The following is a 55,865-nucleotide window of genomic DNA, read 5'->3' as shown; positions in this document are numbered from 1 at the left end:
GCACGGGGATTGTGGGAGCCATGACCGGCAAGACGCTCGACGTCATCCCCTCGGGCCTCGTTTCCTGGCAGGCCTTCGCCAAGCGGCATCCGGACGCCAAGGTGCTGGCGCCGCCGACGAGCGTGAGTCGGCCCTATGGCCAGAATCCCTATGTCTCCTACGACAGCTCGGCGACGCCGTTCCTCTATCGCGGCGAGATGCCGGACGGGATCGAGCCGATGGCCCGCGTGGTTGTCGTGCGCGAAGCCGAAACCAACAAGCCGGTCTCCATCGTCTCGCTGGCGAAGCTGCGCGAGAACAAGAGCCTTGAGCGCGGCGGCTATCGCCTGAGCTGGGATGAAGGCCAGGCCTCGGCGCTGGATACGCGCGAGATCGGCAAGGGCCGCGAAGTGGGAAATGTCAGCGTCACCGGGCTGGACGGTAAGCCCGCCGTCCACGACATCACCTTCGCCTTCGTCGCCCACGCTTTCCATCCCGAGATGAAAATCGAGGGATAGAGGCCGGGCAGCGACGCTATGGCCGTTACGGCAGGGGTTATGATCGTCCGAAAAGTCGAGGGTTCCTTTGTTCACTCGTCCTTTTCACGGTGGATGAGGCTGTAACAAAAAAATCCAAAAGCCGACATTTGTAGAAGGAATGTTGCGTTTATAACAAGATGGGTCTAAACCCACGCCTTCCTATAAACGGTGGGGCGACTCCGGCAGTGCGTTTGAAAAGCGTCCAAGACCGCCCCATGCCGACGGCCGGCAGAATGGCCGGATATGCTTGGCTGACCGACCGGCTGGAGCTTTCGGTGCCGCGACCTTACGAACTCCATGCGGTTGCAGATAGACAAACCCGTATCAAGCAAAATCAATGGGTCATGCATCCGTCTCCTCGCTGGCCCGGCGAGGAGATTCTCGACCATCTGGTATTTGCGTTGAAGAACGAGGGGCTCAATCTCCTCATCCTGAAAGCCATTTTTTCCAAAATCGGTTCTACCGAGTTGGAGGAGGCGCTCAGACGACAGCCTGGAAGCAGCTATGCGCGCCGGCTCGGCTTCATCTACGAATGGCTCTTAGGTCGACGTTTGCAGGTCCCGGACAGCCGTACAGGCAATTACGTCGCAATCCTCGATGGGAAACATCAATTTACGGGGCGAGAGCCCGTCCGGGAAAAGCGCTTTCGTATCCTGAACAATCTTCCTGGGACCTCGTGCTTCTGTCCGCTGGTGGCCAGGACGCAAGTTCTCGATAGCTTCTTGGCGAAGGATCTGTCGAAAAAGGCCGAATTGCTTATCAAGCAGGCCTCGCCGGACGTGCTCGCGCGGGCGGCTGCCTTCCTTCTTCTATCAGATTCCAAAGCCTCATTCGAAATTGAGAAGGAACGGCCGTCGCGCGCTCGGCTCGAACGCTGGGGCGCCATCATCGGACGAGCCGGTCTGTTCGACCTTGAGGTAGAGACCTTGGTCGATCTGCAAAGGGAGGTCATCGGCGACGACAGATTCGTGACGTTGGGCGTAAGGCGCGAAGGCGGATTCGTGGGAAGCCGCGACCTCTTCCGAGCCAGTGCCCGAGCACATCAGCGCGAGGCCGGAAGACCTGCCGGATCTTCTGGAAGGGTTGATACAGTACGATATCCGGAGCGAGGACAGCCAGTACCATCCCGTCTTCGCGGCGGCGGCACTGGCCTTCGGTTTTGTCTATATTCATCCCTTCGAGGATGGCAACGGCCGCATCCATCGATTTTTGATCCATCACGTCTTGGCATATCGGGGCTACACGCCGCGCGAGATCATTTTCCCAATCTCCAACGCTATTCTCGATGATCTTTTGAGATATCGCACCACCCTCGAATCCGTCTCCAAACCGCTTCTGCCCTTCATCGATTGGACCCCGACAGAAAAAGGGAACATCGAGGTCCGAAACGACACCGCCGATTTCTACCGTTACTTCGACGCGACCCGCCACGCCGAATTCTTGTTCGGCTGCCTTGAGCGCACGATCAGCGACGACCTTCCGAAGGAACTGCGTTTTCTCGAAGCGCGAGATCAGTTCCACAAGCGCGCCACCCAGATCATCGACATGCCGGAGAAAACGATCGACCTACTGTTCCACTTCCTTCGACAGGGCAACGGCCGTTTAAGCCGCCGTGCCGTGGACAAGGAGCTCGGAAAGCTGAAGGCCGAGGAGATCTCGGCCTTCGAAGAAATATACGAGGAGGTGACTGACATCCCGTAAGGGAGGAGCCGTCGCCGCCGCCTCAGGCCCAGGGACGGCGTTCGGCCAGCTTGGTCTCGTAGCTGGCGATCGAGCCAGCCTTCTCCATGGTCAGGCCGATATCGTCGAGCCCGTTGAGGAGGCAGTGCTTGCGGAACGGGTCGATCTCGAAGGAGATCTCGCCGCCATCGGGGCCTGCGATCGTCTGCGTCTCCAGATCGATGGTGAGGCGCGCGTTCGAGCCGCGCTCGGCGTCGTCCATCAGCAGATCGAGCTGTTCCGGCGTGACGCGGATCGGCAGAATGCCGTTCTTGAAGCAGTTGTTGTAGAAGATGTCGGCGAAGGACGTGGAAATCACGCAGCGGATGCCGAAGTCCAAAAGCGCCCAGGGCGCGTGCTCGCGCGACGAGCCGCAGCCGAAATTGTCGCCCGCGACGAGGATTTGGGCGTTGCGATAGGCCGGCTGGTTGAGAACGAAATCGGGGTTCTCCGAGCCGTCCTCATTGTAGCGCGGCTCGGCGAACAGACCCGTGCCGAGGCCGGTGCGCAGGATCGTCTTCAGATAATCCTTCGGAATGATCATGTCGGTGTCGACATTGACGATCGGCAAGGGGGCAGCGATCCCGGTCAATCTGTCGAATTTTTGCATTGCCGTCGTCCTTCATGCTCTCGGATTGTCGCGCGGTGGAATAGCATTTCGGTTCGTGCGCGCAAACTCCGAAGAGTTTTGCGCCCCGGAGCGATTGCCTGTTTCGCCTGAATCGGCGATGAGTTCCGCCATGATGACATCATTGCGCCCCCGCCGCTCGCTTCTGTTCGTCCCCGCCGCCAATCCTCGCGCGCTGGAAAAATCCGCCGGCCTCGCCGCCGACGCCCTGATCTACGATCTGGAGGACTCCGCCGGTCCACGCGAGAAGGAGGACGCCCGCGAGAGACTGGCGACGCATCTGCGCTCCGACGGTTTCGCCGGCGAGCGCATTATCCGGGTCAACGCGCTCGACACGCAATGGGGCACGGGCGACCTGCGGATGGCGGCGAAAGCCGGCGTCGACGCCGTCCTGCTTCCCAAGGTCGAGACGGTGGAGACGCTTCGGCAGGTCGTCGATACGCTGGCGGAGGCGGGGGCGCCGGACAGCGTCAAGCTCTGGGCGATGATCGAGACGCCGCTCGGCATCCTCGACGTGGGCAAGCTCGCGGCCGCCGGACGCGACATGCGGGTGACGGCCCTGATGGTCGGCCCTTATGACATTGCGCTCGCCACCGGCATCGATCCGGGTCCCGACCGGGCCGAACTGCTGCCCTGGATCATGCAGATCATCGTGGCGGCGAAAGCCTATGGATTGGCGGTGCTCGACGGTCCCTATGCCAATTTCCACGATGAGGGGGGGTTCACCGCCGAATGCGCGGCGGGCCGACGGCTGGGCTTCGACGGCAAGACGCTGATCCATCCGTCGCAAATCGAGGGCGCGAACGCCGCCTACTCGCCCGACCCGGCGGCCATCGCCTGGGCCGAGCGGCTCGTCGCCGCCTTTGCCAAGGCCGATAACGCCGACAAGGGCGTGCTGCAGATCGAGGGACGCATGGTCGAGCGGCTGCATCTCAAGCAATCTCAAAAGCTGCTGGCGATGCGCGACGCGATCGCCGAGCGTGAGGCGGCGCGATGAAGCTCTACCGTTTCCTGTCGGGGCCGGATGATTCCGCCTTCTGCCACAAAGTCTCCTTGGCGCTCTCCAAGGGCTGGGATCTGCACGGCTCGCCGACCTACGCCTATGACGCGGCGATGGGCGCGATGCGCTGCGGCCAGGCCGTGGTGAAGACCGTCGCGGGCGAAAAATATGACCCGGCGCTGAATCTCGGCGAACAGTAGGCGCAACAGCGATTTCGCCGCCGGTGGCCGGCTGACGAAATTTCTCGGCCGGCGCGGCGCGCGCGACGGAACGTCCGACGACCTCGCCGCGTCTCCCGGTTAAAGGAACATTGGGAGATTGCGCTATGGCATCCGCCGAGAAGATCACCGATCACGATGAGATTCGGGCTTGGGCGAAGAAGACAGGCGGCAAGCCGGCCATGGTCGCTGCCACCGAGAACGGCGAGGGCGGACCGGGTATTCTCCGTGTCGACCATGGGCGCGACGACGAAGGCCTCGAGGAAATCGACTGGGACCGTTTTTTCGAGGCGTTCGAGCAGAATCGCCTGGCGCTGCTGATCGATCCCTCTGGCGATAACCCGAACTTCAACAAGTTCGTCAGCCGCGACTGACACACGAAACGGTCGGCGGCTGCGCGTCGGTTCAGGCGACGCTCGCTTCGAGCGCTTCCATGTCGTCGTCCGACAGGCCGAAATGATGGCCAATCTCGTGGATCAACACATGCGAGACGAGGGTGCCCAGCGTCTCCTCGTGCTCGGCCCAATAATCGAGGATCGGCCGGCGGTAGAGGAGGATGCGGTTGGGCATCTCGCCGGTGACCGGGCTGTCGATATCCCCGATGGCGCGGCCCTCGAACAGGCCGAGAATGTCGAACGGGCTTTGCAGCTCCATCTCGCGGATCACGTCGTCGTCGGGAAAGTCCGCGACGTAAAAGCGAATCTCGCCGGAGAGCGTCCGGAACTCCTCCGGCAGTTCGGCATAGGCCTTGACCGCGATCGCCTCGATCACGTCGAGTCCGGGCGCCATCCGGCTCTCCCATTGCTCTGCTGCGGCGCCGCTATCCATCAGGGTTCATCCATCGGTCTTTCATGGGTGCGGGGGCTGGGACGCGCTTTGGCGGCGAAGGGGTTCATCGGCCGGTGGGTTGCTCGGCATACCAAGCGGCGACCGCGGCGATCTGTCCCTCGCTCATGTTCCGCGCGATCGGCGTCATCAGGTGGGAAAATTCCGTACCACCGCGCGTGCCTTCCTTCCACAGTTCCAGATGCGTCCGCGCGTACCATTCCGGCTGACCGCCGAGATAGGGATAATGCGGGTTCTTGGCGCGACCCTCGGCGCCGTGGCAGCTCTCGCAGGAGGGGATCTTGCGGGCCGGAAGTCCCTCCAGCGCGATCTTTCGTCCGAGATCGCGCATCGCCTCGGGGTTTTCGGGCAAGCCGCCTGCCGCCGCAGTAGAGACGACGGCATTTCCGCTGCGTGTGTCGGGCGGAAAGATCTGCGCCGGAATGCCGTCGGCCATCGCGACTGTCGGTTCCGCTTCGGCCTCGGAGATCTGACCGGCCGGGGCGGGGCTCTCGCTCGGCTCACGGGAATCGCGCGCCACCGGTTGGCCAGCATACCATTTTGCGAGCGCGGTCAGCGTGGCATCGTCATAGCGCTTGGCCGGCGGCTGCATCAGGCCGGAATGGCGGAAGCCGTCGGAATAGGCCCTGAGCGTTGCCAGAAGATAGGCCTCCGGCTGCCCGGCGATGACCGGGAAGGCACCGGCGGCATCCTTGGCGCCCTGGCCGAGGCCGTCGCGCCCATGACACCGGGCGCAATCCGCCAGCGCGTTCTCGAAGATGCCGTCGAGCCCGGCCAAGGTTTCGCCGCCGACCTCCTGTGGTTCGCCACCGCGTTGTCCGCCGAGGGCCAGCTCGGCGTAGCGCTCGGCCGTCATCTCCGGCAGCGCGCGCAGGAAGGCGACCTGCGCCCAGATCTCGTCATTCCGCTCCTGGGTCGCCCAGGACGGCATGCCGGTATATTTGAGACCGTTTTTGACGAGCCAGAACAACTCCCGGTCTTTCCAGTCCTCGATCCGTCCCGACAACCGGGGCGGATGCGGCGTCATCGACAGGGAGACGGGAGACTGCGGCACACCTGGCGCGCCATGGCAGGGTGCGCAGCCGGTGGCGAAATGTCCTGCCGCACGTTGAACCAAGGCCGGGTCGTCGAGGTCGATGTTCTCGGGAACGGAAATCGTCAGCGACTGCCGCGCGACGGCATTGCGCATCGACCAGTTCAAGAACCAACCGACCGGCGCGAAGTGACCCGACGACGCGGCGATAGAGATCATGCCGGAAAGGCTGAAGGCGAAGGCCAGCACGACGGCGCCGATCGCGGCGAGAAGAAGCTTCTTCCAGGTGAGGATGAAGTCGATACGCATCAGCCGGTCCCACCGCTGGGCGCGTCCTCGCGCAGGATCGAGGCGAGCAGCGCCAATCCCCCCGCCAGATAGGCCGCGCCACCGATGAGCAACATCAGGACTCCGCCGAGTTGCTGGTCACCCAGCGGCGTCAGGGCGGCGGCCGGCGAACAGAGTTCGGCGCAGGCGTAGAGCGGTCGGGGCGCGAACAGCAGCAGAGCCCCCAGCAGCGTCATGTGCATCGAGGTGACCAGCAAGGCCACGACGCCCGTCGCCCGTGCGACTGGTCGGCCGTCGCCCGCCGCCCCGATGGCGCCGACCCAGAGAAGAACACCGGCCGCGACAAACGAGGCCTGTTCCATGGCGAAGACCGATGCTTCAGTCCGCGCCGCATCGTGCAGCGCCGGCGCATGCCAGCTCCAGACCGCGATGAACTCGACCAGCGAGGCGACGATCGCCACCGCCGACGGCATCCCTGAAACAAGCGTTGGCACGGCGCGCGACAACCCCAGGCCGAGAAGCGGCGCGGCGAGGGCGACGACGCCCATATGCAGCGTCATATGGGCTGCGAACGAGCCTCGGGCGGCCTCCGGCAGTGGCCCGAACCACAGCAGCACCAGCAACAAGGCACCGACGGCCAGCGGCCAGAAGCGACGGGTTGCGGACCGGGATGCAGCAGAGATCGGGGCCGGGGCGTGCCCGGTGAGGGTTGGCGCAACGGTGCTCATCGGCAATCCACATTGATCAACACGGGTAGGGCGACGAAGAGAACCGCGACGAAGGAGAGCGCGGCGAGCAGTACTGTGGAGAACTCCAGAAAACGCTCCCGCCCGGCCTCGCTATCTTTCTCATGGTGAAAGCCGCCGCCGCCATCGGCGCGCCATTCGCGGTACGCCCGCCGGAAGACGAGGGCAATGAGGCCTAGCGCGAGGACGGTGACGATCGCGATGACGACCCGCATCCCGCCGATAGTTTCGAAAACGCGCATATTGGGAGCGCATGCATAGGCTGCGAGCACATAGGAGATGAGAAAATGTAGCGCCCAAACCGTCGGCGGGGTGATCAATGTCCAGAGATTGTCGCGAGTTTGGCCGTCGGTTTGCATCGCCGTCTCCTCAGACCGCCAGCGGAAACAGCGCGATGATCGCAACGGTGATCAACGCCGTCGCGGCCAGGAAGTGCCAATAGAGTGCGACATTGGCGATATCGATGTCGTAGACCGGCGTCAGCCGACCAGCGAGCGACCGCGCCAGGCAATAGCCGAGCATCAGTGCACCGACAGCGCCATGGACGGCGGTCCAGATGACCAGCACCCAGACCGTCGCCGGATAGACGTGGGTGACCGGATCGAGGCCTGTGACGTAAGGCGCCCAGACCAGCGCGGCGCCGCCTGCAAGGGCCAGCATGGCACCGCCGCCCATCAGCGCCCGCGCCATGCTTAGCGAACCGGCGCGGTTGATCTTTAGCGCGAGGCGGGCGGCGATCCATCCTCCCGCGAAGAGGGCCAGCGCCACCAGCGGCCAGACGAGCCCGGGTCCCTCGACGCCGGCCGGCGGAAATTCCTCTTGGATCGTGAAGAAGAAGAAATAGCCGAACACCAGCGACAAGAAGGCCGTGCCGTCGCCGACCATGGTGATGAACATCGCCCACCAGCCGACGGATTTCGGTCCCGACAGGTAAAGCGGCAGCGTCAGTCCGCGACCGACATCCTTGTCCGGTTTCTCCGGGATGATGGCGGTGCCGCGCCACAACCAGACGAGAATTGCGGCGATCGCCAGCACCATCGCCGCGATGGTCGCCAGCCACCAGTGGAAAGTCGCGAAGATGAACACCGCGCCGAGGAAGATCGCCGCCCACATGGTCATGAAGGTCGGACCGGGAACCCGCAGACACTGTCCGGGGGTCGCGTCGAGGACGCCGGTAACCATCGTCTCGCGCTTCATCTCCTCCGCGTCGGGCAAGTAGAAGCGTCCCATGTCGACGTCTTCCATGAAGTTCGGCTGCTCCCACAGCGGATAGCGGGTGGTAACGAGCGGGATCGAGCGCACCCCCCAGGCCTTGTCCTCGGTCTCGGCCAGCCATTCCAGCGTGCCGGCATTCCAGACGTTGCGTTCGGCACGGGGCAGATGGCGGCTCGGCCGCACGACGTCGAAGACGACGATGAGGAAGCCGGCGGCGAAGATGAAGGCGCCGACCGAGGAGATCAGATTGGGGATTTCGAGGCCGATGTCGACGGGATAAGTCCAGATGCGGCGGGGCATGCCCATCAGGCCGGACCAGTGCATCGGCAGGAAAGCCACGTTGAAGCCGACGAACATCAGCCAGAAGGCGATCTTGCCGAGACCGTCGGAGAGCTTTCGTCCCGACAGCATCGGCCAGAAATAATAGACCCCGGCGACGACCGGAAAGAGCATGCCGCCGATGAGGACGTAATGAAGATGCCCGACGACGAAATAGGTATCGTGGGCCTGCCAGTCGAAGGGCGCGAGCGCGACCATGACGCCGGTGAGCCCGCCGAGCACGAAGATCGCCAGCGCGCCGGAGACGAACAGCATCGGTACCCGATAGATCACCCGGCCGGTCAGGAGCGTCGCCAGAAACACGAAGATCTGAACGCCGGTCGGGATCGCCACCGCCTCGGAGGCGGCCGAGAAGAAGCCGAGCGAAATCGCCGGCAGGCCGGTGGTGAACATGTGGTGGGCCCACAGGCCGAACGACAGGAAGCCGGTGCCGACGGCGGCGAGCACGATCCAGGAATAGCCAAGGATCGGGCGCTGGGCGAAAGTGGGAACGATCATCGCCAGCAGCGCGATCGCCGGCAAGAAAACGATGTAGACCTCCGGGTGGCCGAAAATCCAGAATAGGTGCTGCCACAGCATCGGGTCGCCGCCGCGCTCGGGATCGAAGAACGGCCAGCCGAACAGCCGCTCCAGCTCGAACAGGATGTCGCCGGCGATCAGCGGCGGAAAGGCGAACAGGATCATCCCGGCGACGACCAGCACGTACCAGGCATAAAGCGGCATCAGATTGAGCCGCATGCCGGGCGGCCGGCACTTCAACGTGCCGACGATCAGCTCCACCGCCGCCGCGATCGAGGCGACCTCGATGAAGGAAAGGCCGAGCAGCCAGATGTCGGGACCATAGCCCGGCGTGAAGCGCTCCTGAGTGGACAGCGGCGGATACATGAACCAGCCGCCGGAGGGCGCTGCGTCGAAGAAGATCGAACCGGTGACGAAGATGCCGCCGATCAGGAAACACCAATAACCGAAGGCCGAGAGGCGCGGAAAAGGCAGATCCCGCGCGCCCAGCATCTGCGGCAGGATGACGATCGCCACGGCCTCGAAGATCGGCACGGCGAACAGGAACATCATCACCGTGCCATGCAGCGTGTAGACCTGATTGTAGAAATTCGCCGACAGGAAGTCGTTGTCCGGAACGCTGAGCTGCACGCGGATCATCAGGCCGAGCACGCCGGCGAACAGCATGAAGGCGAAGGCCGTCGCGGTGTACCAGATCCCCACCTCGGTGTTGTTCACCGCCGACCAGTAGCGCCAACCCTTGGGCGTCTCCCAGGCCTTGGCCAAGCGCTCTTCCTGACCGCGCCGGACCGCCTCGTCCTCCTGATCCTGATGGGTGGCGCCGGTAACGCCGGGCCTGCCGAATGCGGTCTCGCTCATCGCAGCGCCCCCAGCCAATTGGCGATGGCGTCGATTTCCGCTTCAGGCAGCATGGCGAAGGCGGGCATTTCTGCTCCCGGTTTGACATGGGCGGGAGATCGGATGAAGGCGGCGATATTCGCTTCTGTTGTTTCCAGCAGCCCCGCACCGATGGTTCGCCGCGAGGCGATGTGGGTCAGGTCCGGCCCCACGGCGCCGTCGGCCGGGGTGCCACGTACCGTGTGGCAAGCGCCGCAGCCGCGGTCGACGAATCGGTCCGGTCCCTCGCCTGCGGTGACGGCCGCCGGCTGGCCCTGGGCCTCGACATAGCGGGCATAATCGTCCTCGGAGACGACGACGACGCGAAATCCCATCTGGGCGTGGGCATCGCCGCAGAATTCGGCGCAGACGCCGTTATAGACGCCTTTGCGCGTCGGCTCGAGCACCAGCCGGTTGACGCGGCCGGGGATGGCGTCGGTCTTGCCGGCGATGGCCGGCACCCAGAAGGAATGGACCACGTCAGGACTGCCTAGGAGAATTTCCGTTCGGCGGCCGACTGGCAGCCAGAGTTCGTTGGCGCTTTCCACGCCGCCCGACGGCAGGCTTTTGGCAACGCCCGGTTCGCCCTCGATGCCATAGGCGACACGCCACCAGAAGCGCTCGCCGGAGACCGCGATCCGTGGGCCCTCCGCCTCCCGCCTGAGGTCTGGCATCATGGTCAGCCCCCAGGTCAGCAGCACGGCCAGGACCATGCTGGGAAAGACCGCGCCGCCCCAGATAATCAGCCGGATGCCCTTGGCCTCGCTGTGGGCGGCGGGATGGGCCTTGGTGGCATAAATGGACAGGCCGATGACGAGCAGCCAGATGACGATGGCGCCAGCGAGCATGACCCAGAACAGGTTCGCAACGCTGACGGCCTCGGTGCCGGCGCCCTCGAAGCTCGATTGCGGGCCGGCGCAGCCGGCGGCAAGAACGGCAACGAAGACAGGAGCAATCGGACGCATCCCCCGGCCCGCGGGCAAGGCGGAGCGGTCGGCGGCTTTCTTGATCTGTGGCGGTCGGCCTGTGGTCGGCCGCGGGTCCGGCATTCATCCCCCTATCGTTGGCATCGTCGCTCGTGACGTCAACAGGATAGCAAGATAGCAAGGCCGTCCCGTTCGGCCAGAGTGGATCTGTGAGCCGGCGAAGGATCGCAGGATGGCGAATGGGCGAATCGTTTACTGAAAATTCCGTCCTTTCGGCAGCACCTGCTGTACGGCGCGATGGGCAATTCCCAGACGATGCGCCCGACCGCGCTGCTCGTCGACTGGCCGGTGTATCTCCTCGGCCCGGGCAAGAGCCGAGACGAGCGGATCGGCGGCTTGGACATTCTCCCTGGTCGTTGCCGCGATCGGGGCCGCTTCTCGATCGCGGGAGGAGGGGCGTAGCGGATGCTTGACGTGGTCGGCGGGAGCGATGCCGCCGATCACCGGGGCCTCGCCATTGGCGATCGGCATCAGCAGCGGCGTCAGATCCTCGATGGCGTCGGCGACGACGTGGATCACGCCGCGATCGGACTGCATCCGCCCCGTAACCTCGACGAAGCGCGCTCCGAGCACGACCGGGCGGAAGCGCTCGAAGATTTTCGGCCAGACGATGATGTTGGCGATGCCGGTCTCGTCCTCGATGGTCATGAAGATCACACCCTTGGCCGAGCCCGGTCGCTGGCGGATGAGGACCAGGCCGGCGACGGTGACGCGGCTGCCCGAGCGTAGCGCCCCCAACCGCTCGTTAGCCCCAACGCGCCGTTGCCGGAGTTCTCCGCGCACGAAGGAGACCGGGTGCTCCTTCAGGGAGAGTGACAGGAATCGGTAGTCGTTGAACACCTCCTCGCCGACCGGCATCGGCGGCAGATGGGCGTCGGGCTCGGTTTGCAGATCCTTGGCCAAGGCCCGCTCGAACAGCGGCAGACGCTCGGCCGCGCCGTTCGGATCGAGCGCCCGGCAGGCCCACAGCGCGTCCCGGCGGCTGAGGCCGAGCGAGGCGAAGGCGTCGGCGTCGGCCAGCCGCTCGATCGTCGCGCGCCTCAGCCCCGAACGCAGCCACAGATCGCGGATCGAATCGTAGCCCGGCCCCCGCGCCGCGACCAGCACCGCCATCTCCTCTGCGCCGAGTCCCTTGACCTGGCGAAAGCCGAGACGGACGGCGTGGCGGGTCCGGATGGCCTCCCGCATGTCCGAATGCCGGGCCTTCATGCCGCCGGGATCGAAGCGGGCCACCTCCAGCGTCTGGTCGAAGGCGGAATGATTGACGTCGACCGGCCGGATCTCGACGCCGTGCTCCCTCGCATCGCGCACGATCTGCGCCGGCGCGTAGAAGCCCATGGGCTGGGCGTTCAGAAGCGCGGCGGCGAAGACGTCCGGATAATGGCATTTCAGCCAGCAGGAGGCATAGACGAGCAGCGCGAAGGAGGCGGCGTGGCTTTCGGGAAAGCCGTATTCGCCGAAGCCCTCGATCTGCTTGAAGCAGCGCTCGGCGAAGTCGCGCTCATAGCCACGCGCGACCATGCCTTCGACCAGCTTCTTCTGAAAGGTGTGGATGGTGCCGACTCGGCGGAACGTCGCCATGGCGCGGCGCAATTTGTCCGCCTCGTTCGGCGTGAACCCCGCCGCGACGATGGCGATCCGCATCGCCTGTTCCTGGAACAGCGGCACGCCGAGGGTGCGGCCGAGCACCTCGCGCAATTCCTCCTTTGGATAGCTGACCGGCTCCAGCCCCATCTTGCGCCTCAGATAGGGGTGGACCATGTCGCCCTGGATCGGACCGGGCCGCACGATCGCCACCTCGATGACGAGATCGTAGAAGCATTCGGGCTTCAGCTTCGGCAGCATCGACATCTGCGCCCGGCTCTCGATCTGGAAGACGCCGAGCGTGTCGGCCCGCTGGGCCATCTGGTAGGTCGGCGCGTCGTCCACCGCCAGCGACAGATCGGCGAGGCTGAGCGTCACGCCGTAGTGGCTTTCAAGCAGATCGAAGCCGCGGCGCAGGCACGACAGCATGCCGAGGGCGAGGATGTCGATCTTCAGGATACCGAGCGCGTCGAGATCGTCCTTGTCCCATTCGACGATGGAGCGCCCATCCATGCCGGTATTGAGGACCGGCACGACCTCGTCAATACGGCCCCTGGTGATGACGAAGCCGCCGACATGCTGCGACAGATGACGGGGGAAGCCGGCGAGTTCGGCGGCGAAATGGAGGACGTTCGCCGTGGTGGGATCGCTCGCGGCCAGACCTGCGGCAGCGGCTTCACGTTCCCCGAGGTCGGAGGAGTGATAGCCCCAGACCGAACCGGACAGCGCCGAGACGGCGTCTTCCGACAGGCCGAAGGCCTTGCCGACCTCGCGCGCGGCCGAACGAGCGCGATAGGTGATGACGGTGGCGGCGATGGCGGCGTTGTCGCGGCCGTAATGCTCGTAGATGTACTGGATCACCTCCTCGCGGCGCTCGTGCTCGAAATCGATGTCGATGTCGGGCGGCTCGCGTCGGTCCGACGAGATGAACCGCTCGAACAGAAGCCCCGCGCGCTCGGGCGAGACCTCGGTGATGCCGATGCAGAAGCACACCACCGAATTGGCCGCCGAGCCGCGCCCCTGGCACAAAATGCCCTTTGAACGGGCGAATTCGACGATGTGGTGGACGGTGAGGAAATAGGGCTCGTATTTCAGCTCGGCGATGATCTGAAGCTCGTAGTCGATCTGCCGGGTGACGCTCGCCGGAACGCCTTGCGGATAGCGCCATCTGGCGCCGTCATGGGCGAGAAAGCGCAGTTCTTCCGCCGGGGTGCGGGCCAGCTTCAGCGCCTCGTCGGGATATTCGTAGCGCAGACTCTTCAGGTCGAAATCGAGTTCGGCGAGGAAGTGGTTGGCGGTCTCGACCGCCCAGGGATAGGCGCGAAACAGCCGCGCGATCTCGTCCGGGGCCTTCAAATGCCGCTCGGCGTTGCGCGACAGCAAACGCCCCGCTTCGGCGAGCGGCACATGCGCGCGGATCGCGGTCATCACGTCCTGCAGCCGCCGGCGGCCCGGCGCATGATGGAAGACCTCGTTGGTCGCCATCAGCGGCGTGCCGCAGTGCTCCGCGAGGCGGGCGGCGCGGGCGAGTCGCCGCTGGTCGAGCCCGTCATGGGCCGGCGCGGCGGCGAGACGCACGGCGCCCGGAAAGGTCGACGCGAGCGCGTGGAGGGTGCTGGCGAGGCGGACTTCGGTGCGGTCCGCCTCGCTTTTCTCGTCGTGGCCAAGCCCTGCCGGGACCATGACGGCAAGGTTGAGGCCCGCGCCCCATTCGAGCAAGTCCGGTAGATGAAGGACGCAGTCGCCCTTGCGGGTTCTGAGGTTGCCGAGGCTGAGCAGGCGGCAGAGCCGACCCCAGCCGGCACGACCGCGCGGATAGGCCAGCATGTCGGGGGTGTCGTCGGAAAAGACCAGCCGGGCACCGGGCGCATAGGCAAGCCCCGCCTCCCTGGCCGCCTGATGGGCGCGTACCACCCCGGCGACGGTGTTGCGGTCGGCGAGACCGATACCGGTAAGGCCGAGGCGGCGGGCGGTGACGACCAGCTCCTCCGGCTGCGAGGCGCCGCGCAGGAAGGAAAAGCAACTGGCGACGCCCAGCTCGGCGAAGGCGGGCTGAGGCCCGTGGCGCACGGGTGTCATGCGAAGAACCCGTGCAGATACCAGGCCGGTCGCGGGGCCGGCCGCTGCCATTCGGGATCGACGGCGGGGTCCGTGAAACCTTCTCGGAACAGCCAGAAGCGGCGGCCGTCGGCATCCTCGATCCGGTAATAGTCGCGCGCGGCTTCGCCCGCGTCCCGCCACCATTCGGCGCCGATCCGCTCCGGCCCCTCGGCCCGGCGCACGACATGCAGCGCCCGGCGCCAGCGAAATTGCAGCGGCGCGCCGTCCGGCACCTCGAAGCTCGCTTCGATCGGTTCCGGCATGGTGAGTAGCCGGACCGGCCGGGGGGCGCCAGCCGGCGCAAGGCTCTGCCGGGTCGCGGAACCATGGGCCTCGCCGGCGCTCACCGGCCGCCAATGTTCGGCCCGCTCCGGCCAATGGCTGTCGGCGGCTTCCATCCGCAGGACGTTTCCCTCGCCAAGCCGGGCGCCGAGCCGGTCGACGAGGCCGCCGAAAGCGTCGATGGCCGCGTCGGCGCCGGACAGATCCGTCTGCACATCCGGCATCGGCGCGGCTTCGAACACCGCCAGCTTGACGAGATCGTAGCCATAGCCGGCGTCGAACTCTTCGCCGAGGCCCTTCATGCGTTCGCGGAACAGGCGCTGCACATGGCCCGGCTCGCGCACCGGCCGCGAGGCGCCGACGGCGAGCCGGTTGACCTGTCCGTCGACGCGAAACAGCGACAGTTCCAGCCGCCGGGCGCCGACGCCGCGGCGCGCCAGATCGTCCCGCAACCGTTCGGCGAGGAGGAAAAGGACGCGCTCGACATCCTCGATGCGGCTGATCGGCTCGAACAGCCGGCGCTCGGCGGCAAGCGCGGGGACCGGCCGGCGCGGACTGATCGGCCGGAAAACCCGGCCAGCCGCCGCGTCGAGACGGGTCAGAAGGTCTTCACCGAAGCGGCGGGTCAAGCCGGCGCGGGGCAAGGACAACAGCGATCCGATCGTCTTGAGGCCGAGCCGCCGCAGCATAGCGGTCAGCGTCGCATCGAGCCGCAGCGCGGCGACGGGCAAAGGTGCGATCGCAGCCTGTTCCCCGCCCGCCGCAACGATGCGGGAGGCGCCGTGGCCGACCAGAGCAAGCGCCGTGCCGGCATGGCTGGCGATCGCGGCGGCCGCCGCGAAACCCTGCTGGAACAGACGGGCGAGGAGGTCGTCCAACAAGGCTTTTTCGCCGCCGAACAGATGGGCGCAGCCGGAAATGTCGAGGATGAGACCGCGCGGCGGGTCGAGGGCGACGAGCGGCGTGTAGCGGTCGCACCAGTCGGCAAGGGCGGTCAAAAGCCGCGCGTCAGCCGCCGGATCGGCGAGGAGGACGTCGAGACCGGGAAACCGCGCCCGCGCCTCGGCCAGGCCGATCCCCGGCGACAGCCCGTCGGCCTCGGCCTGCTCGCAGAGGGCGGCGATCCGGTTGGCATTGGCGGTCGTCTCGTACAGCGCCAGCGGCGCCATTGGTGCTTCGACCCTGCCCTGATTCAAGGTGAATGAAGCCTCGACGCAACCGTAGGTTTCGTAGCGCACGCGGTTCGGCGGCCGCAGGACGGTATCGAGCCGATCACGATCGATCCCGGTCTTGCCCGGCTCCGAGGACAGGCGTCTGGGTGCGCCGTCGTCACGACGCGCGCTGGAGCGCCACGAGCGCCCCAACGTCTCGCGCCGGATCCGGTCGGTCGGCAGGCGCGGTAGCGAAAGAGCGAGAAAGCGCGGCTGCACGCTCTGGGCGAAGCGGGTCGAAACGTCGCTCATGGGGATTCCACTCCAGACAAAAATGCCGCGGCCGGCCATCGCGGGATTTTTCGACCGTGACGGCGAACACCGGATGGCCGATGAGCTTTTGATGATCGGCAAGGTCGGGAACGAAAGCCGCCGGCGCGGGTCGCACGCGCAACCTGAGCGGCGCCGCCGTCGCTTCGGCGCGGGCGCTCTGGCGCAGAAGCAGGAACGGCAGGCCGGCCTCGCGGGCGCGAAAATGCAACCGCCGCGTGCCGTCGAGGCTGAGCCGCGCCGGATTGCCGCGCACTTCCAGGATCGCCATCGCCAGCGCCGACGAGGCGGCGGACTCCTCGCCGGCCCAGGCCGCGTCCTCCAGCCGGCGGGTCCGCACGAGGCACAGCGCGCTCGGGTCGAGGCCGAAGCCGGCAAGGCCCGGCTGATAGGGCAGGCCCGCCTCCAGAAACGCCAGACTGTCGCCGATCCACAAAAGCGGCTTGTCCGGTCGGGCGCCGAAGCGGATCGCCAAAGCGAGCGCAAAGCCGGCCAACGTTCCGCCATTCCGCGTCTCGTCGAGATGGATTTCGGTCAGGCCGGCGGCCGGAAAGCCGCCGCCGAGCGCCGCATCCGCCGCCGCGCAGCCGAGGGAATGCAGTGTGATCGCGCTGCGCCGCGCCGGCTTTTCCGCCTTCGCCGCCGCAGACTCGTCCGGTCGCTCCAGACGGGCGGCCGGTTGCCCCTCGATCCGGGCGATCTGGTCCCGCAACCGAATTAGGGTTGGATTCCTGGACCCTGTCACCGCGTCATTCGCCGCGGACAGCGCCCGCGCCGAGGGGGAGTCCGCCGGCCGGGCCGGCCAAGCATCGCTGACAGCCATAGGATCTCCTTCGGCCGCAAGGAGTTACGGCCGTTCCGCCTCTGCGAAAGAGGTTTTGTTCCTGATATGTTCCCATAGATTCCAGAGGGGAATGGGAGAGTCAAGCGAGGCGTTGTGCGATTATTTTCCTGTCCTATTGAATGGCGGGTGTACTTGACGACCGGCATTGTATCGGTAAATGATACAGCGCTTCAGGAGCGGCGATGATCGTTTCATACAAGGGCAAGACGGTCGAAGCTGTTGCCGCGGGCAGGGCAATCAAAGGATTTCCGGCTGATCTCGTCACGCGTGCCGAGCGCCGTTTGCGGGCTGTCGCGAATGCGATCCAATTGGATGATCTTCGCTCTCCACCCGGCAACCGTCTCGAAAAATTGTCCGGGGATCGCACTGGACAGCATTCGATCCGCATCAACGATCAATGGCGCATCTGCTTTAGATGGGCCGAGAGAGGCGCCGAAGATGTCGAAATCGTCGACTATCACTGATCCCGTTTATGCCTCGGCAACCGCCAAGGAGGGCAGAATGGCCTTGCAGTTCGCTCGCCCCATCCACCCCGGCGAATTCCTCCGGGAGGAATATCTGGTTCCGCTGAACATGAGCGCCGGCGCGCTGGCCAGGCAGCTTCGTCTTCCGCGAACCCGTATCGAGCGGATCGTCAAGGAAGAGGTCGGAATCACGCCGGATACGGCGCTGCGCCTGGGGCGCTATTTCAACACGACCCCGCAGTTCTGGATGAATTTTCAGCAGGCCTATGAGTTGGAGACGCAGGCCGCGAAGCTGGCCGAGGAACTAGAATCCATCAAGCCCTTGCCGGTCGGGCCTATGGCTGCCTGAGGGTCGCGTCCGGCCGTTCGGCGCCCGGACACAGCTTGTCCCGTCCGCCCCTACACTCGCACCCGCCGCACCGCGTCGTCCGGTTCGATGCGGCCGTGCCATTGCTTGGGATAGCCGAGCGAGACCTCCTCGAAGGCGACGCCATCGATGTCGCGGCTGGAACGGATGTGGATGTGGCCGGAGATCACCGCGCGGGCGGCAAAGCGGGTGTGCCAGTCCTCGGTGCGCCGCGTCCCGCACCACAGTGAAAAGCGCGGAATGCGCGGCAGCCGGGCGAGTTCCTCACGCAGCGGCCAGTGATTGATCAGCACCGTCGGCAGCCCGTCGTCGAGCGCTTCCAGCCGTCGCTCGGTGAGGTCGCAGCGCGCCGCGCACCAGTCGCTTCGGCTGGCGAAGGGCGCCGGCGACAGAAACTGCTCGTCGGCGCAGCGAATGCCCGCTTCTCGCGCCCAGGCGACGGCTCCGTCCAGCGGCACATGATCCGGCCGGAACGAATAATCGTAAAGCAGGAACATCGGCACGATCCGCACGCGCGTCCCGTCGATCGCGGCAACCGGATAGGGATCTTCGGGCGTCAGTACGCCGCGCTCGCGGCAACGTTCCACGAAACGCTCATAGCGCGCCTCGCCGCGAAGGGCGGTTCCGCGCGAGGCGACCGACCAGAGCTCGTGATTGCCCGGCACCCAGACGAGCTGCTTGAATTTCGGCTGCAGGGCGTCGAACGCCAGATCGAGATGGCGTTCGGTCTCGCCGACGTCACCGGCCAGAATCAGCCAGTCGTCCGGCCGCGCCTTGATCCTGTGGAGCGCCTCGCGGTTGGTCGGATGCCCGAGATGCAGATCGCCGACGGCGAAAAGTTTCACGAGGCAGGCCCGCCCGTCTCCGCGCCATGAAGAAACGTCGCCTCCCCTGGCGGGACGGCGGGACGGAGCTCCTCGACGATCCCGGTCAGGGGCACCGTTCGGAAAAAGCGGATCGGGACGGCGGGACTGGCGGGCGAGACCGCCAGTGCCAGCCGGTGTTCGGCGGATATCAGCCGCCGGAGAAAGGTCCAGCGGACGGGGTCGTCCGGGCAACTCGGCGCGAAGCCGATCGTCGGCGCTTCGCCGGTCAGATCGAAGCAAAAGCCGTCGAGCGGCAACGCCAGCCCCATGCCGCGCGCCTTGATATAGGCCTCCTTGAGGGTCCAGAAGGCGAAGAAGCGCTCGCGAATGGCCGGGCCTTCGGCGGCGCGCACATATGACGCCTCGGCCGGTGCGAAATAGCGGCCGGCGAGGTCGCGGACGGCGCTGTCGCGGCTGACCGTCTCGACGTCGACGCCGAGATCGCAATGCCGGGCGACCGCGAGCGCGGCGACGCCGCGGGTGTGCGACAAGTTGAAGGTCAGGCCGTCATCGTCGCCGCCGGAAATCTCCGGGCGACCGTAGCGGTTCGCCGTAAAGCACCAGGATTCGGGTGCGACGGGCCGGTAGCGTGACAGGGTTGTGCGCACCAGTGCCTTGCCGACCAGAAATTCTTCCCGCGCTCCATCGACGCGGTAGCGCTTGTAACGCTGGCACTCGTCCGCATCGAGAAGCGCGCGATAGGGCGCGTGCAGAGCCGGCGCGACCTCGGGCATGAAAGTCAGCCAGACGTCGATGCCGTCAGGCGGCGGTCGCTTCGCATGGGTGGCGGCGTCGCGGTGGGCTGGTTGCAAGGGCGCTCCTCGTCAATCGCGGCTGCTCGCGCATGGCACGACCTGGAACCGTCAACGCCGTTGGCTGTGAGCGCCGGACCGTAGGGATCCCAGCTTATCGATCGGTTCACCGAAGGTGAAGGCACCGCGGGGGCGCTTCCAATCGCCGGTGATCCGTCTTGCCGGAGGACGAGATAGGGAAACGAGGCGCGGGCGTGCCCGCGCCTCGGCGATGTCGGGAGAACAGGGGTCAGTCGACCCGGTAGAGCGGCACCACGGGATCGCGGCGATCGTCGGATGGTGAGATCCGGCGCTCGTTGCGCCTCTCGATCCGGATGTCGTCGCGGCGCTCGCGGCGGAACTCGCGGCGATCGTCTCGGCGGTCCTCCCGGCGCAACTCGCGCCGGATTTCACGGCGACGCTCCGAACGCTGGTCGCGACGGACATCGTCGCGATCGTCGAAGCGGTCGCGCTCCTCGAAGCGATCCCTGTCCCGGCGGTAGCGCGGGCCGTAGATGCCGTCATAGCGATCGCGCTCGCGATAGAAGCGGCGGGCGCGATAATGGTCGTCCCAATAGCCGCCGATGGAGAAGCTGATCACCGGCGCCTCGATCGCGCGGATCGCGCGTTCGCCGGTGTAGCGCCGGTTACCTCCGGCATAGGCAAGGTAGTTCGACGACATCCAGCCGCGCTGGCCGTCATAGCCGACGTCGCACCAGGAGCGGTTCTGCAGGCAACCGTAGACGCGGACCTGATCGCCGCCGCCGACGACGTCGACCGCCGGGTAGCGGGTTGAGGGGCCAGCGCGCAGATTGACGTCGGCGGTGGCGATGGCGCGCGCCGCGGCGTCGGCCGTCGCTGGGAGTGCGAAACTGCCGACGACGGCGAGCAGTCCGAGAAGCATCTTGTTCATGGCATTTCCTCGCGAAACCGAGATGAAGATCTGTTGTCGCGGAAGAGTAAGCCATAGCCAGTCCGAACGGTTCCGGAACGGCGTTGTTATCTCCCGTTCAGAATGCGGGGGCTCGGCGCCTGGCTTCGATCGCGTCCCACAGCAGCGCGGCGATGTCGGCGCCGCCGAAGCGTTTGACCTCGCGGATGCCGGTCGGGGAGGTGACGTTGATCTCTGTCAGATAGTCGCCGATGACATCGATACCGACGAACAGGAGGCCGCGTTCCTTGAGCGCCGGACCGATCCGTTCGCAGATCTCCCGTTCGCGCGTCGTCAGCTCCGTTGCCGTGGCGGTACCGCCCACATGCATGTTGGAGCGCGTGTCGGTTTCGGCGGGAACCCGGTTGATGGCGCCGGCATACTCACCATCGACGAGGATGATGCGCTTGTCGCCCTTGCGCACGTCATCGAGATAGCGCTGCACGATGTACGGCTCACGGAACAGGACTCCGAAGGTTTCCATGAACGACGTCAGGTTGCGGTCGTCTTTCCTCAGATGGAAGACGCCGGCGCCGCCATTGCCGTAGAGCGGCTTCATGACGATTTCGCCGAATTCGGCGCGGAAAGCGGCGACCTCCTCTGGGTCCTTGGTGATCAGCGTCTCCGGCATCAGGTCGGAAAATTCCATGACGAAGATCTTCTCCGGCGCATTGCGTACCGAGGCCGGGTCGTTGACCACCAGCGTCTTCGGGTGGACGCGCTCCAGAATGTGGGTGGAGGTGATGTAGGCCATGTCGAAGGGCGGATCTTGCCGCAACAGGACGACGTCCATTTCGGAGAGAGAGATCTTCCGGGACGGTCCGAGGCTGAAATGGTTGCCCTCTTCCTCGCGCAGCTCCATCGCCTCGACCCGCGCAGTGACCTGGCCGCCGCGCATCGACAGCTGCTCCGGCGTATAGTGGAACAGTTGGTGGTCGCGGTTCTGCGCCTCGAGACAGAGCGCGAAGGTGGAATCGCCCTTGATCGAGATCGAGGCGACATGGTCCATCTGGACCGCGACTTTGAGCGCCATGCGGGCTGTCCTTTGCGTTTGAAACAGCGTGTGTCGAACGCGACGTAGTGCCTTGCCGACCGGCTGGCAAATCCGGCGCGTCGCCTGCGGCTGTCGACCGGGGGCCCGGCCCGAACACGGAGCGTCAGGCGACCCAGCGCCGCCCGGTCGTCTCGAGACCGAAAAAGCGCGGCGTACGGGCGTATGTAGCGAGACCCGCGAGCGCGGCGAGCGGCTCGGTGACGACGAAGAGCGGAATCTCGCGCATCAGCTCACTGTGCGGCGCCTTGTCCTCGAAGGCGGCGCGGAGCTGATCGGACTTGAGGATCGGGATGATGCGCTGGAAGATGCCGCCGGCGATGAAGACGCCGCCGCGCGCCATGAAGATCAGCGCCAGATCACCGGCAACACGACCGAGATAGGTGGCGAACAGATCGACCGCCTCGGTCGAGAGCGGGTCCTTCTGGTTGACCGCGGCTTCGGTGATCTCGGCCGGCGTGGCGTGGACTGGCTCTGCCCCGTCCGCCGCCACGATGGCGCGGTAGAGATTGACCAGCCCGCGTCCGCACAGCACCTGTTCGCCCGAAATCCGACCCTCGATGGTCTCCAGATGCGGCCAGATCGCCAGATCCCGTTCGGTGCGTGGTCCAAGGTCGATGTGGCCACCTTCGCCGGCGACCGGAATCCACATGTTGCGGGCCCTGACGAGGCCGGCCACGCCGAGGCCGGTTCCCGGGCCGACGACCGCCCGGCTGGCGCCCTCATGGACCTCGCCGCCGCCGATCTTCATCCGTGACTGCTCGCCCAGCGCGGAGATCGCCAGCGCCTGTGCCTCGAAGTCGTTGACGACGATCACCTCCTGGATGCCGAGCTCGCTCAGCATCTGTTGGGGACGGATCACCCAGGGCGCGTTGGTCAGGTCGATCTCGTCGCCGTCGATCGGCCCCGCGACGGCCAGCACCGCCGACTTCGGCTGCACCGAGGTCTTGTCGAGCACGGTCTGCTGGATGGCGTCGTCGACCGACTCGAAATCGGCCGTCTTTATCACCGGGAACATCTTGGGTTCGGCGAAGGAATCGAGAAGCAACGCGAAGCGAGCATTGGTGCCGCCGATGTCGCCGATGAGGATCGGAAATTTCAACGCCTCCGCGCCGTCACGCCGTTGTTCCATCAGATGCCCGCTAATCGACTCGTATGCCAATCGACATAGGACACTGCCGTGACGAACGCAAAACAAACCCGATGCCGCGAGCCTCAGTTCGCCGGGCGAGTCGTGGGAATCGGCACCGAGCCGGCCGGCGCATAAGCGAGCCCGACGGAAGCCGGTACGGCCCTCGCGCTCGATGCCGCGATCATGCTGCCCGTCGAGCCCATCGCCGGCGCGTTCGCCACCGCGCGGCACTGTTTCGGCATGTCGGCCAGCGTCATCTCCGGCTTGGGCTTTGCCGGCTTGGCGTTCGGCGGGGGCGGCTGCAGGGCGACGTCGAACCACCAGTCGAGATCGCCGCAGCCGTCGCCGCGGCCGGTGGATTTCTGTTCGGTGCAATCCGGCGATCCGGGCTGGCAGAACAGCCGCACATGAAAGTGCTCGTGATGGCCGTAATAGGGCCGCACCTTGTTGAGCCAGGCGCGGTCGCCGCCGGTCGTCTCGCAGAGCTTCTTCTTGATGCCGGGATGGACGAAGATCCGCTGCACCTTGGCGTCTTCGGCGGTAAGCTTGATCAGGTCGCGATAGCGGGCATTCCAGATCCGGTCGTCGACCTCGAAGCTGCCCTTCTTCAGGACCGACCGGAAGGGAAAGTCTTCCCGCGCCGCCTCGGTGAGGCGCTGTGTCGGCATCGGTTGCAGCCAGATATCGGCGTCGAGGCCGATCTGGTGCGAGCTGTGTCCATATGGCATCGGACCGCCGCGCGGCTGCGACATGTCGCCGACCAGGAGACCCGGCCAGATGCCGCGGCGCGCCGCTTCCCGGGACAGATTCTCGATGAAGGCCACCGTCGTCGGGTGGCCGTAATGCCGGTCGCGCGACAGGCGCATCGCCTGCCAGGTCGGGCCGTCGGCGGCAAGCTGCGCGCCGCCGGCGAGGCATCCCTTCGTGTAGAAGCCGAGGCTCTCCGACGGAAGCGCGGCGGCGCTGTGCTGGGCGCTGAAAACCTGTTTCGCGTTCGGCTCGGCGAACGCCTGTCCGGCCGCGGTCAGAAACGTCAGGGCGGCGGTGATGCCGGCTGCCGCGCGACGCGTGGGTGAAGCTGGCCGCATGGATGGTTCCTCGAACTGGATGACATCGTGGATACTACGCGGGTCGGATGGCCCCAGCCTTGCCGGGCAGTCCGCGCGAGGCAGCCTTGGGGTCACGATTGTGCTGACAATCTCGCGACAGGTTGTGCCGAATTGATGGCCGCCGGTCAGGCGACCGACACCCAGTCGCCGGTTTGCCCGGCCGCAAACAGGGCGTCGATCGCTGCCTGGTTGCGGCGGCTGGACTCCAGCGGGAAAACCCCGCCGTTCCCGTTCACCGCCTCGCCGAACGCCTCGACCTGCAGGCGGTATTGGTCGACGCCCGGAAAGCGGAAGGTCTGCGTCAGCCGGTGGCCGCGATCGTGCAGCAGCACCTTGTCGCCGTCGTAAAGGCTCGCATTGAACGGCGCGGCAAGCTCGATGAAGCCTTCGGTTCCGTGGAAGACGATCGTCTGGCGTTGCGCCATGCGGGTGCCGAGATAGACGCTCATCTCGAACTCGCCGAAGTCCACCGTGCCGGTCACGAAGGAATCGGTGCCGAATTCTTCGTCCGTCACGATTTTCGCCCGCACACGAACCGGTTCCATGCCGGTTGCGAAGCGCGACGTGACGAGCGGATAGACGCCGATGTCGCGCAGCGCGCCACCGCCCAGTTCCGGCCGATTGCGCATATTGGCGGGGTCGACATTGTGGTAGCTGAACGACGCCTCCACATGGATCAGCCGTCCGATCGCTCCGTCCGCGATGAGGTCGCGCACCTTCGCCCATTGCGGATGATAGGTGACCATGAAGGCTTCGGAGACGACGACGCCGGCGTCCTTCGCGGCCGCGATGATGCGCTCGATGTCCGTTGCGGTCATGCCCATCGGCTTTTCGCAGAGCACATGCTTGCCGGCGGCGATCGCCTTCAGGGTCCATTCCGTGTGCTGGGCCGTGGGCAGCGGCACATAGATCGCGTCGACATCGGGAGAGGCGAGCAGTTCGTCATAGCCGCCATAGGCGCGCGTGATGCCGAAGGCGGACGCGATCTCCCGAGCACGTTCGAGATCGCGGCTGGCGATCGCCGCCAGCGAGCCGTTCGTCGCCTTGCCGATCGCCGGCATCAGATGCTCGCGCGCGATCTTGGCGGTCGACAGGATTCCCCATTTCAGCATGACGCGTTCCCCTGCAGGCTGCGTTTGACGCCTCGAAAACCCGTTTCTACCACGCCGTGCCGTCGAGCGTGAGGGGAGCCGGTGACCGCCGTCAGCCGCCGAGCACCGCCTTCACCTCCGGCAGATCCTTCAACGGCGTCTGCGGACGCGGCCCGATCTGCCCGATGATGTGGCCGGCTGCGGCGACGCCCAACCTCGCGGAACGTTCGTGATCGAGCCCCATCGTATAGCCGCGCAGAAAACCGCTGGCGAAGAGGTCGCCCGCGCCGGTCGTGTCCACGACGTCCGCTATCGCCAGCGCCGGCACCGCAACGCGCTGGTCGCCCTCGACGACGATGCAGCCCTTCTCGCTACGGGTCACGGCGCAGAAGCCTTTGGTATCCTCCGCCAGCCGGTCGAGGGCGGTGCCCAGATCGTTCACCTCGTAGAGCGACAGCGCCTCGCTTTCATTGGCGAAGACGATGTCGACGGTGCCCGAGCGCATGAGGTCGAGGAATTCGTCGCGGTAGCGATCGACGCAGAACGCGTCGGACAGCGTCATAGCGACCTCGCGGCCGTTGTCGTGGGCGATCCGCGCCGCCTCGACGATCGCCTGCTTGGCGCGCGGCGGGTCCCACAGATAGCCCTCGAAATAGGTGACCTTCGCGGCCGCGACGACGGCGGGATCGATGTCCTCCGGGCCGAGCTCGACGCAGGCGCCGAGATAGGTGTTCATCGAGCGCTGGCCGTCCGGCGTGACCAGGATCATGGAGCGGGCGGTCGGCGGATGGCCGTCGAGCGGCCTGGTGGCGTAGTGGACGCCCAGCGCGCGGATGTCGTGGGCGAAGATCTCGCCGAGCTGGTCGTTGGAGACCTTGCCGACATAGGCGCCGGTTCCGCCGAGGCTGACGAGGCCGGCGACGGTGTTGCCGGCACTGCCGCCGGACATTTCGATACCGGGACCCATGACGCTATAGAGATGCTCGGCGCGCTCGGTATCAATCAGCGTCATGCCGCCCTTCTGGATCGCCTCGCGGTCGAGAAAACCGTCGTCGGCGCGCGCGATGATGTCGACGATCGCGTTGCCGATCGTGAGGACGTCGTAATCTGTCATGCTGGGGTCCGTCGTTGAAAATCGCGGCCTTCCTAGCGCGCGGGGCCCCGGTTGGCCAGACGCGCCGCCGATCCGGCCCCGTAGTTGCGGGCGCCAGCGCCGCTGCCTATCTCGCGGGGCGATGGAAAGGACGCACCGATGATCTTCGCCTCCGCCCGGCTGGCTTTCGCCGATATCTTCTCGGCCCCGTTTCGCGGCGCATTGTGGAAGGCGCTTGGGCTGACCGCCGTGGTGCTGGTCGCCCTGTGGTTCGGCATCGCGGCAATCGCCGAATGGATCGCGGTGCCGTTCCTATCCAATCTTTTCCCGGATGTCCCGGCCTGGGTCGATCAGGCGGGAACGCTGGCCGGCTGGGCGGCCGGCTTCGCCCTCGCCATCCTGCTGGCCTTCCTGATCGGGCCGATCAGCGCGGTCATCGCCAGCCTGTTTCTCGACGATGTGGCGGAGGTGGTCGAGGCGAACACCTATCCCGAGGTGGCGGCCGGGACGGCGATGCCGTTCGTGCCCGGCCTGATCCTGTCGGTGAAATTCTTCGGCGTGGTGATCCTCGGCAATCTGCTCGCCCTGGTTCTGCTGCTGGTGCCGGGGATCAACATCGCCGCCTTCTTCGTGGTCAACGGCTATCTGCTCGGCCGCGAATATTTCGAGTTCGCGGCGATGCGCTATCGCACGGAGGCGGAGGCCAAGGCGCTGCGCGGCCGCTACGGCACGACGGTGTTTCTGGCCGGCCTCCTCATCGCCGGTTTCCTCGCCGTGCCGCTGCTCAACATTTTCACGCCGCTCTTCGCGGCGGCGCTGATGGTGCATCTGCACCAGCGCGTCTCGCGCAAGGAGGGTGGCCTGATCGCAGCGCCGGCGGGGCCGGATCGACTGGCGCGGGGGTAAGCGGCCGCTTCGGGTGGGAAGCGGACTTGCAGGTTTCGGGCGGCGAAGCTAGGAAAGCGGCCGTTCAGGTGGCCGCCGCATTTCGACGGCAACGCGCTCCATATCGGTCATTGAGGCGGCCTACAGTGACTATTAAAAGTGGCTGCCGGCCTAACCGGATGGACACAGTCGATCAGGAAAGATGGTCAGATAGTAGTCAGGGCGTGGCGCTCGCACCAGCTTCCGCGTTCTTCTTGCGTCGGAAGCGGAGCAGGTATTCAAATAGGGTTGTCCGCGGCTTTGCTCCGAAGTGCTGGGCGATGAAGTCTTTCATGCCGTCATCCCGGGCGAACACGAACTTATTGGCCGCGCCGGCGATTGACCTGTTCAAACCCGCCACCCACTGGTCTGCCACTCGGGCGTCGATCCGGCGCTGAGTCGTCTCGTTGTTCACGGCCACGAACGCAGACTTTGGGCCGATCGGCAGAATGATGTAGGAGTCGTGCGCGGCGAATTCGTACCAGGTGATAAGCGGTCGGTCGCTCGTCAGGAACTCGGCCGGCCCGTCGATGGTACGCACGAACCATCGCATATTGTTTATCATCTCGCCGATAAGGGCATGGTCCATCAGGGTTCGCAGAACCGAGAGCATCCAGCTCCGCACTTCATCTGGAGAGCGCGAATCCATGTAGGCAGCAAATGTCGCTGGATCGTGCGGTCCCTTCTTGGCTTCGTAGGCCGCTTCAAGCTCCGGCATCTGCCGCGCCCACTCGTCGGCCAAACCCGTAGTGAGCGTTTCCAGATGGTCAGGCATGCGCATCATCAACGACATCAGAAACCGCGACCAGGCGCTCCGCAGGCGGGCTTCTTTCCTTATGGCCGGGTTGTCCGTCTCCAGCGCGATTAGAGCCTCGCTCGCAAGAGAATCGAGCGGCGACATGAAGCCACTTTCCATGGCTTGTGCGCTTTCTGCCGGAGTAGAATGGTCGGTGTACAGTAGGTCCTCTCCGCCAGAAACCTGTGGCGACACCCACTTCGTCGCGACCTTGTCGCCGTGCGGCTTGCTGAACCGGCGAAGTCGGCCGTCCTCTCCGGACCACCGCGACTGATAAAAGGCGGGCAGGTAGTGATGATAGAGCGGCACTTCGGGGGCGGCGATCACTAAAATTTCCCGGTTGCTAGTGAGCGGCCGAATTGCCGGGCACGTTCCTTCGACCATCCACGCGAGAGATGCGGAATCTTGATAATCTGCGCGCTCGTATTCAACCGGTCGACCGCGACATGGGCGTCGGCGCCATGGGCCACAATCAACTTGGGCTCGATGGCCTTGATGAGGAAGCGGAACGGCTCTGAACTTTGGTCCTTAAGTGCCAGTTCGGCCTTTGTCGCGCTTGCTCGGGCGAAGATGTTGGTCTCCAGAATTGGCGCTCCATCCGCTCCCTCTTCAATCCAGCCGAGACAACGCCGTGTGTTGCTGACGGCCGGACGGGACTTCTTGCCCGGTCTGAGCGGGCGCGTCCTGCGGTCCGCCAGGTAAGCCTGAAACCATGCCGCCTTGGCGAAACCGACACCGGTCTTCCAGTGATCCCAGAAATCGCCCGCCATTTCTGTAGCGGGATTGAAACCAACGAGGAATACATTGCATCTTAGCGGGGATCCCTGACATACGAATGGTCGGAGGTCCGTCGGTCGCCCGATCAGTTCGGCTAGGTTCTCCACGAATTCAGGCAGCGTCACAGCAATCCCTCCAGCGGAAGCTTACTAGCTGCACATCCAGCCCGATCAACAGCGTGACATCTGCAATGAACGGCGCCTCTTTCTCCGCGACCGCCATGCCGATTTTTTTTGCGGGCTCAGCGGCCGTACACGATACTATCATGATCGAAGAACAGGATCTTTACGACCACAGCGCTTCCGTCACCACCCCAGACAAGCCAGGATGACAACGAAAGCCCCGGACACGCCGGGGCTCAAATTGGTGTGGGGGGACGGCTTTCAGCCGCCCTTGCGGTACTCTCAGCAACCCTCAGCTCATACCCAATTCACGTTGGTAGCTTGGTCACTCACCCTTGCAGGCCCCACAGCACCGCGAGCGTCTCCAAACCAGTTTTATAGATGGCTTTCATGAGCCCCTCCTTCCAAAGGCCGAGATTGAAAAACAAGTCGACGCAGAGCCAGAGGGTGAACAACCAAGTTCCAAAATCTCCGAGGGCGATTCCAAGGGTCGTTGCTGCTGAGCCCTGAATTCGTCTAGCAAGATATAAGGGCGATGACCGTGTTGTGCAAGGAAACCTCCACCGCGCTTAGCGTCCCCACCCACCTGCCCTGTGGGGAGCCGGAGGTTGGAGAAACCGGCGAACGTCGAGCTGATCCGGCCCCATTCCGCACTACCCTGGCTACATCTTGTATCGCGGGGAAGCCGAAATCCGGATGCCCTTGGGATGGCGGGTTTCGGGTCGCAGGCAAACCGAGCTGAAAGGCCGGTCTGGGTCGGAAATAGCCTTTCAAAGCTTGCCGCATGGTCTGGGTCGTTCGGTGTCAGCCCGACGCGGTCGGTTCCGGCAGGGGGCTGGGGGGCAACTCGCGCAGCGGCGCCGGAACGTCGCTCGTCTTGACATCCGCCTTGCAGAGATCGGCGATGACGCAGGCCTCGCAGTCGGGCTTGCGCGCCTTGCAGACATAGCGGCCGTGCAGGATCAGCCAGTGATGCGCGTGGCGGAGATAGGGCTTCGGGATGACCTTCAAGAGCCCGGCCTCCACCGCCTCCGGCGTCTTGCCGGGGGCGAGCTTCAGCCGGTTGCCGAGCCGCAGGATATGGGTGTCGACGGCGAGCGTATCCTCGCCGAAGGCTGAGTTGAGCACCACGCTGGCGGTCTTGCGGCCGACGCCCGGCAACGCTTCGAGCCCGGCGCGATCGCGCGGCACCTCGCCGCCATGCTGTTCCACCAGGGTCCGGGCTAGCGCCGCAACGTTCCTGGCCTTGTTGCGATAAAGCCCGATCGTGCGGATATGGCCGCGGATCGTGTCCTCGCCGAGGGCGGCCATCTTCCGCGGCGTGTCGGCGATCTGGAAGAGTTCGCGGGTCGCCTTGTTGACCCCGACATCGGTCGCCTGGGCCGACAGCACCACGGCGACGAGAAGGGTGAACGGGTTGGAGTGTTCCAGTTCCCCCTTCGGCTCCGGCCGCTGCACGGCGAAACGGCGGAAGATCTCCGCGATCTCGGCGCGCGTATAGGGAATGCGCCGCCGCCGGGCGGGCGGACGCTGCGCGGTTTGCGCTTGAGACGAAGCGTCGCTGCTCTTGCGCTTGACCAATCGGGGCGGTGCGACGATCTTTTCTGCCATGTCGGTCCTATAGCGATGCAAAAGCATGGATGACAATTCACTGGAGCGCAAAGCGATGGGCGAGACAGCGGACCGGCCGATCTTCCAGGCTCTGCTGGTGCCCTATCGCTCGCTCGGCCCTCGCGGCTTCGCGGTGGTGATGGCCTTCGTCGCTCTGGTGAGTCTGGCGACCGGGCTCGGCTTTCTCGCCAGGGGCGCCTGGCCGGTTTTCGGGTTCCTGGGACTCGACGTGCTGCTCGTCTGGTGGGCCTTTCGCGCCAGCTTCCGCTCGGCGAAGGCGCGCGAGGAGGTGTCGCTATCGCGCACCGATCTGGCGATCCGCAAGATTTCGCCGCGCGGCGTCGTGCGCGAGGCCCATCACAACCCGTTCTGGGCACGATTCAGCGTCGCCCGGCACGAGGAAATCGGCATCACCCGCATGAGCGTCGACTCCAACCGAATCTCCACGGAAATCGGCGGCTTCCTCAATCCCGACGACCGCGAGAGCTTCGCCCGCGAATTCAACCGCGCGCTGTTGACCGCCAAGGGCCGTTGAGAACGGCGGCGGGGCCGAAAATCGGGTGGCGGGCAGAGCGTGACCGTGATCTGACGGCAGGCGAAGGAGACCACACCATGCTTTCCATCGATGTCGCCACGGCCCGCGTCGCCGTCCGGCCCGCACCCACGCCCGCCTCCGCCGGCCTGTCCGACTACGACACCGTCCGCCGCACGATCGAGTTCATCTCGACCGAGTACCGCCACCAGCCGAGCCTTGCCGCCATCGCCGGGGCGCTCGGCAGCGACGAGGAGGCGCTGTCGGCGGTGTTCAAGCGCTGGTCGGGCCTGACCCCGAAGGCGTTTCTGCAAGCCGTCACCATCGATCATGCCCGCCGCCTGCTCGGTGACGGCGCCTCGTTGCTCGACGCCGCCTTCGAGGTGGGCATGTCCGGCCCGTCCCGCCTGCACGACCTCTTCGTCAAGCACGAGGCGCTGTCGCCGGGCGCCTACAAGGCCAAGGGCGAGGGCATCGCGCTCTCCTACGGCTTCCATCCGACGCCCTTCGGCCTGTCGCTGGTCATCGCCACCGAGCGGGGGCTGGCGGGCCTCGCCTTCGCCGAGCCGGGCGCGGCGGGCGAGGCCGAAGCGCTCGACGACATGCGCCGGCGCTGGCCGAAGGCAGCGTTCCGGCGCGACCAGGACGCGACCGCGCCGCTGGCCGCGCGCATCTTCGAGCCGGCCAACTGGCGCGCCGACCGGCCGCTCCGGGTCGTCATGATCGGCACGGATTTCGAAATCCGCGTCTGGGAAGCGCTGCTGGACATTCCGGTCGGCGAGGCATCGACCTATTCGACCGTCGCCGAGCGGATCGGCGCGCCGAAGGCCGCCCGTGCCGTCGGCGCGGCGGTCGGCCGCAACCCGATCTCCTTCGTCGTGCCCTGCCACCGGGTGGTGGGCAAATCCGGCGCGCTGACCGGCTATCACTGGGGCATCACCCGCAAGCGGGCGATGCTCGGCTGGGAATGTGGGCTGTTGGCGCGGGAGTGATTGCGTCTCACCCCTCCAGCACCTGCTTCTCCGCCACCGTGGAATCGGCGTTGAGCCGGTAGACGATCGGCACCCCGGTGGCGATCTCCTGGCCGACGATCTCCTCGCCGGTGAGCCCGTCCAGCGCCATGACCAGGGCGCGCAGCGAATTGCCGTGGGCGGCGACGAGCACCGTGCCGCCGGCGAGCACCTTCGGCAGGATGTCGTGGATATAATAGGGCCAGACCCGCGCGCCGGTGTCCTTCAGGCTTTCGCCGCCCGGAGGCGGCGTGTCGTAGGAGCGGCGCCAGACATGGACCTGCTCCTCGCCCCATTTTTCCCGCGCGTCGTCCTTGTTCAGTCCGGAGAGGTCGCCGTAGTCGCGTTCGTTGAGAGCGACGTCGCGGATCGTCTCCAGACCCGTCTGGCCGAGTTCCTCCAGCATCAGCGTCAGCGTGCGCTGGGCGCGGGACAATTCGCTGGTGAAGGCGATGTCGAAGGTGAAGCCGCCCGCCTTCAGCCGCCGGCCCGCGTCCTTGGCTTCCTCGACGCCCTTGTCGGTCAGGCCGGGGTCCTTCCAGCCGGTGAAGAGGTTCTTCAAATTCCATTCGCTCTGGCCGTGACGGACGAGGACGAGGGTTCGGGACATGAGAAAAGCCTTATTCGCAGGGGGTGGAGGAGGGTTGCGGGTCCGATGTTCTAGTCGGCGAGCCCGAGGACGTCGCGCATGGAATAAAGCCCGGGCGCCTGATCCTTGGCCCAGAGCGCGCCCCGAACGGCGCCGCGCGCGAAGATCGCCCGGTCCGCCGCGAGATGGGAGAGCTCGATGCGCTCGCCCTCACCGGCCAGGATCACCGAATGGTCGCCGACGACCGAGCCGCCGCGCAATGTGGCAAAGCCGATCGTGCCCGCCTCGCGCGGCCCCGTCTGGCCGTCGCGGACCCGCACGCTGTTGTCCGCGAGCTTGACGCCGCGCCCCTTGGCGGCGGCTTCGCCGAGAAGCAGGGCGGTGCCGGAGGGGGCGTCGACCTTGTGCTTGTGATGCATTTCGAGGATTTCGATGTCGAAGGCGTCCGGTCCGAGGGCGCGCGTGGCCTTTTCGACGAGGCCGGCGAGAAGGTTGACGCCAAGGCTCATATTGCCGGACTTGACGATGCGCGCGGTCTTCGCCGCCGCGGTGATTTCGGCTTCTTCCGCGGTCGAAAACCCGGTCGTTCCGATGACATGGACCAGCCCGCGCTGGGCGGCGAGAACGGCAAAGCCTGTCGAGGCGGCCGGGACGGTGAAGTCGATGATGCCATCGGCGCCGTCGAGCGCAGTGTTGACGTCGTCGCTGATCGTCACGCCGAGATGGCCGGCGCCGGCGAGCGTTCCCGCATCCTCGCCGAGCGCCGGCGAGCCGGAATGTTCGAGCGCGGCGTGCAGCTTGGCACCCGGCGTGTCCTGGATGACCGAGACGAGGGTGCGGCCCATGCGGCCGGCGGCGCCGAGGACGACCAGTTTCGTTTCGCTCATCTCAACTCTCCGGCTGTTCTCGATGCTGTCTCGGTCCGTCAGGCGCGGATCGCGTCCGCGATCGCCTCCGCCCCAGGCCGGCCGTCATGGGTCTGCAGCCCATAGAAACGGGCATAGAGCCCATTCGGGCGGCCGACAAGTTCGTCATGGGTGCCCCGCTCGACGATCTCGCCGCCGTCGATGACCAGGATCTGGTCCGCGTTGACGATCGTCGACAGACGATGGGCGACAACCAGCACGGTGCGGTTCTTCATGGCCTGTTCCAGCGCGGTCTGAACCAGGGTCTCCGACCGCGTGTCGAGGGCCGAGGTCGCTTCGTCGAGCAGCAGGATCGGCGCGTCGCGCACCAGGGCGCGGGCGATCGACAGCCGTTGACGCTGGCCGCCGGAGAGCGACACGCCGCTTTCCCCGACCGGCGTGTCGTAACCCTTATGCTGCGCGAGGATGAATTCCTCGGCCTGAGCGAGCCGCGCCGCTTCCTCGATCTCCGCGTCGCTGGCGTCGGGACGCCCGAGACGGATGTTGTCGCGGATCGTGCCCTCGAAGAGATACGGCGCCTGCGGCACATAGGCGATCTTGGAGCGAAGCGAACGTTTGGTGACGTTTCGGACGTCCTGGCCGTCGACCGTGATGCGGCCGTGCTGGACGTCGTAGAAGCGCTGCAACAGGGAGATGATCGTCGACTTGCCGCCGCCCGAAGCGCCGATCAGGGCGGTCGTCTTGCCGGCCGGCGCGGTGAAGTTCAGGTCGCATAGTACCGGCTCGTTCGCATGATAGGCGAAACCAACGTCCTCGAAGACGATTTCCCCCTTTTCGACGACAAGGCTCTGCGCGTCCGCCGGGTCCGACTGGTTCGGCTCGAGGTCGAGAATCTCGTAGATCATCTGCGCGTTGACGAGGGCACGTTCGAGCTGAACCTGCAGCTTGGCGAGGCGCCGCGCCGGATCGTAGGCCAGAAGGAGTGCGGTGATGAAGGCGAACATGGCGCCGGGCGAATAACCGTAGACGATCGCCCGATAACCCGAATAGGCGATGACGCCGGCGATGGCGATGCCAGCGACAACCTCGGTTACCGGCGTGGTCCGCTCCGTGATCACCGCGATACGGTTCGAGCGTTCCTCCGCCGCCAGGATCAGATGTTCGATCCTCGCGCGCAGCGGCTTTTCCATGGTGAACGCCTTGACCACGGCGATCCCTTGCGCGGCTTCCTGCATCGAGCCGAGCACGCGGGCGTTGAGGTCGATCGACTGGCGCGTCGCGACCCGCAGCTTGCGCGCCAGCCCCGCGATCATGAGGGCGATGGGCGGACCGGCGAGCAAGGCGATCAGCGATAGCAACGGGTCCTGATAGACCATCACGGCGACGAGAAAGACCAGCGTCAGCAGATCGCGGGCGATCGAGGTGACGGTGAGGTTCAGCGTGTCGCGGATGCCTGCGACGTTCTGGTTGATGCGTGCCGCCAGATGCGCCGAGCGGTTCTCGCCGAAAAAATCGATGGACAGGTCGAGGAGGTGGGTAAAGAGACGCCGCTGATAGCGCGCCACGATGTTGTTACCGATCCGCGCCAGGATAACGCCCTGGCCGTAGGTCGCCAGACCGCGGACGGTAAAGGCCAGGAAGATCACGATCGGCAGCGTAACGATCGCCGCGCGGTTCTGCAGGACGAAGATCTCGTCGATCACGCTACGCATGATCCAGGCGAGAAAGGCGGTGGACGCCGCGACGAGGACCAGACAGACGATGGCGATCGCGTACTGGCGCAGGAACAGCCGGCCGTTCTCTTCGATGATCCGCCTGAGCAGGCCGGTTACCAGCCCGCGCTCGGTGGGTTTCGTCAGGGAGATCTTCTTGGTCTTCACGCCGGCGACCGGTTCCACTGTCTGTCGTTTCGTGATGGCTGCCCGGTCCTATAGAGCGCCGCTGCGCCAATGCCTATCCGCACAGGGCGGATCGTTGGAGGCAAGGCCTTCAGTGATACAATATTGCCGCGTCACGTTAGCGTATGGGCAGGCTTGCGCTAAAGCGTCAGGGCCGGCCTTGCCAGGCATGGACGATGTGGATCGGCCAGCGCCACGGCAGGACCGCGATGATATCGAAGCGCAGCGACAGGTGGGCATGGTCGCGCTGCCGGGCGAGCCAGAGATCCGCGGCTGCCTCGATCCGCCGCTGGGCGTCCGCTCCCACAGCGTCCATCGCCTCGGCCAATGTCTGCCGGACCTTGACCTCGACGATCGCGACGAGATCGCCGCGCCGCGCGATGAGATCGATTTCGCCGCGTTTGGTGCGGTGGCGCACGGCGAGGATGCGATAGCCCTTGAGGCGTAGCGTCCAGGCGGCGAGCCGCTCGCCGCGATGCCCCTTGCGAAAGCCCCGGCGCCGCTTTTCGGATGCACTGGATGCCGGACTCACGGCCCGTCCTTGAGGCTGAGGGCGCGCTGGTAAAGCTCGCGCCGGGGAAGGCCGGTGAGCCGGGCCGCTTCCTGGGCCGCCCGGGTCGGCTTCATCTCGGCCAGGAGGCCGAGGAGGATCGTGTCCGCGTCCTCGCTGGTGGCGGCCGCCTCCGCGTCCGGCGGGGCGACGCAGACGACGATTTCGCCGCGGACCCGTTCCATGGCGGCGAACGCGGCAGCGAGCTCTGCCAAGCTGCCGCGATAGATCGTCTCGAAGGTCTTGGTCAGTTCGCGGCACACCGCGGCCTGCCGCGCGCCGAAAACCTCGGCCATGGCGGCGAGGCTGTCGGCGATACGGTGCGGGGCTTCGAAGAAGACCAGGGTCCCGGGAACCCGCGCCAGTTCCCGCAGCCGTGCGGCCCGCGCTTGTTCCTTCTGCGGCGGAAAGCCGGCGAAGAAGAAGGCGTCCGACGGCAGCCCCGATGCCAGCAACGCGGCGAGTGCGGCCGAAGCGCCAGGGATCGGGATGACCGGGATGCTTCGTTCGATCGCCTCCCGGACGAGCCGGTAGCCCGGGTCGGAAACGAGCGGCGTGCCGGCATCGGAAACGACCGCGACCGACAGGCCCGCTTCCAAGTCGGCGAGGAGCGCTGCGCCGGCATCCTCGGCATTGTGCTCGTGATAGGCAAACATCCGCCGCCCGATGCCGAACCGGGCCAGCAGCTTTGCGGTGACGCGGGTGTCTTCGCAGGCCAGCCGGTCGGCTCCGGCGATGATTTCCAGCGCCCGCAGCGTGATGTCGCCAAGGTTGCCTATCGGCGTGGCGACGAGATAGAGGCCCGGCTCGGGGCGCGGCGCCGTCCGTTCGAGGTCGTGAATGCGGTAGCGGCGAGGAGGATCGGAAATCCCGCTCACTTGCTGATCGCCCGCTTGAGCGTCTCGTCGATCCGGGTTTGCCAGCCGGGACCGCTGGCCTTGAAATGCGAGACCACGTCCGGGCTGAGCCGCAGGGACACTGGAACTTTCTTGACGGCCCTTTGCGCTCCGCGAGTGTTGCGGAACTGTGCGACGATTTCGGGCGGCAGACCCTGGTCGGCCGGCTTGGCCGCCCGGAAGTCCGCCTCGGTCCATTCGGGGTTGTCAGAGTCGGAAGCGCGAGGTTTAGGATGCTTGGACATACCGCTCGAACTCCTTGCGGTGGGCGCGGCGTAAACTGATTGGTCGCACCGATCCGGATCGGATCGGATCGTGAAGGCAAGGGAGTAAGCCTTTCCGTCGATCAGTCCGAATCCGCGATACCGGACTTCTCCGTAGTCCTTCCGCTCGTCCGGAAGGACTACCTTCAGGTCCATATCTGAGGCGCGCGCCAATGAGATTCCGTGCTTGGCGACGTTTTCCTCATCCTTGGACGGATCGAATTCCACGAACAAACCTGTTGTCCAAGGACGATATCAAACTTTGATCGTATATACGATTTGCTGGGGGCGACTGCAATGACCTGACCTCAAGCCAGATCAGCGACCACGGCGTCAAGGACCAGCATGCCGGCCGGTGTCGCCCGGATGCGGTCGGGCCCGAGCCGCTCGACCATGCCGTGGGCGCGCAGATCGGCCTCGCTGGTCGCATCGATGTCGCGGCCGGTCAGCCGGCGCCAACGGGCCAGATCGATGCCCTCGGTGAGCCGCAGCCCCATCAGGAGCAACTCGTCCGCCTCCTCGCTTGGTGCCAGCAGATCATCGACGACCGCGCCGCTGTCCCACGACTCGACCATCTTCAGCCAGCTTTCGGGCAGCGGCTCGTTGGAAATGGCGTGGCGGCCGTCCGCGCCCATCAGACGGCCATGCGCGCCGGGCCCGACGCCGGCGTAGAGACCATAGCGCCAATAAATCAGATTGTGGCGGGATTCGGCGCCCGGCACCGCATGGTTCGAGATTTCGTAGGCCGGCAGGCCGCGCGCTGTGGTCAGACGCTGGGTCGCCTCGTAGAGCTCGGCCGACAGTTCGCCGTCCGGAACCTTCAGCTTGCCGGCCTTGTGCAAGGCGAAGAAGGGCGTGCCCTCCTCGATCGTCAACTGGTAGAGCGACAAATGATCGGCGGCGAGATCGATCGCACGGCTGAGTTCCGTCTCCCAGGCGTCGACGGTCTGGTCGGGGCGGGCGTAGATCAGGTCGAAGGACAGGCGCGGGAAGATCTCGCGCGCCAGGCCGATGGCGTGCAGTGCCTGCTCTACATCATGCAGGCGGCCGAGCATCTTCAGGTCGTGGTCGTTTAGCGCCTGGACGCCGAGCGAGGCCCGGTTGACGCCGGCCGCCCGGTAGCCACGGAAGCGCTCGGCCTCGACGCTCGACGGGTTGGCTTCGAGGGTGATTTCGGCGCCGCTCGCGACGGTCCAGTTCGCGGCGACGGCGTCGAGAACCCGCGCGACGGTCGCCGGCTCCATCAGCGATGGGGTGCCGCCGCCCAGGAAAATCGAGGTCACGGTCTGGCCGGCCGAGCGTCGCGCCGCGTCTGCGATCTCACGCTCGAAAGCCGCCGCGTAACGGTCCTGGTCGATCGGCTTATGGCGGACGTGGCTGTTGAAGTCGCAATAGGGGCATTTGGCCGCACAGAAGGGCCAATGCAGATAGACACCGAAGCCCGGTTCGTGGGACACCGGGTCGAAGGCGAGGATGTCGCCGGTTGGGCGGGTCTGCTCCGTCATTCGACTCCGAGCGCGTCGCGCGCAAATTTCTGGAACGCCCGCGCCCGATGCGAGAGCGCCGTGGGTTGCCCGGGTTTCCAGGCGTGCTTTTCCAGGGACATCATCTCGCCGAAGGTGCGGTCCTGGCCCCCAGGAAGAAAGATCGGATCGTAACCGAAGCCGAGCGTGCCGCGCGGCGGCCAGACGATGGTGCCGGCGACCTCGCCGCGGAACAAATGTGTCTTGCCGGACGGCCGCGCCAGACAGAGGACGGCGACGAACCGCGCCTGGCGCTTGTCGGGTGTCGTCGCCCCGGCGGCCTGCAGCTTCTCCTCGACATTGCGCATCGCCATGGCGAAATCCCGCTCCGGTCCGCCCCAGCGCGCCGAATAGATGCCGGGCTCGCCCCCGAGCGCCTCGACGACAAGGCCCGAATCGTCCGAAAGCGACGCCACACCCGTTGCCCGCATGGCTGTCAGCGCCTTGATCTCGGCGTTCGCCTCGAAACTCGTTCCGGTCTCTTCCGGATCGTCGAGGTTCTGGTCCTTCGCCGACGTCACGTCGAAGCCCAAGGGCTCCAGCAGTTCGCGGAATTCCCAGATCTTCCCGACATTATGGCTGGCGACGAGAAGCGGCCCGTCATTCGGATCGATCAGTTTCACCGAACGGCCTCGAGCACGGCGCGCTGCATCGCCACGAGGTCGCCGATGCCGTTGCGGGCCAGTCCCAGAAGGGCCATGAACTCGGCCTCCGAAAAGGGCGTGCCCTCGGCCGTGCCCTGGATCTCGACGATGCCGCCGGTGCCGGTCATGACGAAATTGGCGTCGGTCTCGGCGGCCGAATCCTCCAGATAATCGAGGTCGAGAACCGGCGTGCCCTTGTAGATGCCGCAGGAGATCGCCGCGACATGATCCGTTAGCACCTTGTCGCGCTTGACCATCGAGCGCGCCTCCATCCAGCCGAGACAGTCGGCGAGCGCGACGAAGCCGCCGGTGATCGCCGCGGTGCGGGTGCCGCCGTCAGCCTGGATGACGTCGCAATCGACGGTGATGGACCGTTCGCCAAGCGCTTGCAGGTCGACGATGGCGCGCAGCGAGCGCCCGATCAGGCGCTGGATTTCCTGGGTGCGGCCCGACTGCTTGCCGCTGGCGGCCTCGCGGCGCATCCGCTCGCCGGTGGCGCGCGGCAGCATCCCGTATTCGGCCGTCACCCAGCCCTTGCCGGAGTTCTTCAGCCAGCCGGGCACCCGCTCTTCCAGGCTCGCGGTACACAGCACATGGGTGTCGCCGAACTTGACGAGACAGGAGCCTTCCGCGTGGCGTGAAAAATCGCGTTCGAGGCTGACGGGCCTCAATTGGTCGCCGGCGCGTTTGGATGGGCGCATGATGCCGTCCTGAATATAATCTTTGAAAGAAGGCGGATAACCGCCACGGGTTGTGCCGGGCTTGTATCGGCCACGCGGTGGGGCGGCAAGCCTGGATTCCTCGTGTAAACGGGGTTGCGACTTGGCTCCACCGGTTGGGACACCTATAGTCTGGGCGTGTTTGAACCGATCACCCAATCATGACCGAATTCCGCTTGCCCGTCAGCGACTTGGCCGCCGCGGCCCCATTGGGTCTCGACGAGCGGACGCGCGATATCTTCAGGTTGATCGTCGAGAGCTATCTGGATATCGGCGAGCCGGTCGGCTCACGCATGCTGTCGAAGCTCCTGAGCAACGCGTTGTCGCCGGCCTCGATCCGCAACGTCATGAGCGATCTGGAAGCGTTGGGCCTGATCTACGCGCCGCATGTCAGCGCCGGCCGGTTGCCGACCGAACTCGGCCTGCGCTTCTTCGTCGACGCCTTTCTGGAGGTCGGCGATCTCGGCACCTCCGAGCGCGAGGAAATCGAGGAGAAGGTGCGCCTGTCGGGTGACGGCAGGCCCTTCGATTCGCTGCTGACAGAGGCGAGCAACCTGTTGTCCGGCCTGTCGCGCGGCGCCGGCATCGTGCTCACCGCCAAATCCGATCTGCGGCTCAAGCATATCGAGTTCATCCGGCTGGAGCCGACCAAGGCGTTGGCCGTGCTGGTCGGCGCCAGTGGCGAGGTCGAGAACCGCATCCTCGACCTTCCGGCCGGGATCACCGCCTCGCAACTTGTCGAGGCCGGCAATTTCCTCAACGCCCATGTCGTCGGGCGCACGCTCGGCGAGGCCAGCGAACGCATCGCCCGGCTGAAGGACGAGACGGCGAACGCCCTCGACGTCCTGTCCCGCGAGCTCGTCGACAAGGGGCTGGCCGTCTGGTCCGGCGCCTCCGCCGACCAGCCGGCGCGGCTGATCGTGCGTGGCCGGGCCAACCTTCTGGAAAACGTCACGGCGGCCGAGGATCTGGAGCGCCTGCGCCTGTTGTTCGACGATCTGGAGACCAAGAGCGGCATCATCGAGCTGCTCGGTCTTGCCGAGACCGGCAACGGCGTGCGCATCTTCATCGGCTCGGAGAACAAGCTGTTCTCGCTTTCGGGTTCCTCACTGGTCGTCGCGCCCTACAAGGGCGGCACCGAAAACGTCATTGGCGCGGTGGGAGTCATCGGGCCGACCCGGCTCAACTACAAGCGTATCGTGCCGATGGTGGACTACACCGCCCGCATCGTCTCGCGGTTGCTCGCCAAGGGTTCGGCCGCGCGAGAGGCTTGATTTCTGCGCCCGTCAATTCGATATGCGGCCACGATAGATGATTTTCGTCGCAATCCGTGGTCGCCTTCCGGCGTGCCGAGGAAAAGCGCATTGCGGCGCGTCGGTGAGATGAGGTGAAGGACGGATGGCGAGCGAGAAAGACAGGCGCAATCAGGGGGCCTACCGCAGCGAGGCGGCGGAAGCGGCGGCGGCCAACAGGGCGGCGATGGCGGAAACCGAGCGCGCGGCCGCCAACGCCAATGCCGATGCCGAGTTCACCGCCAATGCCGCAAGCGGCTTTGCCGATTCGGACGCGGCGGCCGACGCCGATGCTTCCCGCATCGCCGAGCTCGAGGCCGAGAATGCCGACGTCAAGGATCGCCTGCTGCGGCTCGCCGCCGACATGGAAAATTTGCGCCGGCGAACCGAGCGCGAGATCAAGGACGCGCGCACCTACGCGGTGACCAGCTTCGCTCGCGAGATGCTGTCGGTCGCCGACAATCTGCGCCGCGCTATCGAGGCGGTGCCGGCCGAGGCCAAGGAGCACGGCGACGATGGCCTCAACGCGCTGATCGACGGCATCGAAGTGACCGAGCGCGGGCTGCTGGGCACGCTCGAAAAGCACGGCGTGAAGAAGCTCGACCCCGAAGGCCAGCGCTTCGATCCGCATTTCCATCAGGCGATGTTCGAGGTGCCGAACCCCGAGGTTCCCAACAACACTGTCGTTCAGGTGGTGCAGGCGGGCTATGCGATCGGCGACCGGGTGCTGCGGCCGGCGATGGTCGGTGTTGCCAAGGGCGGCCCGAAACAGGGCCAGCCGAAGCCGGACGAGACGGCCGAGGCAGGGACCCCCCAAGGCGCGGCGTAGGCGACAGGCGACGAGCGCCATCCCTCTCCCGTTTGCGGGAAAGGGATGGCCGGTCAGGCCTGAAGCGGTCGAAGAAATTGGGTAAGCCGACGCGCAAGCTCTTCCGGCGCTTCTTCGGCCATATGGTGACCGCTGGCGATTCGGCCGCCTCCCAGTTCGGTGGTCCACGGCTCCCATACGGACAGGACATCGCCATAGAGCATTTCCAGATCGTCGCGGCTCGACCAGAGGCATAGCGTCGGGCAGGCGATCCGCCGGCCGGCGGCGCGGTCGGCCGCGTCGTCTTTGCGGTCCACGGTCAGCCCGGCGCGATAGTCCTCGATCATGCCATGCACCGTCGTGGGATCATGGATGACTGACTGGAAATCGGCGAAGTTTGCGGCGCCCATCGCCTTCGCGGTGCCACCGTACCATGCCGCCGGGTCGGCGAGAATCGCCCGTTCCGGCTTTTCGGGCACCGCGAAGAAGAACCAGTGCCACCAGGCTTTGGCGAACGTCTCGCCGCAACGCTCCAACGCCTCGATGATCGGAACACCGTCCATTACGACCAGCCGCTGCACCTCTTGAGGAAAATCCATCGCCAGGCGGAAGGCCGTGTAGGAACCGCGATCGTGGCCGGCGACGGCAAAGCGCGAATGGCCGAGCAGGGCCATCAGTTCGGCCATGGCTCGCGCCTTGGCCCGTTTCGACGAGCCGCGGTGGTCGGCGGTGTCTTCCGGTTTGAACGATTGCCCAAACCCAGGCAGATCGGGGCAGACCACCGAAAAGCCCTCCGCCGCGAGCAGCGGCGCGACGCGATGCCAGGTGGTGTGGGTGCGAGGGTGGCCGTGCAGCAGCAGCACAGCCGGTCCGGAGCCGCCGCGCCGGAAGCGGATTTCGCCGTCCGAGACGGCTGCACGATCAAGCTGGAAGCCTTCGAACATGCGCCGCCGCCTCAAAACACCGGTGGTTTCCGCCCCGCCGCCCGGTAAGCCGCCGTCAGCGTGTTGGCCATCAGCATGGCGATGGTCATCGGCCCGACACCGCCCGGCACGGGCGTGACCGCAGCGGCCTTTTCGGCGGCTGACGTAAAGGCGACGTCGCCGACGAGGCGCGTCTTCGGCTTGCCGTCCTCGCCGAGGCCCTTTTCCGGGGCCGCGATCCGGTTGATGCCGACGTCGATGACGACCGCGCCGTCCTTCACGTAATCGCCGGTGATCATCTCGGGGCGCCCGACGGCCGCGACCAGAATGTCCGCGCCCCGGCAGACGGCGGCAAGGTCCTTGGTGCGCGAATGGGCGATGGTCACCGTGGCGTTGGCGGCGAGCAGCAGCTGCGCCATCGGCTTGCCGACGATGTTGGAGCGGCCGACGACGACGGCGGATTTGCCCGAGAGGTCGTCGCCGAGGACGTCGCGGATCAGGATCATCGAGCCGGCCGGCGTGCAGGGCACGAAGGCCGTGTCGAGGGCGCCGGTCGACAGGCGCCCGACATTGACGAGGCCGAAGCCGTCGACATCCTTGTCCGGCGCGATCGCCTGGATCACCTTGGCCTCGTCGATCTGCTTGGGCAGCGGCAATTGCACCAGAATGCCGTGGATGGTCGGATCGGCATTGAGCTCACGGATCTTGCCGAGCAGCGCGGCTTCCGTGGTCTCGGCGCCCAGCACATGCTTCACCGACTTGAAGCCGCATTCCTTGGCGGTCCGTGCCTTTGAACCGACATAGACCTGGCTGGCCGGGTCCTCGCCGACGATCACCACCGCCAATCCTGGTTCCATGCCGGTCTCCGTCGTCAGTGCGGCCGTTGCCTGCTTGACCTGGTCGATGATTCGCGCCGCCCGCGCCTTGCCGTCGATCGTCTGTGCCGTCATGCCATTCCCCCATTGCCGGTGCCGGTCGTTCTTAGGGCACAGGCAGGGGGCGGGGGAAGGGGGCGCGGCAAGCAGCGTTTCACGGAGATTCGGTTTAGTTCCCTTGATCCAGAACAATGTCGGGAGCATCGTTCCGCGCGATCATGTCAATCGCAGCGAGAATGGTTTCGGTAGCCATGAGGGAGTGAGATGAAGGGGTTCATCGATGAAATCGAGAAGTTGACAGAGGAAAATACCGACTTCCGACGGGTTCTCTATACGGCCAAGGGCATGCAACTGGTCCTGATGGCCATTCAGCCGGGCGAGGAAATCGGTGAAGAGGTTCATGACGACCGCGACCAGTTCTTTCGGGTGGAAGCGGGGTCGGGCGAGATCCTGATCGATGGGAACCGGCAGGCAATCGGGGCCGACATGGCCATGATCGTTCCGGCAGGGGCGCGGCACAACGTGAAGAACACGAGCGGAGATCCGCTGAAGCTCTACACCATCTACGCACCGCCGGAGCACCGTGATGGAACCGTGCATGCCACGAAGGACGAGGCCGAATCCTCCGGGGAACATTTTGACGGCGTCACAAGCGAATAACTTCATTGGCGAAGGACAGAAGATGGCGAACCAGACCAGATCCCGGCACCCGATGACAGCGTGGTGGATCGGCCTGGCGGTCATACTGGCCGCCGTGGCCTATGTGGCGTACCAGTTCGCATGCCTGGAATGCAGACCGGCAGGCTTCCTGGAGTTCATGATCCTGGGGATCATGCCGGCTGTCTATCTGGTCCTGATGTACGTCACCTTGAAAGGCCAGTCGGACAGCGAGCGGCGATAACCGCCCGGCTCGAGCGGCACGATCTCCGTCCTTGGCGCGTCGACGCAAAGGCCGAGAAAGGAGGAGAAGGATTTTCCCCACCCTTGCGCGATGGCCTGCTCACGTAACGGGCGTGATGCTGCTAGCGAAATAAATGGTCCGAAAACCTGATCGCGGAGGTGGTGGGATGGGGATGAATATCCTGGGCCTTTGGCACTCCCACCGTGTGCTTCTGATCGGGTTTCTCGTCGGGCTGGCGCTTACCGGCTTCTTCCTCGTCCGCACGGTCGTCTCCACGGTCTATTGGGCCGATCCCGCCCATCACGAGCAAACGATCGAAGGCTGGATGCCCGTTCGTTACGTTGCGCGTTCCTGGGATGTGCCGCCACAAGTGCTCGCGCAGGCTCTCGACCTTCGAACCGGAGAAGGGCGCAGGCTCACCGTCGCCGAAATCGCCGTGGAGCAGGAGGTGAGCGTCGATCAGGTTGCTGCAACGCTGCGTACCGCCATCACGGCCTACCGAGAGACGGGCGATGACTGAGATCGCCTTCGGACTCGTCTCCGCCTATGGGACCGTCCTGATCCTGCTCGCAACCTACCTTTCCTGCCTCGGTCTCCCGGTCCCAACCTCCTTCGTCATGCTTGCCGGCGGGGCCTTCGTGGCGTCGGGCGACCTTGTCGCCAGCAACGTCCTGACGGCCGCGCTCGCCGGCTCGGTCCTCGGCGATCAGACCGGATATCATCTCGGCCGAATTGGCGGCGAGGCGTTGACTGCTCGGCTCGAACGCGAGCCGCATCGCGCTGTGGTCTTCGCGCGAGCCCGGCGAATCGTCGATCGTTGGGGTGGCGTCGGAGTCTTTTTCAGCACCTGGCTGTTCAGTCCGCTCGGTCCCTATGTCAATCTTCTGGCGGGAGCCACCCGAATGGGCCGGATGCGCTTTACGGTGTGGGACAGTACCGGCGAGGCGATATGGGTCGGGGTCTATGTCGGCCTCGGTTATGCGTTCTCCAGCAGGATCGCGCAGCTGGCGAGCCTGCTCGGAAACTCTATCGCCTTCCTTACCGCGGCCGTGATCACGCTGTTGCTGGGCCGGATTCTTCTTCGGCGGCTGCGGTCTGGGAGTACGCACTGACAGGCAAGTGGGACGCGGGGCGATCGTATTGGATGAACGGCCCGGCTGACATTGCCGCCGCCCGCCGTCGCCGCGGCCATGAGACCCGCGCCGCCCGCGCCGAGGATGATCGCATCGTAGTCCATGGCGGCCTTCTACTGTGGCGCGGTGACGGCGTGAAGCGCGCGAGCCCGGACGCGATCTATCGCGTGGCACGTTCTGCCGCATTTGTGAGCGGTGGGCTTGGCGGTCTCGCGGCGTATCCCACGACCTTGCGTGGGATACGCGCGCACGGATATTGGCCCCTATTGGGTGGTGCCACGCGTGCGCTCAACTCCTAGGCGCTGGCGACCCATCGCCGGGGGCGGCGGTCCGGGCGGCCTATGAGGGCGGGGTCGAGGCGGCGGCAGAGTAGGGAGGCAGTTATCGAATGAATCAGGAACGGATGGACATTTGCGCAGGAGTCATCTTCAAAGTTGACGCATTAGGGAGGAAACGATGGGTATATTCTCGTTCTTGTTCCGCAAGCCTAAATCGAAGACTGTGACCCAGCCGCAATCTGGTAAGAGACCCCCCGTAGCGGCACAACCAAGGCAGCAGCCGGGAATCCAATGGCGTGAAGGCTCGTTCCCGATGGAGGTTGTGGGTGAGAGCAATTATCAAGACGTCTTAGTCGCGATCTGCGGTGCGCATACTCGCCACGGTCACGAAGGAGAGTATGAGGCGTCAATTGAGCGTGAACCTTCCAACCTTCACGACCCCAACGCGGTTATGGTGAAACTTCACGGACGTAAGGTCGGCTACCTTCCTCGTGATCAGGCGGAACGCGTTGGCGAACAAATGCGTGATGTCGGTCTAACCGCAGCCGTTTGCCGAGCGCGCGTCCGCGGCGGCTGGCGCACCAATCAGTATGATGAGGGGCACTTCGGCGTACGTCTAGCGATCCCAAATCATGGATGGATCGATTTAGGCGTTGGGGCTGAGCCTCCAACTCAAGCTTCGATCCCGCGAAAGACCGCCGAGCGTCCGAAAGCCGCGCCGTCGGGGCCGCTTCGCGGCCACCGCATCGCGCTAATGGGCACGTCCGATGACGATCGGATAGCGCATGAGTTAGCCGCAGCCGGCGCTAAAATCATGGCAGCGGTCGGCGCGTCAACTACGCTTCTGGTTATCGTGGCCGAGCAGCCTTTCGACGTCGGGATAAGGAAGAGCGCAAACTTTCGCCGCGCGGAGGAGATGATCGCTGAAGGATCCCGCATAAGGATAATATCGATCTCAGAAGCAAGAAGAATGATCGGAAAATCCGCTTCACAATAGCTCTTTGTGAGCATGTAACCCAACTCTGCGGTGCTGCAGCCGAGAATCTACGCTACTGACCGCGACTTCACATAAGCTTCGAGGATCGCGGCCATGCGGGTGGTGTAGCCCTTCGGGTCCTGCGCCTGAAAATACGCCTTCACCTCCGGCGAGACGCGCATGGTCACGGTCGGGCGGCTGCGCGGCTCGACGATCCGGGCGTGCTCCCAGAAGGCGGCGTCCAGTTCGGGAATGTCGCTCGTGTCGATCTCGTTTTCCGGGGTGTCGCGAAAGCGGCCCCTCGGGCGGTTCGGGTCCGTCAGGAAGCGTCTGACCAAGGGCGTGTCGGGTTCGCTGTCACTCATCTTGCAGGGATCGTCTTACAAAAAATCTTACGGATCAAGTTCGTCCGCGCCGTCGGACGGCGCGCACCCCCCTCACAAGCTTGCGGCCGTGCGCGCCGCCTGGTCGTAATGCCCCGACAGCACCCGCATCAGCCGCGCGACGCTCGACATCGCCTCGGGCGAGATGCCCAGCTCCCGGGCGCCGGCGACGAGGATGCGCTCGCGCAGCTCGCGATAGCGCAAGCACGCCGCTTCGCCCCGTGGTGTCACCGAAATCAGCCGCTCCTTGCCGGATTTTTCGCGCGAGACGAGGCCACGGGCCTCGAGCTTCCTGATCGCATAGGTGGCCAGATGCGTGTCCTCGATGCCGAGGACGAGGCAGATATCGGCGAGGCGCTTGGCCCTGCCGCGATGGGTGACCGAGTGCAGGACATTGACCTCGGTGGCGGTCAGGCCGGGTTCGCCCGCCGCCGTCATGCAGCGGACCACCCAGCGATCGAAGGCGTGGCTGACAAGATGCAGGCCGAACTCGACCTCCGACAGCGCCGGCAGCGCGCCGTCGGCCAGATGCGCCGAGGAGACGATCGGGCCGATGCCGTCTGCGGCGGTCGCGGGTGCTGTCGGGTCGTCCGTCGCCATTGTCAGCCTCCCGAAAACATCGTGCGCGGCAGGAACAGGGCGAGATCGGGAAACAGCGCCAGCAGCACGACCATCAGGGCCAGCAGCCCGAAGAAGGGGGCCGTCGCGGCGGCGATCTTGAAGATGTTCTGGCCGGTCAAGCCCTGGATGACGAAGAGGTTGAAGCCGACCGGTGGGGTGATCTGCGCCATTTCGACGACGATGACGAGATAGATGCCGAACCAGACGAGGTCGAAGCCGGCCTGGGTGACCAGCGGCATGATCACCGAGGTGGTCAGCACCACCATCGAAATGCCGTCGAGAAAGCAGCCGAGCACCATGAAGAACAGCGTCAGCGCGGCAAGCAGCGCAAAGGGCGACAGTTCCAGCGAGCCGATCCAGCTGGCGAGTTCGCGCGGCAGGCCGGTGAAGCCCATGGCGGTGGTGACGACGGCGGCCCCGGCGAGGATGAAGGCGATCATCGCCGAGACCCGCGTCGCCGCCATCAGCCCGTCGCGGAATGTCGGCCAGTCGAGCGCCCCTTGCGCCGCCGTGATGACCAGCGCCAGCACGACGCCGATGACGGCGGCCTCGGTCGGCGAGGCGATGCCGCCATAGATCGAGCCGATGACCCCGGCGATCAGCAGGATTGTCGGCAGGATGCGGCGGAACGAGCGAAAGGCGCTTTCGGTGACGATGACATCGGCGTTTTGCGGCATCAGCGAGGGTTTCAGCGTCGCGGCCAGCGCGACATAGCCCATGAACATCAGCCCGAGGATGATGCCCGGCACGATGCCGGCGATGAACAGCCGGGCGATCGATTCCTCCACCGCCGCGCCATAGACGATGAGGATGATCGAGGGCGGGATCAGCAGGCCCAGCGTACCGGCGCCGGCCAGCGAGCCGACGGCGATCTTTTCGTCATAGCCGCGGCTCTTCAGTTCGGGCAGGGAGATCTTGCCGATCGTCTGGGTCGTCGCGGCGGAGGAGCCGGAGACGGCGGCGAAGATCGCGCAGCCGACGACGTTGACGTGGATCAGCCGGCCGGGCAATCGGCGCATCAGCGGCGCGAGCCCGGCGAACATGTCCTCCGACAGCTTCGACCGAAACAGGATCTCGCCCATCCAGATGAACATCGGCAGGGCGGTCAGATCCCAGGAGATCGAGGCCGACCAGATTGAGGTGGCGAGAATCTGCGCGTCGGGCAGGACCGGCCGGGTCATCAGCGCGGCAAGGGCGGTAAGAACCAGCGCCAGCGCCACCCACAGACCCGAGGCGAGCGCCCCGAAGAGAACCACAAGCAGCAGGATCGAGACTTCGAAGAGATCCATCAGAGCCCGCCCCCGGTGCCGGCGATGCGGTCTTGCCCGGCAAAGGCCAGCGCCGCCTCGTCGATCAGCGCGATGGTGAAGACGGCAAGGCCGAGGGCGAGCACGGCCTGCGGCAGAGCCAGCGGCACCGCGATCATGCCGTAGGAGACATCGCCGAACTCAAGGCTCTTCAGGGCGAGGGCGCCGGTCGCATAGGTGCCGAAGCCGGCGATGCCGGCGCCGATGAGCGCGACGACGCCATCGACGATCTGGCGCGGGCGATCCGGCAGCCGGGCGGTGACGAGGTCGACCCGGATGTGGACGTTCTTCGCCAGCGTGTCGGCCAGGGCGAGGAAGGTCGCCCCGGCCAGAAGGAACCCGGCGATCTCGGCCAGCGACGGCACGATGAAGCGCGTCGGGGCGAGGCCGGTGGCAACGAGAGCATAGTCGAGGAGGCGGGCGCCGATCTGCAGCGCGACGAGAACCGCGATCGCGACGAGGCAGAGCGCGGCGAGGGCGCCGGCCAGTGTGTAGAGCGTATCGAGGGTCCGGCGCATCGACGATCCTCGGAAGGGCTTTGCGGAAGGCGGGAATCGGGACGGGCGGTTGCCTTGGCAACCGCCCGTAAAGGCTCCGGTTTCCTACTGCTGATAGGCGTTCAGCAGCTCTTCGCCCTCAGCGCCGGCACTCGTTTTCCAAGCCTCGGTCATGGTCTTGCCGATCTCCTTGAAGCCGCTGTTCAGCTCCTCCGAGGGCTCCGACACGGCGATGCCGTTGTCCTTCAGCGTCTTCGTCGCGGTTTCGGTCTCCTGCTCGGACGCCTCCCAGCCGCGCGTCTCAGCGGCTGCGGCGGCCTCGGTGATCGCGGTCTGCGCCTCGGCGGGCAGCGCGTCGAAGGCGGCCTGATTGACGATCACCATGTTGCGCGGCACCCAGGCGTTGAGGGTGTAATAGTTCGACAGGAAGTCCCAGGCCTTGGAATCCACGCCGGTGGAGGGCGAGGTCATCATCGCCTCGACCCGGCCGGTGGAAAAGGCGGTGGGAATGTCCGAGACCTCGATCTGGGTCGGCACCATGCCGGCGCCCTTGGCGATCTCCTCGGTCGACTTGTTGTAGGCGCGGAACGTCTTGCCGCTGAGGTCGGCGACCGAGTTCACCTCTTCCTTGGTGTAGAGGCCCTGCGGCGGCCAGGGCACGGAGAACAAGAGCTTCAGACCTTCCTTGGCGAGCGCTTTCTCCATCATCGGCCTCTGGGCATCGTAGAGGCGCTTGGCGTCCTCGTAGCTCGTCGCCAGAAAGGGTACGGCATCGGCGCCATAGATGGCGTTCTCGTTTTCCAGCCGCGAAACGAGAACCTCGCCGATCGGCACGATGCCGTCGCGGACGGAGTTCTTGATGTCCGGATGCTTGATCAGCGACTGGTTCGGATGCAGCGTGATCGCCACCGCCTCGCCGGCCTTTTCGTTCACGTCGGCGATGAAGGCGGCGATGTTCTGCTCGTGAAAGTTCCCCTCGGCATAGGGAGTCGGCATGTCCCAGGCCGTCTGGGCCAATGCGGAAGCGGGCACTGCCAGCGTGGCGGCGAAGAAAACGGCGTTCGGCAGGTGTTTCATCGGGGTCTCCTCATCCCAGTTGCTCGGTCGAAGAGTTCCACGAAAATTGCGTTGCGTCAAACACACTGATAATATGCCGATAAATTATCGATATTGATAAGATCATGAGCGGAGTGCCGAAAATGCAGGCAGCACCGGACGGCAAATGGGACTTCTGGATTGACCGCGGCGGCACCTTTACCGACGTGATCGGCCGTGATCCGCAGGGACGGCTGCACCCGAAGAAGCTCCTCTCCGACAATCCCGGCGTCTATGACGACGCCGCACTGGAAGGCATCCGTAATTTGCTCGGTCTCGACGCGGGTGAAGCCATGTCCTCGAACCGGGTCGGCACGGTGCGCATGGGCACGACCGTTGCGACCAACGCGCTGCTCGAGCGCAAGGGCGACCGCACGCTGCTGTTGATCACCGAGGGCTTTCGCGACGCTCTCAGGATCGCCTACCAGGCGCGGCCGGACATCTTCGCCAAGGAGATCATCCTGCCCGAACAGATCTATGAGCGGGTGGCGGAAGCCCCGGAGCGGGTGCTCGCCGACGGCACGGTCGAGCGTGAGCTGGACGAGGCGGCGGTGCGCGTCGCGCTCGACGGCGCGCGGGCCGACGGTATCGAGGCCGTCGCCATCGTTTTCATGCACTCCTGGCACTATCCCGATCACGAGCGGCGGGCGAAACAATTGGCCGAAGCGGCGGGCTTTTCGCAGATCTCCGTCAGCCACGAGGTCTCGCCGCTGGTCAAGATCGTCGGGCGCGGCGACACGACGGTGGTCGACGCCTATCTGACGCCGATCCTGTCGCGCTACGTCTCGCGCGTCGCCAAGGCGCTCGGCGCCGACGCGGACGACGCGAGCGCCCCGTCGCTGCAATTCATGATGTCGTCGGGCGGGCTGACCGCCGCCGATCTCTTCCAGGGCAAGGACGCGATCCTGTCCGGTCCCGCCGGCGGAGTCGTCGGCATGGCCGAAACGGCGAAGCTTGCCGGCCACGAGGCGGTCATCGGCTTTGACATGGGGGGCACGTCGACCGACGTCACCCACTATGCCGGGTCCTACGAACGGGCGCTGGATTCGGAGGTCGCCGGCGTGCGCATCCGCGCGCCGATGATGCGCATCCACACGGTGGCGGCGGGCGGCGGCTCGATCCTTCATCTCGACCAGGGACGCTTTCAGGTCGGGCCGGACTCGGCCGGCGCCAATCCCGGCCCCGCCGCCTATGGCAAGGGCGGGCCGCTCACCGTCACCGACGCCAATGTCATGCTCGGCAAACTCAAGCCGGAGCTGTTTCCGGCCGTGTTCGGACCCGGCCAGGACCAGCGCCTCGACGCCGGCATTGTCGCGGAGAAATTCGAGGCGCTTGCCGCCGAGGTCGGCGACGGGCGTGACGCAAGGCAAGTGGCGGAAGGATTCCTGACCATCGCGGTCGAGAACATGGCCAACGCCATCAAGAAAATCTCGGTTCAGCGCGGCTACGATGTCTCGCGCTATCTGTTGAATTCCTTCGGCGGCGCCGGCGGCCAGCATGCCTGTCTCGTCGCCGATGCGTTGGCGATGGAAAAGGTGCTCATCCATCCGATGTCCGGCCTTCTGTCGGCCTATGGCATCGGCCTGTCGTCGCTGTTCTCTTCGCGGAGCCGCGCGCTGGTCGCGCCGCTCGAAGCCGCCGCGAAAGCCGAGATCGATGGGCTGGTGGAAGAACTGTCGGCGCAGGTCGTGGCCGAACTCGGCGCGCAGGGAGTCGCGCCAGACGCCATCGACCGCACGGTCCTCCTGCAACTGCGTTACGACGGAACCGATACGACGCTTCCCGTTGCCTATGACGGCGATCTCGCCGCCGCCAGAGCCGGCTTCGAGGTGGCGCATAAGGCGCAGTTCGGCTTCGTCTATGACGAGCGGCCGATCGTCGTCGAGAACGTCTCGGTCGAGGGGGCGGAACATCGTGACGGCACGGGCAACGGGGATGCCGGAACGACCGAGCGCTACGACGCCGAACCTGGCGAGACCGGCCGGTTCTTCACCGGCGGCGCCGAGCGCGAGGTTGGTCTTTATCGCCGCGAGAATCTGGCGCCGGGCGCGCGGATCAAGGGGCCGGCGCTGATCGTCGAGCCGAATCAGACCGTCGTCGTCGAGCCCGGCTGGTCAGCCGAGATCACCACGCGGAACGACGTCATGCTGACCCGGATCGAGAGGAAGCCGCGCCACGCCGCCCTCGGCACCGGCGAGACCGGGGAGGGCGCCGATCCGGTGCTGCTCGAGGTGTTCAACAACCTCTTCATGTCGATCGCCGAACAGATGGGCGTGACGCTGCAGAACACCGCCTCGTCGGTGAACATCAAGGAGCGGCTCGACTTCTCCTGCGCGGTGTTCGATGCCACTGGGGCGCTGGTCGCCAACGCCCCGCATATGCCGGTGCATCTCGGCTCCATGGATCGCTCGGTCGGCACGATCATCGCCCAGAACGAGGGCGCGATCCGTCCCGGCGACGTTTTCGCCCTGAACGCGCCTTACAATGGGGGGACGCATCTGCCGGACATTACGGTAGTCACGCCGGTGTTCGAGCAAGAGGCGTCGAGTGCCGAAGGCACGAGGGGGAGCCAAAAGAAGCAAGAGGCGTCGCGTGCCGCAGGCATGAGCGGGAACGAGAAGAACCAGGCGTCGAGCGCCGGAGGCGCGAGCGGGAGGCCAGGAAAAATCCTGTTCTACGTCGCCTCGCGTGGCCACCACGCCGATGTCGGCGGCATCGCGCCGGGATCGATGACGCCGCGGGCGACGAAGGTCGATGAGGAAGGCATCCTCATCGACAATCTGAAGCTCGTCGACGGCGGGACGTTTCAGGAGGACGAACTGCGCCGGGTGCTGAGCGACCATCCTTATCCGGCCCGCAACCCCGACCACAATGTCGCCGATCTCAAGGCGCAGATCGCTGCCAACGAGAAAGGCGTCGCCGAATTGCGCAGGATGGTCGAGACCTTCGGCCTCGATACCGCGCGGGCCTATATGGGCTTCGTTCAGGACAATGCGGCGGAAGCCGTGCGCCAGATGATCGACGGGCTCGACGACTGTTCCTACGAATACCCGACCGATTCCGGCCAGGTGATCAAGGTGAGGATCAGCGTGGACAAGGCCGCGCGCGAGGCGACAGTCGACTTCACTGGTACGTCCGACATGATGGCCAACAATTTCAACGCGCCGGAGCCGGTGACCCGCGCCGCCGTGCTCTATGTCTTCCGGGTCATGGTGGAAAAGCCGATCCCGATGAATGCCGGTTGCCTCAGGCCCGTGAAGATCATCGTGCCGGACGGCTCGATGCTCAAACCCAGCTATCCGGCGGCGGTCGTCGCCGGCAATGTCGAGACCTCGCAGCATGTCACCAACGCCCTGTTCGGCGCGTTCGGGGCGCTGTCGAACTCGGAAGGCACGATGAACAACCTCACCTTCGGCGACGACCGCTATCAGTATTACGAGACGATCTGCTCGGGCTCGCCGGCCGGCCGCATGAATGATGGGCGCAGCTTCGACGGCACCGCCGGCGTCCATGTCCACATGACCAATTCCCGGCTGACCGACCCGGAAATCCTCGAAATGCGCTATCCGGTCGTGCTGGAGGATTTCCACATCCGTCGTGGCTCCGGCGGCACCGGAAAGAATGCGGGTGGTGACGGGACGAAGCGCACCATCCGCTTCCTTCAGACGATGGACTGCGCGATTCTCTCCTCGCACCGGACCCAGCCGCCGAAGGGCATCGCCGGCGGCGGCGACGGCGAGATGGGCCGCACCGAGGTGCGGCGGAACGGCGGCCTGATCGAGGTGTTGGATGGCTGCGATCAGACCGTGCTCGAAGCCGGCGAGGCGGTGATCGTCACGACGCCGACGCCGGGCGGATTTGGTGCCGTCTGACCGGCGCGCGGGGGTGCGAAAAAATCCGTTGTCTGGCTTATCAAACGTTGGTCATGTGGAAGTAAAGTTTTAAGTTTTACCGTTTTATGATCAGATTCTAATATAATGATATCGGTTTAATATCAACGTATTAGAACTGATTCGATGGATATCGAGACCGACACCTGACCCATCATTCGTATTCGCCAGAATACGCCTGCTCTCCCGCCCGAGGATCGGCATCATGCTTCGTAGACTCTCCTTGCCAGCCAAAGTCTCCATCATGGTCGTGGCGAGCCTCGCCATGCTCACGATACTGTTCGGCGTCGCCAACGTCATTGTTCTGCGTACGGACGCCACCAGACAGGCGGCGGAACGCCAGGAAAGCAACATGCGGGTGGCGTGGGAGGTTCTCGGAACCTATGGCAATTCGTTCCGGCGGGACGGTGACAGCTTTTACGTTGGGCAACAGCAACTGAACGACTTTTCCGAGCCGGTCGATGAGATCAAGTCGCTGGTCGGCGGTACGGCAACGGTCTTCATGGGCGACAAGCGGGTGACCACCAACGTCAAGAAGGCCGACGGCAGCCGCGCGGTCGGAACGGTGCTGGCGCGCGGTCCGGTCTATGACGCCCTCTTCGTGGATGGCCGGCCTTATCGTGGCAGGGCCGACATCCTCGGAACGCCGTTCTTCACGGCTTACGATCCGATCAAGGATGCCTCCGGCAAGACCATCGGGATTCTCTATGTCGGCATTCCCGAAGCGGAATTCTTCGCGTCCATCGATTCACTGCAGTACGACATCGCGGCGATTTCGCTGGGCGCGGCGATCATCATCGGATTGTTCGTGTTGTGGATATCGGGACGCCTGTTCGCGCCGCTGAAAGAGCTGACCCGCACGATCGCTGCGGTGGCGGATGGCCGCACCGATCTGGTGGTTGTCGGGCTCGATCGGGAGGACGAAATCGGCCAGATGGCGACCTCGGTGGAACATCTGCGCCACGCCATGATCGAGCGCGAGCGTCTGGAGAGCGAGGCCGAGGCGTCGCGGATCGACCAGGAACAGGCGAAGAACCGCCAGGCGGCGT

56 protein-coding genes and 1 pseudogene (1 of these 57 running past the window's edge) are annotated in these 55,865 nt (G+C 65.5%); 20 read left to right on the top strand and 37 right to left on the bottom strand.

Annotated elements, in window-relative coordinates; translation table 11 throughout:
* The 3 genes and pseudogenes from ING15_RS04610 to ING15_RS19390 all read left to right on the top strand — a co-directional run.
* A protein-coding gene (locus tag ING15_RS04610; RefSeq protein ID WP_206453621.1) for a DUF3179 domain-containing protein crosses the window boundary here: on the top strand, positions 1–497 show its 3' portion. Its footprint begins 496 nt before the window's first position; only the last 497 of its 993 coding nucleotides appear in the window; its start codon lies beyond the left edge, outside the window; it ends in the stop codon at positions 495–497.
* Between the two features lie 1,050 nt (positions 498–1,547).
* Positions 1,548–1,685, top strand: a pseudogene (locus ING15_RS19825) (Fic family protein); the annotation flags it as partial.
* Positions 1,686–1,811: 126 nt separating this feature from the next.
* On the top strand, positions 1,812–2,219 hold the full coding sequence (locus tag ING15_RS19390) for a hypothetical protein (RefSeq protein WP_232845598.1): 408 nt from the start codon (positions 1,812–1,814) through the stop codon (positions 2,217–2,219).
* Positions 2,220–2,241: 22 nt separating this feature from the next.
* Here ING15_RS19390 and leuD read toward each other — a convergent pair whose 3' ends face one another.
* Positions 2,242–2,847 (bottom strand): 3-isopropylmalate dehydratase small subunit, encoded by a 606-nt coding sequence (gene leuD / locus ING15_RS04600; RefSeq protein ID WP_206453620.1) that lies wholly within the window; start codon positions 2,845–2,847, stop codon positions 2,242–2,244.
* Positions 2,848–2,977: 130 nt separating this feature from the next.
* Between leuD and ING15_RS04595 the strand changes: the two genes are divergently transcribed.
* The 3 genes from ING15_RS04595 to ING15_RS04585 all read left to right on the top strand — a co-directional run bounded on the left by ING15_RS04595 (position 2,978) and on the right by ING15_RS04585 (position 4,457).
* A complete protein-coding gene (locus ING15_RS04595) occupies positions 2,978–3,862 on the top strand; it encodes an HpcH/HpaI aldolase/citrate lyase family protein (protein WP_206453619.1) in 885 nt (294 codons plus the stop codon).
* Positions 3,859–4,065 carry a DUF1737 domain-containing protein gene (locus ING15_RS04590; protein ID WP_206453618.1) on the top strand — a complete coding sequence of 69 codons (207 nt, stop codon included), beginning with the start codon at positions 3,859–3,861 and terminating at the stop codon, positions 4,063–4,065. The genes ING15_RS04595 and ING15_RS04590 overlap by 4 nt, the downstream gene beginning before the upstream one ends.
* Before the next feature lie 125 nt (positions 4,066–4,190).
* Entirely contained in the window at positions 4,191–4,457 is a 267-nt protein-coding gene (locus ING15_RS04585; RefSeq protein WP_206453617.1) for a hypothetical protein, read from the top strand.
* Positions 4,458–4,488: 31 nt separating this feature from the next.
* Here the strand turns inward: ING15_RS04585 and ING15_RS04580 are convergent, their stop codons facing one another.
* The 9 genes from ING15_RS04580 to ING15_RS04540 form a co-directional block, all read right to left on the bottom strand.
* Positions 4,489–4,911, bottom strand: coding sequence for a metallopeptidase family protein (locus ING15_RS04580; RefSeq protein ID WP_206453616.1), 423 nt, complete (start codon positions 4,909–4,911; stop codon positions 4,489–4,491).
* Between the two features lie 64 nt (positions 4,912–4,975).
* Positions 4,976–6,271 (bottom strand): c-type cytochrome, encoded by a 1,296-nt coding sequence (locus ING15_RS04575; protein WP_206453615.1) that lies wholly within the window; start codon positions 6,269–6,271, stop codon positions 4,976–4,978.
* Positions 6,271–6,978: a cytochrome c oxidase assembly protein gene (locus tag ING15_RS04570; protein WP_206453614.1), complete on the bottom strand. Its 708-nt coding sequence runs from the start codon at positions 6,976–6,978 to the stop codon at positions 6,271–6,273. The genes ING15_RS04575 and ING15_RS04570 overlap by 1 nt, the downstream gene beginning before the upstream one ends.
* Complete coding sequence (locus ING15_RS04565) at positions 6,975–7,355, bottom strand: hypothetical protein (protein WP_206453613.1); 381 nt, start codon at positions 7,353–7,355, stop codon at positions 6,975–6,977. Before ING15_RS04565 ends, ING15_RS04570 begins: the two co-directional genes overlap by 4 nt.
* Positions 7,356–7,365: 10 nt before the next feature.
* Positions 7,366–9,927 (bottom strand): cytochrome c oxidase subunit I, encoded by a 2,562-nt coding sequence (ctaD, locus tag ING15_RS04560; RefSeq protein WP_206453612.1) that lies wholly within the window; start codon positions 9,925–9,927, stop codon positions 7,366–7,368.
* Positions 9,924–10,994, bottom strand: a complete 1,071-nt coding sequence (gene coxB, locus ING15_RS04555; protein ID WP_232845567.1) for a cytochrome c oxidase subunit II — start codon at positions 10,992–10,994, stop codon at positions 9,924–9,926. The genes ctaD and coxB overlap by 4 nt, the downstream gene beginning before the upstream one ends.
* A 129-nt stretch (positions 10,995–11,123) precedes the next feature.
* On the bottom strand, positions 11,124–14,594 hold the full coding sequence (locus ING15_RS04550; protein ID WP_206453611.1) for an error-prone DNA polymerase: 3,471 nt from the start codon (positions 14,592–14,594) through the stop codon (positions 11,124–11,126).
* Entirely contained in the window at positions 14,591–16,066 is a 1,476-nt protein-coding gene (locus ING15_RS04545; protein ID WP_206453832.1) for a DinB/UmuC family translesion DNA polymerase, read from the bottom strand. Before ING15_RS04545 ends, ING15_RS04550 begins: the two co-directional genes overlap by 4 nt.
* Positions 16,067–16,226: 160 nt before the next feature.
* On the bottom strand, positions 16,227–17,201 hold the full coding sequence (locus ING15_RS04540; protein ID WP_206453610.1) for an ImuA family protein: 975 nt from the start codon (positions 17,199–17,201) through the stop codon (positions 16,227–16,229).
* A gap of 203 nt (positions 17,202–17,404) precedes the next feature.
* Here ING15_RS04540 and ING15_RS04535 point away from each other — a divergent pair, with 203 nt between their 5' ends.
* On the top strand, positions 17,405–17,686 hold the full coding sequence (locus ING15_RS04535) for a type II toxin-antitoxin system RelE/ParE family toxin (RefSeq protein WP_206453609.1): 282 nt from the start codon (positions 17,405–17,407) through the stop codon (positions 17,684–17,686).
* Between the two features lie 37 nt (positions 17,687–17,723).
* Positions 17,724–18,035, top strand: coding sequence for a HigA family addiction module antitoxin (locus ING15_RS04530; protein ID WP_206453608.1), 312 nt, complete (start codon positions 17,724–17,726; stop codon positions 18,033–18,035).
* Positions 18,036–18,085: 50 nt separating this feature from the next.
* Here ING15_RS04530 and ING15_RS04525 read toward each other — a convergent pair whose 3' ends face one another.
* From ING15_RS04525 to ING15_RS04490, 8 genes are all read right to left on the bottom strand, one after another.
* Complete coding sequence (locus ING15_RS04525) at positions 18,086–18,898, bottom strand: metallophosphoesterase family protein (RefSeq protein WP_206453607.1); 813 nt, start codon at positions 18,896–18,898, stop codon at positions 18,086–18,088.
* The gene (locus tag ING15_RS19385) at positions 18,895–19,731 is read right to left on the bottom strand and encodes a 4'-phosphopantetheinyl transferase family protein (RefSeq protein ID WP_206453606.1); all 837 of its coding nucleotides are present in this window, start codon (positions 19,729–19,731) and stop codon (positions 18,895–18,897) included. Before ING15_RS19385 ends, ING15_RS04525 begins: the two co-directional genes overlap by 4 nt.
* A 229-nt stretch (positions 19,732–19,960) precedes the next feature.
* Positions 19,961–20,623, bottom strand: coding sequence for an SH3 domain-containing protein (locus tag ING15_RS04515; protein WP_206453605.1), 663 nt, complete (start codon positions 20,621–20,623; stop codon positions 19,961–19,963).
* A 97-nt stretch (positions 20,624–20,720) separates the two neighbouring features.
* Positions 20,721–21,674, bottom strand: a complete 954-nt coding sequence (gene gshB, locus ING15_RS04510) for a glutathione synthase (RefSeq protein WP_206453604.1) — start codon at positions 21,672–21,674, stop codon at positions 20,721–20,723.
* Positions 21,675–21,798: 124 nt separating this feature from the next.
* Positions 21,799–22,824 (bottom strand): glucokinase, encoded by a 1,026-nt coding sequence (locus ING15_RS04505; RefSeq protein ID WP_206453603.1) that lies wholly within the window; start codon positions 22,822–22,824, stop codon positions 21,799–21,801.
* A gap of 83 nt (positions 22,825–22,907) precedes the next feature.
* Positions 22,908–23,912 carry a penicillin-insensitive murein endopeptidase gene (mepA, locus tag ING15_RS04500; RefSeq protein WP_206453602.1) on the bottom strand — a complete coding sequence of 335 codons (1,005 nt, stop codon included), beginning with the start codon at positions 23,910–23,912 and terminating at the stop codon, positions 22,908–22,910.
* 146 nt (positions 23,913–24,058) lie between these two features.
* On the bottom strand, positions 24,059–25,045 hold the full coding sequence (locus ING15_RS04495; RefSeq protein ID WP_206453601.1) for a Gfo/Idh/MocA family protein: 987 nt from the start codon (positions 25,043–25,045) through the stop codon (positions 24,059–24,061).
* 91 nt (positions 25,046–25,136) lie between these two features.
* A complete protein-coding gene (locus tag ING15_RS04490; RefSeq protein ID WP_206453600.1) occupies positions 25,137–26,138 on the bottom strand; it encodes an adenosine kinase in 1,002 nt (333 codons plus the stop codon).
* A 138-nt stretch (positions 26,139–26,276) separates the two neighbouring features.
* On the opposite strand from ING15_RS04490, the gene ING15_RS04485 reads away from it, so the two are divergent.
* A complete protein-coding gene (locus ING15_RS04485; protein WP_206453599.1) occupies positions 26,277–27,023 on the top strand; it encodes a sulfate transporter family protein in 747 nt (248 codons plus the stop codon).
* Between the two features lie 196 nt (positions 27,024–27,219).
* Here ING15_RS04485 and ING15_RS04480 read toward each other — a convergent pair whose 3' ends face one another.
* The 3 genes from ING15_RS04480 to nth form a co-directional block, all read right to left on the bottom strand.
* Positions 27,220–28,164, bottom strand: coding sequence for a DUF4238 domain-containing protein (locus tag ING15_RS04480; RefSeq protein WP_206453598.1), 945 nt, complete (start codon positions 28,162–28,164; stop codon positions 27,220–27,222).
* A complete protein-coding gene (locus ING15_RS04475) occupies positions 28,164–28,739 on the bottom strand; it encodes a hypothetical protein (protein WP_206453597.1) in 576 nt (191 codons plus the stop codon). The genes ING15_RS04480 and ING15_RS04475 overlap by 1 nt, the downstream gene beginning before the upstream one ends.
* 801 nt (positions 28,740–29,540) lie before the next feature.
* The gene (gene nth, locus ING15_RS04470) at positions 29,541–30,347 is read right to left on the bottom strand and encodes an endonuclease III (protein WP_206453596.1); all 807 of its coding nucleotides are present in this window, start codon (positions 30,345–30,347) and stop codon (positions 29,541–29,543) included.
* A gap of 25 nt (positions 30,348–30,372) precedes the next feature.
* Between nth and ING15_RS04465 the strand changes: the two genes are divergently transcribed.
* Both ING15_RS04465 and ING15_RS04460 read left to right on the top strand, forming a co-directional pair.
* Entirely contained in the window at positions 30,373–30,882 is a 510-nt protein-coding gene (locus ING15_RS04465) for a DUF2244 domain-containing protein (RefSeq protein WP_232845565.1), read from the top strand.
* Between the two features lie 77 nt (positions 30,883–30,959).
* Complete coding sequence (locus ING15_RS04460; protein ID WP_206453595.1) at positions 30,960–31,871, top strand: methylated-DNA--[protein]-cysteine S-methyltransferase; 912 nt, start codon at positions 30,960–30,962, stop codon at positions 31,869–31,871.
* 7 nt (positions 31,872–31,878) lie between these two features.
* On the opposite strand, the gene ING15_RS04455 is transcribed toward ING15_RS04460, so the two are convergent.
* From ING15_RS04455 to rph, 9 genes are all read right to left on the bottom strand, one after another.
* Positions 31,879–32,499 carry a 2,3-bisphosphoglycerate-dependent phosphoglycerate mutase gene (locus ING15_RS04455; RefSeq protein ID WP_206453594.1) on the bottom strand — a complete coding sequence of 207 codons (621 nt, stop codon included), beginning with the start codon at positions 32,497–32,499 and terminating at the stop codon, positions 31,879–31,881.
* Positions 32,500–32,549: 50 nt separating this feature from the next.
* Positions 32,550–33,365 (bottom strand): 4-hydroxy-tetrahydrodipicolinate reductase, encoded by an 816-nt coding sequence (gene dapB / locus ING15_RS04450; RefSeq protein WP_206453593.1) that lies wholly within the window; start codon positions 33,363–33,365, stop codon positions 32,550–32,552.
* A gap of 38 nt (positions 33,366–33,403) precedes the next feature.
* Positions 33,404–35,224: an ABC transporter ATP-binding protein gene (locus ING15_RS04445; protein ID WP_332873778.1), complete on the bottom strand. Its 1,821-nt coding sequence runs from the start codon at positions 35,222–35,224 to the stop codon at positions 33,404–33,406.
* Between the two features lie 166 nt (positions 35,225–35,390).
* Positions 35,391–35,774 (bottom strand): YraN family protein, encoded by a 384-nt coding sequence (locus tag ING15_RS04440; RefSeq protein WP_206453592.1) that lies wholly within the window; start codon positions 35,772–35,774, stop codon positions 35,391–35,393.
* Entirely contained in the window at positions 35,771–36,661 is an 891-nt protein-coding gene (rsmI, locus tag ING15_RS04435; RefSeq protein ID WP_206453829.1) for a 16S rRNA (cytidine(1402)-2'-O)-methyltransferase, read from the bottom strand. Before rsmI ends, ING15_RS04440 begins: the two co-directional genes overlap by 4 nt.
* 5 nt (positions 36,662–36,666) lie before the next feature.
* The gene (locus ING15_RS19380) at positions 36,667–37,179 is read right to left on the bottom strand and encodes a BrnA antitoxin family protein (RefSeq protein ID WP_332873764.1); all 513 of its coding nucleotides are present in this window, start codon (positions 37,177–37,179) and stop codon (positions 36,667–36,669) included.
* Between the two features lie 80 nt (positions 37,180–37,259).
* Complete coding sequence (hemW, locus tag ING15_RS04420) at positions 37,260–38,456, bottom strand: radical SAM family heme chaperone HemW (protein ID WP_206453590.1); 1,197 nt, start codon at positions 38,454–38,456, stop codon at positions 37,260–37,262.
* The gene (gene rdgB / locus ING15_RS04415; protein ID WP_210348795.1) at positions 38,453–39,091 is read right to left on the bottom strand and encodes an RdgB/HAM1 family non-canonical purine NTP pyrophosphatase; all 639 of its coding nucleotides are present in this window, start codon (positions 39,089–39,091) and stop codon (positions 38,453–38,455) included. Before rdgB ends, hemW begins: the two co-directional genes overlap by 4 nt.
* 2 nt (positions 39,092–39,093) lie before the next feature.
* Entirely contained in the window at positions 39,094–39,819 is a 726-nt protein-coding gene (rph, locus tag ING15_RS04410) for a ribonuclease PH (protein WP_206453588.1), read from the bottom strand.
* A 179-nt stretch (positions 39,820–39,998) separates the two neighbouring features.
* Between rph and hrcA the strand changes: the two genes are divergently transcribed.
* Both hrcA and grpE read left to right on the top strand, forming a co-directional pair.
* Positions 39,999–41,111 carry a heat-inducible transcriptional repressor HrcA gene (gene hrcA / locus ING15_RS04405; RefSeq protein ID WP_206453587.1) on the top strand — a complete coding sequence of 371 codons (1,113 nt, stop codon included), beginning with the start codon at positions 39,999–40,001 and terminating at the stop codon, positions 41,109–41,111.
* A gap of 124 nt (positions 41,112–41,235) precedes the next feature.
* The gene (grpE, locus tag ING15_RS04400) at positions 41,236–41,958 is read left to right on the top strand and encodes a nucleotide exchange factor GrpE (protein WP_332873763.1); all 723 of its coding nucleotides are present in this window, start codon (positions 41,236–41,238) and stop codon (positions 41,956–41,958) included.
* A gap of 53 nt (positions 41,959–42,011) precedes the next feature.
* Here grpE and ING15_RS04395 read toward each other — a convergent pair whose 3' ends face one another.
* Together ING15_RS04395 and folD are read right to left on the bottom strand one after the other, a co-directional pair.
* On the bottom strand, positions 42,012–42,881 hold the full coding sequence (locus ING15_RS04395; RefSeq protein WP_206453586.1) for an alpha/beta fold hydrolase: 870 nt from the start codon (positions 42,879–42,881) through the stop codon (positions 42,012–42,014).
* 11 nt (positions 42,882–42,892) lie between these two features.
* Positions 42,893–43,810 carry a bifunctional methylenetetrahydrofolate dehydrogenase/methenyltetrahydrofolate cyclohydrolase FolD gene (gene folD / locus ING15_RS04390; protein ID WP_206453585.1) on the bottom strand — a complete coding sequence of 306 codons (918 nt, stop codon included), beginning with the start codon at positions 43,808–43,810 and terminating at the stop codon, positions 42,893–42,895.
* 189 nt (positions 43,811–43,999) lie between these two features.
* Between folD and ING15_RS04385 the strand changes: the two genes are divergently transcribed.
* The 5 genes from ING15_RS04385 (at position 44,000) to ING15_RS04365 (ending at position 47,044) form a co-directional block, all read left to right on the top strand.
* Positions 44,000–44,395: a cupin domain-containing protein gene (locus tag ING15_RS04385; protein WP_206453584.1), complete on the top strand. Its 396-nt coding sequence runs from the start codon at positions 44,000–44,002 to the stop codon at positions 44,393–44,395.
* Positions 44,396–44,417: 22 nt separating this feature from the next.
* Positions 44,418–44,636: a hypothetical protein gene (locus ING15_RS04380; protein WP_206453583.1), complete on the top strand. Its 219-nt coding sequence runs from the start codon at positions 44,418–44,420 to the stop codon at positions 44,634–44,636.
* A gap of 166 nt (positions 44,637–44,802) precedes the next feature.
* A complete protein-coding gene (locus ING15_RS04375) occupies positions 44,803–45,156 on the top strand; it encodes a hypothetical protein (protein ID WP_206453582.1) in 354 nt (117 codons plus the stop codon).
* Complete coding sequence (locus ING15_RS04370) at positions 45,149–45,748, top strand: DedA family protein (RefSeq protein ID WP_206453581.1); 600 nt, start codon at positions 45,149–45,151, stop codon at positions 45,746–45,748. Before ING15_RS04375 ends, ING15_RS04370 begins: the two co-directional genes overlap by 8 nt.
* 477 nt (positions 45,749–46,225) lie before the next feature.
* On the top strand, positions 46,226–47,044 hold the full coding sequence (locus tag ING15_RS04365) for an HIRAN domain-containing protein (RefSeq protein ID WP_206453580.1): 819 nt from the start codon (positions 46,226–46,228) through the stop codon (positions 47,042–47,044).
* Positions 47,045–47,091: 47 nt separating this feature from the next.
* Here ING15_RS04365 and ING15_RS04360 read toward each other — a convergent pair whose 3' ends face one another.
* The 5 genes from ING15_RS04360 to ING15_RS04340 form a co-directional block, all read right to left on the bottom strand.
* Positions 47,092–47,388: a BrnA antitoxin family protein gene (locus tag ING15_RS04360; protein WP_206453579.1), complete on the bottom strand. Its 297-nt coding sequence runs from the start codon at positions 47,386–47,388 to the stop codon at positions 47,092–47,094.
* Between the two features lie 72 nt (positions 47,389–47,460).
* Positions 47,461–48,006, bottom strand: a complete 546-nt coding sequence (locus ING15_RS04355) for a winged helix DNA-binding protein (protein ID WP_206453578.1) — start codon at positions 48,004–48,006, stop codon at positions 47,461–47,463.
* Positions 48,007–48,008: 2 nt separating this feature from the next.
* A complete protein-coding gene (locus ING15_RS04350; protein WP_206453577.1) occupies positions 48,009–49,316 on the bottom strand; it encodes a TRAP transporter large permease in 1,308 nt (435 codons plus the stop codon).
* The gene (locus tag ING15_RS04345; RefSeq protein ID WP_206453576.1) at positions 49,316–49,852 is read right to left on the bottom strand and encodes a TRAP transporter small permease subunit; all 537 of its coding nucleotides are present in this window, start codon (positions 49,850–49,852) and stop codon (positions 49,316–49,318) included. Before ING15_RS04345 ends, ING15_RS04350 begins: the two co-directional genes overlap by 1 nt.
* Before the next feature lie 84 nt (positions 49,853–49,936).
* Positions 49,937–50,908: a TRAP transporter substrate-binding protein gene (locus ING15_RS04340; RefSeq protein ID WP_206453575.1), complete on the bottom strand. Its 972-nt coding sequence runs from the start codon at positions 50,906–50,908 to the stop codon at positions 49,937–49,939.
* 122 nt (positions 50,909–51,030) lie between these two features.
* Here ING15_RS04340 and ING15_RS04335 point away from each other — a divergent pair, with 122 nt between their 5' ends.
* Complete coding sequence (locus ING15_RS04335) at positions 51,031–54,798, top strand: hydantoinase B/oxoprolinase family protein (RefSeq protein WP_232845564.1); 3,768 nt, start codon at positions 51,031–51,033, stop codon at positions 54,796–54,798.
* Positions 54,799–55,021: 223 nt separating this feature from the next.
* Positions 55,022–55,865, top strand: an 844-nt coding sequence (locus ING15_RS04330) for a cache domain-containing protein (RefSeq protein WP_206453573.1), incomplete at its 3' end; no start/stop codon positions are given.

It is taken from the genome of Aurantimonas marina, from assembly GCF_017183135.1.
Taxonomy (GTDB): domain Bacteria; phylum Pseudomonadota; class Alphaproteobacteria; order Rhizobiales; family Rhizobiaceae; genus Aurantimonas; species Aurantimonas marina.
The sequence above is the reverse complement of the archived record's forward strand: the minus strand, read 5'-3'. Positions and strand labels throughout refer to the sequence as shown.

What these genes read in the sequence shown, in the direction of transcription:
- coxB (WP_232845567.1), bottom strand. Translation starts at nt 10,994, where the DNA reads ATGCCGGACCCGCGGCCGACCACAGGCCGACCGCCACAGATCAAGAAA.
- nth (WP_206453596.1), bottom strand. Translation starts at nt 30,347, where the DNA reads ATGGCAGAAAAGATCGTCGCACCGCCCCGATTGGTCAAGCGCAAGAGC.
- ING15_RS04575 (WP_206453615.1), bottom strand. Translation starts at nt 6,271, where the DNA reads ATGCGTATCGACTTCATCCTCACCTGGAAGAAGCTTCTTCTCGCCGCG.
- ctaD (WP_206453612.1), bottom strand. Translation starts at nt 9,927, where the DNA reads ATGAGCGAGACCGCATTCGGCAGGCCCGGCGTTACCGGCGCCACCCAT.
- ING15_RS04540 (WP_206453610.1), bottom strand. Translation starts at nt 17,201, where the DNA reads ATGGCTGTCAGCGATGCTTGGCCGGCCCGGCCGGCGGACTCCCCCTCG.
- ING15_RS04590 (WP_206453618.1), top strand. Translation starts at nt 3,859, where the DNA reads ATGAAGCTCTACCGTTTCCTGTCGGGGCCGGATGATTCCGCCTTCTGC.
- ING15_RS04565 (WP_206453613.1), bottom strand. Translation starts at nt 7,355, where the DNA reads ATGCAAACCGACGGCCAAACTCGCGACAATCTCTGGACATTGATCACC.
- ING15_RS04380 (WP_206453583.1), top strand. Translation starts at nt 44,418, where the DNA reads ATGGCGAACCAGACCAGATCCCGGCACCCGATGACAGCGTGGTGGATC.
- ING15_RS04595 (WP_206453619.1), top strand. Translation starts at nt 2,978, where the DNA reads ATGATGACATCATTGCGCCCCCGCCGCTCGCTTCTGTTCGTCCCCGCC.
- ING15_RS04355 (WP_206453578.1), bottom strand. Translation starts at nt 48,006, where the DNA reads ATGGCGACGGACGACCCGACAGCACCCGCGACCGCCGCAGACGGCATC.
- ING15_RS04350 (WP_206453577.1), bottom strand. Translation starts at nt 49,316, where the DNA reads ATGGATCTCTTCGAAGTCTCGATCCTGCTGCTTGTGGTTCTCTTCGGG.
- ING15_RS04570 (WP_206453614.1), bottom strand. Translation starts at nt 6,978, where the DNA reads ATGAGCACCGTTGCGCCAACCCTCACCGGGCACGCCCCGGCCCCGATC.
- ING15_RS04365 (WP_206453580.1), top strand. Translation starts at nt 46,226, where the DNA reads ATGGGTATATTCTCGTTCTTGTTCCGCAAGCCTAAATCGAAGACTGTG.
- dapB (WP_206453593.1), bottom strand. Translation starts at nt 33,365, where the DNA reads ATGAGCGAAACGAAACTGGTCGTCCTCGGCGCCGCCGGCCGCATGGGC.
- ING15_RS04360 (WP_206453579.1), bottom strand. Translation starts at nt 47,388, where the DNA reads ATGAGTGACAGCGAACCCGACACGCCCTTGGTCAGACGCTTCCTGACG.
- ING15_RS04530 (WP_206453608.1), top strand. Translation starts at nt 17,724, where the DNA reads ATGGCCTTGCAGTTCGCTCGCCCCATCCACCCCGGCGAATTCCTCCGG.
- mepA (WP_206453602.1), bottom strand. Translation starts at nt 23,912, where the DNA reads ATGCGGCCAGCTTCACCCACGCGTCGCGCGGCAGCCGGCATCACCGCC.
- ING15_RS04465 (WP_232845565.1), top strand. Translation starts at nt 30,373, where the DNA reads ATGGATGACAATTCACTGGAGCGCAAAGCGATGGGCGAGACAGCGGAC.
- ING15_RS04585 (WP_206453617.1), top strand. Translation starts at nt 4,191, where the DNA reads ATGGCATCCGCCGAGAAGATCACCGATCACGATGAGATTCGGGCTTGG.
- grpE (WP_332873763.1), top strand. Translation starts at nt 41,236, where the DNA reads ATGGCGAGCGAGAAAGACAGGCGCAATCAGGGGGCCTACCGCAGCGAG.
- folD (WP_206453585.1), bottom strand. Translation starts at nt 43,810, where the DNA reads ATGACGGCACAGACGATCGACGGCAAGGCGCGGGCGGCGCGAATCATC.
- ING15_RS04335 (WP_232845564.1), top strand. Translation starts at nt 51,031, where the DNA reads ATGCAGGCAGCACCGGACGGCAAATGGGACTTCTGGATTGACCGCGGC.
- ING15_RS04455 (WP_206453594.1), bottom strand. Translation starts at nt 32,499, where the DNA reads ATGTCCCGAACCCTCGTCCTCGTCCGTCACGGCCAGAGCGAATGGAAT.
- ING15_RS04515 (WP_206453605.1), bottom strand. Translation starts at nt 20,623, where the DNA reads ATGAACAAGATGCTTCTCGGACTGCTCGCCGTCGTCGGCAGTTTCGCA.
- ING15_RS04505 (WP_206453603.1), bottom strand. Translation starts at nt 22,824, where the DNA reads ATGGAACAACGGCGTGACGGCGCGGAGGCGTTGAAATTTCCGATCCTC.
- ING15_RS04545 (WP_206453832.1), bottom strand. Translation starts at nt 16,066, where the DNA reads ATGGCGCCGCTGGCGCTGTACGAGACGACCGCCAATGCCAACCGGATC.
- ING15_RS04485 (WP_206453599.1), top strand. Translation starts at nt 26,277, where the DNA reads ATGATCTTCGCCTCCGCCCGGCTGGCTTTCGCCGATATCTTCTCGGCC.
- ING15_RS04495 (WP_206453601.1), bottom strand. Translation starts at nt 25,045, where the DNA reads ATGCTGAAATGGGGAATCCTGTCGACCGCCAAGATCGCGCGCGAGCAT.
- ING15_RS04370 (WP_206453581.1), top strand. Translation starts at nt 45,149, where the DNA reads ATGACTGAGATCGCCTTCGGACTCGTCTCCGCCTATGGGACCGTCCTG.
- hrcA (WP_206453587.1), top strand. Translation starts at nt 39,999, where the DNA reads ATGACCGAATTCCGCTTGCCCGTCAGCGACTTGGCCGCCGCGGCCCCA.
- ING15_RS04340 (WP_206453575.1), bottom strand. Translation starts at nt 50,908, where the DNA reads ATGAAACACCTGCCGAACGCCGTTTTCTTCGCCGCCACGCTGGCAGTG.
- hemW (WP_206453590.1), bottom strand. Translation starts at nt 38,456, where the DNA reads ATGACGGAGCAGACCCGCCCAACCGGCGACATCCTCGCCTTCGACCCG.
- gshB (WP_206453604.1), bottom strand. Translation starts at nt 21,674, where the DNA reads ATGGCGCTCAAAGTCGCGGTCCAGATGGACCATGTCGCCTCGATCTCG.
- rph (WP_206453588.1), bottom strand. Translation starts at nt 39,819, where the DNA reads ATGCGCCCATCCAAACGCGCCGGCGACCAATTGAGGCCCGTCAGCCTC.
- ING15_RS04490 (WP_206453600.1), bottom strand. Translation starts at nt 26,138, where the DNA reads ATGACAGATTACGACGTCCTCACGATCGGCAACGCGATCGTCGACATC.
- ING15_RS04535 (WP_206453609.1), top strand. Translation starts at nt 17,405, where the DNA reads ATGATCGTTTCATACAAGGGCAAGACGGTCGAAGCTGTTGCCGCGGGC.
- ING15_RS04550 (WP_206453611.1), bottom strand. Translation starts at nt 14,594, where the DNA reads ATGACACCCGTGCGCCACGGGCCTCAGCCCGCCTTCGCCGAGCTGGGC.
- ING15_RS04580 (WP_206453616.1), bottom strand. Translation starts at nt 4,911, where the DNA reads ATGGATAGCGGCGCCGCAGCAGAGCAATGGGAGAGCCGGATGGCGCCC.
- ING15_RS04385 (WP_206453584.1), top strand. Translation starts at nt 44,000, where the DNA reads ATGAAGGGGTTCATCGATGAAATCGAGAAGTTGACAGAGGAAAATACC.
- ING15_RS04375 (WP_206453582.1), top strand. Translation starts at nt 44,803, where the DNA reads ATGGGGATGAATATCCTGGGCCTTTGGCACTCCCACCGTGTGCTTCTG.
- leuD (WP_206453620.1), bottom strand. Translation starts at nt 2,847, where the DNA reads ATGCAAAAATTCGACAGATTGACCGGGATCGCTGCCCCCTTGCCGATC.
- ING15_RS04345 (WP_206453576.1), bottom strand. Translation starts at nt 49,852, where the DNA reads ATGCGCCGGACCCTCGATACGCTCTACACACTGGCCGGCGCCCTCGCC.
- ING15_RS04395 (WP_206453586.1), bottom strand. Translation starts at nt 42,881, where the DNA reads ATGTTCGAAGGCTTCCAGCTTGATCGTGCAGCCGTCTCGGACGGCGAA.
- ING15_RS04460 (WP_206453595.1), top strand. Translation starts at nt 30,960, where the DNA reads ATGCTTTCCATCGATGTCGCCACGGCCCGCGTCGCCGTCCGGCCCGCA.